Genomic DNA, 57671 nt, shown 5'->3' with positions numbered 1-57671 from the left:
AGAAACACAATTTGCCTTCCCAAGTGAATTAATCACTTCTTATCAGGAAATGCCTTTGCCTGAGGGGTTTAAAATCAATTTGGGGGCTAAACCAGATAATAAAACATTTCAAATAACCGCGAAACCGGTACTTTATACTGCCCATCTGCCAAGAGTTCTTGATTGGTTACATGGCCTAGATCAGCCTAGCCTATTAGAGAAAGAACCATGCGATACTCCGGTACTTTTGTTTGATAAAGCATTATCATTTGAAAGGCTCTTATTCCATTATGATGGGACACCTGCCTCAGCTAAGATCATCAAGCATTTTCTCCACTTGTTTTCAGTAAATATTCAGGAAAGTAAAGCCACCATCATTTCACCTGCTTTTATTCCTAAATCAAAATTGAAGGAAGAACAAGAAATCATCCAGGAGGTGGCCGATCATACTGCAGAAACCTCATTTATAAAATTCAATTTCGATAGAATTGGGGATTTTTGGTCTTACGCTGTCAAACACCAGAAAACATTGTTGGTAACCACCAAAAATAATCAATCTGATTTGGCAAAAGTACTTTTTCACTTTTATAAAGGAGGATTATGGTACGATAAATTGTCATTTTATCTGGCTTTATAATTTGCTGTTTTTAATAATAATCGTTATGTTTTTTCTTATATTAAAGGTTTAACTTATCTGAAAATGGAGGAAATGCCGGTTAAAACAGAAAAATCCAAAATTGTCAGCTGCTTTCATTGTGGGGAAGGCTGTGAGGATGAGTTACTTGTGCGTGATGAAAAGAATTTTTGTTGCACAGGTTGCCTGACTGTCTATGAGGTGTTGAATGAAAATAATTTATGTGATTATTACGACATAGAAGTTACTCCGGGTACAAATCTGAAAGAACAAGAAATTAGAGACAATCGATTTGATTATTTGGATGATGAGGATGTAATCAACAAACTGATTGACTTTAGAGATGAGGAGCAAACCCATGTTACTTTTACAATACCCATGATCCATTGTGCCTCTTGCATATGGCTTCTAGAAAACTTATATAAACTTGATCCTGGAGTTACATTTTCCAGGGTTGATTTCATAAAAAAGAAAGTTCAAATTAAATTTTCGTCCAAAGAGACCAGTTTAAAATCAATAGTTAAATTACTTTCTCGTATAGGCTATGAACCTAGAATTAACCTTTCCGATTTAGGAGAAGAAAGAGGTTTGAAAAGCGATAAAAAACTAATTTACCAATTGGCAGTTGCTGGGTTTTGTTTTGGTAACATGATGTTTTTTAGTTTGCCCGAATACTTTTCAGAGACAGAATTATTGGGCAATGGATTCAATCACCTTTTTAATTATTTGAATATCCTATTGGCTCTTCCTGTTGTTTTTTACTCTGCAACAGATTATTTCCGCTCTGCCTGGTTGGCCGTAAGAAATCGTTCGGTTAATATGGATGTGCCCATTGCATTGGGAATCATTAGTTTGTTTACTTACAGCCTGTTCGAAATTTTTGTTACCGGGCAAGAAGGTTATTTGGACACCCTTGGCGGGTTGTTATTTTTCCTCTTGGTGGGTAAATATTACCAACAAAAAACTTTTGATACGCTTTCATTTGACCGAGATTACAAAGCTTATTTTCCTATAGCCATTACCAAAATGGTCAAAGACCGTGAAGTAGTAATTCCTTTAACCAAGTTAGATGTAGGAGATATTGTAAAAGTGAGGAACGAGGAACTGGTTCCTGCAGATAGCCTATTGTTGGATGCCAAAGCTTCCATTGATTACAGTTTTGTGACGGGTGAGGCGATCCCTGTCCCTGTCAAAAAAGGAGAGCTAATATATGCGGGAGGTAGACAGAAGGGGGGAGCTATCAAGCTTGCCGTTCAGAAATCTCCTTCTCAGGGCTATTTAACAGACCTTTGGAACCATGATGCATTTTCTAAAGAAGAACAAAAAGATTCACTGGCATCCTTGGCCAACCAAATCAGTGGGAAATTTACTTTCACGGTACTTTTTATAGCATTTGGGGCACTGATTTACTGGGGTTTTAGTGATGTTTCGATTGGGGTAAAGGCCTTTACTTCTGTTTTAATTATTACTTGCCCATGTGCACTGGCTATGTCTACTCCATTTACATTGGGGAACGTGATGCGGATATTTGGAAAGGGTGGCTTTTACTTAAAGAATACCCAAGTGATAGAGAAATTAGCCGGTATAGATAGTCTTGTATTTGACAAGACAGGTACCCTGACAGCTCCCTCCAAGGCAAAAGTAAGCTACCAAGGTGAAAACCTTTCTGAGGTATCCAAACGAATGATTAAGGCTTTGGTGAATTACTCGGTACATCCGTTAAGCAACAGTATAAACCAGTGGTTAGGAAATATTGACCCGGTGCTATTACATGAAGTGGAGGAAATCCCCGGAAAAGGATTGCAAGCTAAGTATAAGTCCAAAACCATAAGTTTAGGTTCTGCATTATTCTTAGGAGTTGGGCCTACAGACAATGCTGGTAATATGGGCAATGAAGTGCATTTGGTGATTGATGGGATGTATTGGGGTGTTTTTAGAATTGCCAGTAGCATTCGGGAGGGGATAGAGAAAATGGTCCCTGATTTAGCGAATTCCTATGAGGTACATTTACTTTCGGGAGACCACAATCATGAAGAGCAATATTTGAAAAAAGCACTGGGAGAAAATGTCTCCATGCATTTTCAGCAATCCCCTAAAAGTAAATTGGCACATATCCGAAACATGCAAGAGGACAGAAAGCGTGTGTTGATGGTAGGTGATGGACTCAATGACGCCGGAGCCCTCAAGGCAGGTGAGGTTGGGATTGCCGTTACTGACAATATCTCTCATTTTAGTCCTGCAAGCGATGGGATATTGGATGGGGAGAAGCTTAATCATTTGCCAGATTATTTGGATTTTGCTAAGACCGGTCGAAAGATTATTAAAGCCAGCTTTGGTTTAAGTTTTACCTACAATGCGGTAGGAATCTTTTTTGCTGTTCAGGGATTGGTAAGTCCGGTATTATGTGCTATTTTAATGCCTGCTAGCAGTATTTCTGTGGTTTTGTTTACAACAATTGCCACCAATTTTCAAGCGTATAGAAAAGGATTAAACGATAAAGAGATGATTCTATGGAAGTGATATTTGTTCTGATAGGTATAAGTTTAGTCATGGCCGGAGGCTTCTTATGGCTTTTTTTCAAAGCGATGAAAGGGGGCCAGTTTGATGACCAACATACACCTGCGATCAGAATACTATTTGATCAAAAAACGAAAAGTAAAGCAAATAAAAAACCACCTAAAAAAAAGAAGTGATATGTCAGGAACGACACTTGAAAAGTTTAGTTACGATAATAAGATCGTAAAATTCTTCGGGGCAGCCACCATGATATGGGGATTGGCCGGAATGCTGATAGGCTTGCTTGCTGCCACCCAGCTATTCTTACCCGAAGCAAATTTAGGCAATCCTTATACGACCTTTGGAAGGATAAGGCCCCTTCATACGAATGCGGTAATCTTTGCCTTTGTAGGAAATGCCATTTTTGCTGGCGTTTATTATTCAATGCCTCGTCTATTGAAGGCACCTATGTGGAATAAAACCCTAAGCTGGATCCACTTTTGGGGATGGCAGGCCATAATTCTCTCTGCAGTAATTACGCTTCCCTTGGGGTTAACTTCATCCAAGGAGTATGCAGAACTTGAATGGCCTATAGATATTGCCATTGCCGTCATTTGGGTAGCATTTGGTGCCAATATGATTGGCACGCTGATCAAGCGGCGTGAAAAACACATGTATGTTGCCATTTGGTTTTACCTGGCTTCATTTGTAACTGTAGCAGTGCTGCATATTTTTAACTCCCTCGCTTTGCCGGTATCATTTATGAAAAGTTACTCTGCTTATGCCGGAGTGCAAGATGCCTTGGTACAATGGTGGTATGGACACAATGCCGTAGCATTTTTCCTTACTACACCTTTCTTGGGCTTAATGTACTATTATTTGCCAAAAGCAGCCAATAGGCCTGTGTTCTCTTATAAGCTCTCTATCGTCCACTTTTGGTCCCTAATTTTCCTTTATATTTGGGCAGGCCCACATCACCTTTTGTATACCGCATTGCCTGAATGGGCTCAGGTTTTAGGTGTAGCCTTTTCAATCATGCTACTTGCTCCAAGTTGGGGTGGGATGGTGAATGGACTGCTCACCCTAAGAGGTGCATGGGATAAGGTTAGAGTGGACCCTGTCTTAAAGTTTATGGTGGTAGCGGTGACAGCCTATGGTATGGCTACCTTTGAAGGGCCTTTACTTTCTATAAAAAGTGTAAATGCCATTGCCCATTATACGGATTGGATTGTCGCTCACGTGCACATTGGTGGACTAGGGTGGAATGGATTTCTAACTTTCTCCATGCTGTATTGGTTATGGCCAAGAATGTGGAGAACCAAATTATTCTCCGTTAAATTAGCCAATACCCACTTTTGGTTGGGAACCTTGGGGATATTGTTTTATGCCTTGCCAATGTATGTGGCAGCCCTCACCCAAAGTTTAATGTGGAAAGAATTTGCAGATACAGGTCGTTTGGCTTATCCTAACTTCTTGGAGACGGTCATTCAGATTGTGCCCATGTATATGCTTCGTGCTTTTGGAGGCTTACTCTACCTGGCTGGTGCCATATTAATGGTGTACAATTTGGTTAAAACTGCTGCTGCAGGATCCTTCTTAGAAGAAGAAGAAGATGAAGCTCCGGCTTTAGCAAAACACGTGGAAGAAAAGAATGAATTCTGGCACAGGGCATGGGAAAGAAAGCCTGTATTTTTTACCATATTGGCTACAGTAGCCATCCTAATTGGTGGTATTGTAGAGATTATACCTACCATATTGGTGAAGTCTAATGTGCCTACCATCAGTAGCGTTCAGCCTTACACTCCGCTAGAATTGCAGGGAAGAGATTTGTATATTGCCAATGGTTGTGTGGGATGTCACTCGCAAATGATTCGTCCATTTAGGTTTGAAACTGAGCGATATGGAGAATATTCCAAAGCAGGAGAATATGTTTATGACAGACCGTTTTTATGGGGATCCAAACGTACCGGTCCAGACTTACATAGGGTAGGGGGAAAATACCCAGATAGCTGGCACTATCACCATATGGTAGATCCAAGGAGCATGTCACCGGGTTCTTTGATGCCACCTTACCCTTGGATGACCACCAATATTATGGACCATAGCAATATTGGAGCGAAAATTAGAACCATGCAAAAATTAGGCGTACCCTATGAGGAAGGTTATGATGAAAGGGCTTTGGAAGACCTGCAAAGTCAGGCCAAAAAAATTGCTGGAAATCTAAAAGAGTCAGGTATAGAAGTTTTACCGGATACGGAAATTGTAGCCTTGATTTCTTACCTACAGCGATTAGGAACTGATATTAAAAAAGGTGGATCCGGAAACGAATAAACTAGAAAGAAATGAAAAAAAATATTTTAAGTTCAATGGAGAATATTGAGATCTATCCAATCATTTCCTTATTGATATTTGTTATTTTCTTTATCGGAATGTTTTGGTGGGTCTTAAAAGTAGATAAAACTTATGTGGACCACATGAAAGAAATGCCACTCAATGATGAACCTCAAAACGATAAGTCGAATGAAAAACTTTAAACTGATTGGAGTCACCCTGATGTGTTTATTTATGGCAGTGCCCGGCTTTGCCCAAGAAGCAGAAACCAGCTTCTTGGCCCAAATGCAGCAGCTCGATAGCAATACTTTGCTATTACTAGCCATAATTACTGTCGTTTTGCTTGTCATTGTGATCATTGTGGCAGTGATGGTTTATATGCTGTCATTCCTAATGACATTAATGAGAAAGGAAAACCCTGCTTTGGCAGAAGAACCTTCCTGGTGGGAGTCGTTCAAGACCAAATATGTGGTTGGTAAAGTGAAACCAATTGCTGAAGAAAAAGATATTCAACTTGACCATAATTATGACGGAATTGTGGAATTGGATAATTTCATGCCTCCATGGCTAAAATATGTCTTTTACCTAACGATTTTCTCAGCGGTAGTTTATTTTTTGAACTACACCGTTTTAGGTATAGGTAAAACGCAAATTGAAGAATATGAGGCATCTTTGGAGGAGGCGGCACTTGAAGCGGAAGCAAGGGGAGCTATGATGCTAACTTCTATTGACGAAACCAATGTAGAACTAGATACATCTACCCCAGCTTTGGCCGCAGGTGAGGAATTATTTGCAGGAAATTGTGCGGCCTGCCATGCCATGGACGGTGGAGGTGGAGTTGGTCCAAACTTAACTGATGAGTATTGGTTACATGGGGGAGATATTAAAAGTGTCTTTACGGTAGTTAAATATGGTGTGGTTGAAAAAGGAATGATTCCATGGCAAGATCAATTAAGCCCTGAGCAAATGCAGCAAGTATCAAGTTATATTTTGTCCCTACAAGGAACTTCACCGGCCAATCCAAAAGAACCTCAAGGAGAAAAATATGAACCCACTATCGAAGAACCGGTAGATGCTTTGGGTGAGGAAGAGTTGGGTGTAGAACCTGCCGAATAAAGCCAAAAGGTCGGGTTTGAAGCTTTTTCAGACCCGACATTTATCATAAAACAAGAGAATCATGGCTGTAAGAAATGAAAATCTAAATCCGGATAAGTTCAGAGATGCCCTTGGCACTGTGAATCAGGATGGAAAAAGACATTGGGTTTTTCCCAAAAAGGTTTCCGGGAAATTTTATCAATACAGGACCTATTTATCATGGTTACTCCTTGGGATTTTGTTTGCAGGACCTTTCATTAAAGTGGATGGTCGACCTTGGCTACTATTCAATATTTTTGAACGTAAATTCATTATTTTTGGAGCTGTTTTTTGGCCTCAGGATACTCATTTGTTGATTTTCTTATTGCTGATTTTCTTTGTTTTTGTTATCCTATTTACGGTGGTTTTCGGAAGGGTGTTTTGCGGTTGGGCTTGTCCCCAGACACTATTCATGGAAATGGTCTTTCGCAAAATAGAGTATTGGATAGAAGGGGATGCCGGCCAGCAAAGAAAATTGGATGCCATGCCCTGGAATGCAGAAAAAATAAGAAAGAAGTCCATCAAAATGTCCATTTTCATTTTGATTTCTCTCCTTATTTCACATACGGTAATGGCTTACCTTATAGGTATTGATGAAGTAAAAGAAATTGTTACATCTTCTCCGGCAGATAATTTAGCGGGCTTTTTTGGTCTGCTGGCTTTTACTGGGATCTTTCTCTTTGTTTTTTCATGGTTTAGAGAGCAGGCATGTATTGTGGTTTGTCCCTACGGACGCCTTCAAGGTGTGTTACTGGACAATCAATCCATTAATGTGACCTATGATTATAAAAGAGGGGAGCCGAGGGCACCCATAAGAAAGAAAAAGGTAGAAGAAAAGCCGGTCGGAGATTGTATCGATTGTACTTTATGTGTGCAGGTTTGCCCAACAGGAATTGATATTCGAAATGGCGTACAAATGGAGTGCGTAAACTGTACGGCCTGTATGGATGCCTGTGACGATGTCATGGAAAAAGTGGATCGTCCCAAGGGCTTGATTAGATATGCTTCTGAAAACAGTATTCTGAACGGAACATCGAAATTGCTAACAGGGAGAGTGAAAGCCTACTCTGCTATACTCTTGTTGTTGATCGTGGGATTTGTTTCTTTATTAGCTACCAGGGATGACTTGGGTGCCACAGTGACTAGGTTTAGGGGAATGACCTATCAAGCCAGAGAGGGCGCGCAAATCAGCAATCTTTATGAAGTTACCTTAATCAATAAAACCTTTGATGAACAGGAGGTTACCTTAGTGCCTGATGATCCTACATTTACCTTAGAAAAGGTGGGACATACTGATTGGCACCTTGAGGGTCAGTCCAAGTTTGAGGGTAGGTTTTTTCTGGTTAAAAATCAGGAAGACATGAAAGTACCGCAACAAAATGTGGATCTTTTATTGCAACAAAACGGAGTAACCATAGATCGGATTTCGACGAGTTTTATGGGGCCTGTGGCAGAATGACAATATTTAAAGAATAGGATATATGAATTGGGGAAATGGGATTTTATTATTATTACTTGTTTTTATTGGCTTGATGGTTAGCTTGGTTACCATTTGTGTGAAGCAAGATGATATTCATTTGGTTACTGAGGATTATTATGCAGAGGAAATAAAATATCAGGAGCATATTGATAGGGTGAGTAATACCCAGGCTATTGAAGGGAAGGTCATGCAATTTGATGTCCTAAGCAAGACGCTTCAATTCAAATTGCCTGTGGGTGCCAAAGGCGAGTTGCACTTATTTAGACCTTCGGATGCGAGGCTGGATAAGAAAATTCAGATTGTAATTAAGGATCATGAATCCAACATTTTAAAACTGAATGATTTAGAACCGGGTTATTGGAAGGTGAAGATGACCTGGGAAGCAGATGGGGTAGCCTATTTTGAAGAGAAGAAAATAGATGTTTAAATGATTTGGACCGCCTTTATCTGGGGTTTGCTTGGCTCATTTCACTGTGTGGGTATGTGCGGACCTATAGCTCTGGCCTTAGCAGGGAAAGATAGCAACAAGTATTTGTTCAATAAATTACTCTATAATTCAGGTCGGGCTGTTACTTATTCCCTTTTAGGTGGATTAGTTGGGCTGCTGGGATTTTCTCTTTCCCTGGCAGGTATACAACAATGGGTTTCCATTGTCCTTGGACTGATCATAATTGGCTTGGCTTTTTTTTATAAAGAATCTGAAAAGTGGATAACCGGATCTACATTTTCAAAGTCATTGACAAAGTTAAAATCACAGCTGGGAAAATCTATAAAAAGAGGTGGGAGCAAAGCTTTTTTTCTATCCGGCCTATTGAATGGCTTTCTTCCCTGTGGAATGGTGTATATGGCTTTGGTGGCTTCTTTGGCCTTACAAAGCCCTATCTATGGCATGGCTTATATGTTCGTCTTTGGATTGGGTACATTCCCTGTGATGATTTTGCTTATGTTTTCAAAGGATGTATTCTCTTTAAATTTTAGAATGAAAATGAACAAGGCAATGCCCTATTTTGTGATGTTTATGGGGGTGCTATTTGTTTTAAGAGGTATGGGTTGGGGAATACCTTACCTGAGTCCCAAGCTTGGACTGCCAACAGCCCATGCCACGGAACTCCTAGATAGTGATATTACCCATTGTGAATGATGAGAAATCAAGTCCTTGCTGGATAGTAACCCTGAATGCAAATAATGAAATTGATGCTTAAATAAGGGGGCATTTGTTCAAATGGCTCATTGCCACCGGTTTCACTTATAGATTTTTCATTCATTTTGCTGTTGGAAGTCTCCGCATAGGACTTCACTGCATAGGGAGGTCTAAATCGGTTCACTTTAACCTGACTCAAGGCCAAATAATTGTTCTCGGGATTATTGGAATTGGCTTTAATAGAATTTGATAATAAGATATGAGAATGAGCAGGTAAGTTTTTTTCTTCTAACTGGAAGGATTCCTGACCACCAATTTCACCGTTCTTTTTTGGACTTAGCCCCGGTCCTGACCCACTTCCAACGGGCATTCTACCTCTCAAATCCGGTAAAGCAAAAGTGGTCTTCCCATCTCCTCCATACATATCGCCTAAAATTGAAAACAAAGATTGATTGTCTTTGATGGACATTACCCTACCATCACAAGGCGCATAACCGCGTGGTGTGAAATTGCCTGCAAACATTTTTATAACTCCTATGTACTCTTCAAACATATTTAATTTGATTCGTTAAAATGTATCGTTTATTTGTTGATGGGTAAAATAATCAAAATATATTTTATAAGGTAGATTTAAGTGTGTTTTTGATTCGGTTTATTGGGTGATTGTCCAAATAAAAAATATTATTGCCCTATTGTTGCACTCTAAGCATTAGTTTTTTTTGAGGCTGGAAATGGTTGAAAAAGCGTTGGCGTTTTTCTGTGTGAATGGAAACGGTTAATCACTCAACGGTTTTTCTATATTAAGAATAACCGATTGCCTAATAGGTAATTTGAAATTAATTTATCTCTTGACTTAAGATGCCATCGGTACAAGTTTTTGGTTTTACTGATGAGTTTTTTAATAAAATAGTTGGCTTAGTTTGAAATTTGTTGCCCTACTTTTTGTAATTTGTTTAACTCGGATAATTTAAGAGGGTTTCCGGAGCTTTCTAATGAAGTGTTGCAATTGCAATAAAATCTGGCTGTTTGGAGTTTTTAGTTTAGTACCGCTAAGCAATGGAGTGGCTGGTTTTGAAGTGATATCAGTACGAAATAGATTGTCTTTTGGGTGTTTTGTATTTAAATCAATAGATTAATGGGTGTAAACCATGAATAAATTTATCAACTGTGCCCTATTGTTTTTCATCAGTTATTCAATTCATGCACAACAAATTGAGAAGTATTTAATCAAGACAGAAATCGGTGATATTGAGCTTGAAGTGTATCCCGATAAAGCTCCATTAACTGTAGGAAATTTTCGTGCTTACGTTAAAAATGGGCTTTATTCGAATTCTAGTTTTTTCCGGGTATGTACCCCGGAAAACGAAGCGGAAAGAGAGATAAAGATTGAAGTAATCCAAGGGGGAGATGTGCCTGACAGTTTATTGTTGGCTCCAATACCCATAGAAACAAGCGAAGAAACTGGTATAAAACATAAAAATGGAACCATATCCATGGCCAGATTAGGGCCCAATACGGCGCAAAGTTCATTCTTCATTTGTATTAATGCGCAACCTGAACTGGATTATAAGGGAAAAAGAAATCCGGACGGGTATGGTTTTGCTGCTTTTGGTACGGTTACAAAGGGGATGGAACTGGTAAAAAAAATTCAATCCCGAGAAGAAGTGGACCAATACCTTGTTAATCCTATAAAAATAAAATCCATACAAAGAATACATTAAATGATATTTGTTTCCGGGGTAAGGAATAATATTTCATAAAATTCTAAAAATACAGTTAATATATAGATAAAAATGCTTTATTTGTTGGGTAAAATAAACCCAAAAATTGCTGTATGTTAGTCTTTGTTTTGATACTATTGGTGCTGGCCATTATTGTGGTAGCGATCATTAAATTTGAAATCCACCCTTTTCTCGCCTTATTCTCGGGAGCTATTCTATATGGGCTATTGGCAGGAATGCCTACAGCCTTGATTATTAGTTCCATAACTGAAGGGTTTGGAGGAGTCTTGGGGAGAATAGGTTTACTGATTCTTTTTGGAGTAATTATTGGGACTTTTCTGGAAAAATCCGGCGGTGCTTTTGTCATTGCAAAGAAAGTGCTGTCTTGGGTGGGGCAAAAATCAGTAATGCTTGGAATGATGATTACCGGATACATTTCTTCTATTCCTGTATTTGGTGACAGTGCTTTTATCATGTTAAATCCAATCAATAAATCACTCTCCTTTAAAGGGAAGTTGCCTTATGCCGCAACAACCGTGGCCTTAACCTTGGGGATTACTGCTACACATTCACTGGTGCCTCCCACTCCGGGACCTATAGTTGCTGCAGGTATTCTGGAAGCCGATTTAGGAAGAATAATTTTATTTGGTACCATTATCAGTGCTTTGGGATTGATACCCTGTTACTACTTCTGCAAGTATTGGGTCTCAAATATCCATTTAGAACCGGTCTTTGCCAAAGTAGATAAGTTAGGTTATGCAGGCAAAAGTCCTTCGCTTGGCAAATCTTTTATGCCAATTATCATTCCTTTGGTTTTGATAATTTTATCTTCTATTGCAGCATATCCAACCAAACCCTTTGGTGAAAATCAATTCACCTCACTAATTTCATTTATTGGTAACCCAATAATTGCTTTACTTTTGGGCGCTTTTTTGGCTTTTAGCTTGCCTGAAAAATTGGACAGAAAAATACTGTCATCTTCGGGTTGGTTTGGAGAAGCATTATTAATAGGTGCACCTGTGATACTCATCACAGGTGCTGGAGGAATTTTTGGTAAAATGTTACAAAATTCCGGAATTGCTGATCAGATTAGTGGTTTGATGAGTAGTGGACATTGGAGTTTATTCCTTCCTTTTGCCATGGCATTTGCTTTGAAATCTGCTCAGGGCTCATCAACCGTTGCCTTGGTGACTACAGCCTCCATTATGGTTCCATTGATGCCTGCCTTGGGTTTGGATACTGAGGTAATGCGGGTATTTACCGTTTTGGCTACAGGGGCAGGGGCCATTGCTGTATCGCATGCCAATGATAGCTTTTTCTGGGCCATGACCCAATTGTCAGGAATGAATATCAAACAAGGTTACCAGTCACACAGCTTGGGTACCCTTATTTTATCCATTACCTCTATGGCCATTATATTCCTTATGGCCAGTATATTGACTTAGGCGTTTACAGAATTTTAGGAGTTATTTGGCTGTCCATCCTCCGTCTACGGTAAGGAGAGATCCCGTCATGTAATTGGCTGCTTCACTGGCTAAGAATATTGCAGCTCCTTGAATTTCTTTGAGTTCCCCCCATCTTCCCAAAGCTGTAGCACCAATAATAAACTCCTTGGTTGCCGGATCATCGGCAACCGGTATGTTCATTTCTGTAAGAAAAGGTCCCGGGCAAATTGCATTAACCTTGATGTCAAACGGCGCTAACTCTATGCCCAAAGCTCGGGTCATTTGGACCACAGCACCTTTACTAGAAGTGTAGGGGGTACGATTGGCCAAACCTACCAGGCCCAGGGTGCTGGCCAAATTTATTATTTTTCCTGACTTTTGAGCCTTCATATGGGGGGTAACGGAGCGGCTACATAACCAGGAACCAGTGACATTTACTTCCATTACCTTATTAAAATCCTCCAGGCTTACCTCATCTATCGCCCCTCTGATGTTTATTCCGGCACTGTTTATCAAAATGTCGATGCTACCAAATGCTTCTATTGCAAAAGCAGCCATGGCATTGGTTTGGTCTTCCTTAGAAATGTCAGCAGCAAAAGCCAGCGCCTTTACCCCGTAGGTCTTGGCGATCTTATCAGCTATATTATGGCCGTCTTTTTCATTCCTATTCACAATTAATAGATTTGCTCCGGCAGAGGCAAGTCCTGCTGCCATGGCAAGGCCTAAACCTTTGGATCCACCAGTGACTATGGCTGTTTTTTTACTGAGATCAAATAATTTAATTCCTGGTAAGCTGTCTAACATGTTATTTAATTTATAGGTTTAAATTTTCTTTACTGTATGACAATGAAGTCAATACATTGTATTCTTCTTTGGCCAATAAGGTCTCAGGTTTTAAAGAACTGATATTGGGAAGCTTTTCTTTTTTAGCATTTACCCAAGCGAGCATTGCTGCCAATTCAGAGGCCGGCACCTGTTGAAGTGTGGACCAATAACCAGGCGTCAAACAAGGGATAAGCAAAGGGTTTCTAGTAATCATTTCGAGATTAAAAGTAATTGTCGGGTTGTGCTTTTTGCAGGTGTCAACAATATGTTTTAATGCCAGGCAACCTTCTCCTAAAGGGACTTCAGACAATTGAAATCCCTTTTCATAAGGAGCTACAGCCATGTCTTTGACATGCGTAGTGAAAACATAGGGTGCCAGAAGCTGGAGGGTATGTTCAGGCTGCTCCATTAAAGCAATGCTGTTTCCAAAGTCCAAGGTAACCCCTATCCATTCACTTGATATTTTTTTTACCAAATCAACCAATTCATCAGCGCGCCAATCTTTGTGATTTTCAATCGCCAATTTAATTTTATGCTTGCTTAAAATCGGCACTACTTTTTCAAGCATTCTAGTGGCTGCTATTTTGAAGGATACTAAATCTTCTTCTGTATGAAGAGCTTCATATCTTCGAGGTCCTAAACTTACGGTTCTCAATACCTTAACACCGGCTTCCTTTGCCGAGGTAAGTTGCTTCTCAAAACCCGATAAATCAATTTCCTTCCTGGGCATTCCAATGGATCCTTCAAGGTACATGCCAAGCTTTTCTCTTTGATCTCTTATGTTTTTTGAGAAATCAGTAGACCAATCTTTTACTCCAACCTGGATACCTCCGGCACCAATTTTATGGCAATGGTTTAGTAAATCACTTGCATTTTTAAAGCCCGGATAAAGGCTGCTTTGATAAGAAGAATGCCACCTTTTTGCATAAGAATGAACAACAATACCTAGTTTATCCTTTCCAAAAATATCCGGTATGACAGGGATGCTCATGGCCAATAAGCCTAAACTTGCCTTTTTAATAAAATTTCTGCGATCACCGGAATAGTTTGTGATTGTTTTATGTGAGGGATTTTCCGTCATGAATTTTAAGGTTTATTCAAAGGGTTTATTGGTGGTTCATATCGTAAAAGATCTTCTGGTTTCCATGGCAAGACCCTGCCTTGTGTAGAAAGTCTTATTTCTGCAACTGTACCACTCTTTACAGCTGGCGCTTTATTATTCCATTCATTTCTAATATAGGTGAGGATATCTGCTATTCTGCCATTGTCAAGACTAGCCATGGAAGGCATCACAGGTAAAATTTCAGGGCTTTGGTACTGGACTCCATTAACAGTTAAAGAGCCTTCTAATCCGTGAATTAAAATCATGGCAAGTCGCTTTTCATTTCCGGTGACCCACTCAGATTTGTTCAAGGGGGGACCCATTCTTTTTATTCCTTCACCATCTTCTCCATGACAACCGGCACAAGTACTTACATAGTATTGTCTACCTTTGGCAAAGGATGTTTTTTCACTTTTTGACGAGAGGAAGGTGCCTTTAAGGCTGTCCACTTCATTTAATTTGCCGGGCCAGTCGAACAAGTTATTTAACTGATGGATGTTTAAATCACTTTTTTCAAAAGCAGTAGTGGTTGAGAACCTTGGTGCTTTGGGAAGTTGAATGGGTGAAGCTTTTTGATGGGAAGCAGCCACGGACATGCCCCTAAAAATAGCCGAGGATTTCCAATCTTGGGACGGTGCGCTTCTATTTAAGACTTGTACTAACTCTTGCATTTCCGATGGGTCATACTTATTACTGATGGCTGTAGCCAACATTTCGATAAAAATAGCTCTTGAACTCGTTTTATTTTGCCATTTTTTTTGTCCTATTAATGCCTGCAAAAAAGCAAATTCACGATCATGCAAGCTACTGAGCGCCGCATCCCTAAATATTGGCTCATCAATCTTTTGTTCCATTACAGCAAAGATGACCTTATAATTAAACTTAGGAGAAAAGCTGCCTGAACTTAAGATTAATTGAAGGTTTATTGCCGGATTATTATGCTTCACTATTTTAAGCATGGCATTTTTCAGGATCTCTTTAACACGTGAATTATCTGCAGAAACCTGTTCTGCAAGGCGAAGGGAATGGATGGTAACTTGAGGGGTTTCAAATTTATCTCTTTCCAATAGGGAAATGATAATTTTACCATCTAACTTCCCCATTCCTTCTAAAGTCCATAGGGCATGGATTTGTGCCAATGGATACCTGTTATCTAAGGCTAGTTTTTCTAACCCTTCTACTGTGCTATTGTCATTTTTTTCAACAAGAAGCCTTTGAGCCATATCCCTATGCCAGCCGTTTGGATGTTTGAGCTTTTGAATGAGTTCTTGACTTTTTAATTCAGATAGTTTAGGTACTGTTTTGTTTTTTTGGTTTTTTCCGCTTATTCGCCATATTCTGCCATAATGTGTAGGCAATTCAAGTTTTCTATTGATAGTTATTTCTTTTAAATAAGGAGAGATATAGGCTGCATGTTGGATTAGACCTCGATACATGTCGGTAATGTATAAGGCACCATCAGGGCCGGATGTTAAACTGACAGGCCTAAACCGCTCATCTTGTGAAGCAATCACGGAACTACCTTGATCGGGCGAGGTGGTTTGGATAAAAATCCCTTTATCCGTAAGGCTGTACCTTTTAATCAAATTTCCGGAAGGTTCACAGATAAATACATTTTTTGAATATTGTTGTGGAAGTCCATCCCCTCTAAAATAAAAGGGAGAACATGCTGAAGTGAATTCCTTTAGTCTGTTTCTTTTATCCAATGTACCGGGAATATATCCCCTGTTGATGGCTAAATTCTCCCTGATGGGATAAATTTCACGATCGACAGTTAAGCCTTGGTCGATTCCAGAGGTGCTGCTATGGTTGTGGTTTCTGTTAAAATAATTGGGGGGGACAAGGTCAGTGTGCAAAGGAGACCAATTGTAATTGTAGTAAAGCCTTCCATAGTTATCTTGGCTAATACCCCACTGCCCTCGGAATTCAGTGCTGTCTTTGATCCATTTTTGATCTTTAAACTTATAGCGAAACCGAGATTTTGCGTTGTAATACCAATTATCAATTCCTCTCAATAAACCGTTACCGGCATGTTCAGGTAAATTACTTCCTGCATAATCGGGATCTACCAATACCTTGGTATCAGCCACTAAATCACCATCCAGATCCTGCGTCCACCAAAGCGCCATATTTTCTGCAACCAAGGCACCATTGGTTACTATGGCAAGTGCTCTGGGTAGGATAAGGCTATCAAGATAAATGGTTTTTTTGTCCATTTCCCCATCGCCATTAATATCTTCCAAGATTGAAACCCTTCCATTCGGTGCTTGTTCATCAAGCCCGTCTATACTATTCATAAAACCTCTCATCTCAACTACCCAAAGCCTTCCCTCTTCATCAAAACTTGTATAAACAGGATCTTCAACCAATGGTTCAGCTGCCACAAGCTGTATCGAGAGGTCTTTATTAAATTCAAATTTGCTAAGGGCTTCTTTGGCTGAAAGGGCAGGGGAGGGCCCATTCTTCTCTGTGGTGTTACAGCTTGTGCATGTAATAAATACTATCCACACTAGTTTCAAAAAGGATGGGCTTATACAATATGAGAAAAACTTAAACAATTTATTTAACTATTGGGTTATTTGGGTGTGGGTTTTGTTTTTATTTGGTAAATATAAAATTTTAACTTTAAATACAAATAGATTTCTGTGTGTAACAGTTAAAAATTTTACAGGAGGTAATTATAACAGAAGTTAGTGTTTTTGGTCGTTTAGAGGGATGAAAGGTTATGGCAACAAATTAGAGTTGAAATTTTACCTATGCAGGAAATTAAATTAATATAGAGTTTGCTCTGGAGATTGTTGTAAATGAAATCATGGTAAGGTTCATTGAAGTAGGGTTATTAGTTTGATATAATAAATAAAAATTTTTATCCGTTAAGCTTACCGAAAAAAAATTTTTATCAAACTTATTTATTTTTATTATTTTTTTCACTTTCAATATAATAAATAAATCAATAGATGGTACGGTTTGATTATTAGATAATTTAATTCTGAATTCTTCTTAAAATTCAGTTTGAAATAAGATACAATTATCTTTTCATTATGCATATTAATTTGGTATAAGTTTTAAAATCAAAATTTAGTGCTTTTTTACGGAAAGGGTTTAAAATAAAGTAGGTAAAATAATGATGTTTTTTAACGAAAAAGTTTTAAATTGTATAAATGAAGTTTGATTTGGTAATTTATTTGAGGCTTTAAATCAATTTTAAATAATTGCATCAATTTTTTTTTCCTTAAATTAAAAAATCATATTATTGCCTAAATCGATTGATTAATTATTTTTTTGAAAGTATTTTTTATAATAGATAATAATTAACAGATAAAGAGAACCCATTATGCCAGTACTACCAGTTGCCTCAGTAAGTCCTTTAGTATTTTTAGGAACCAGTCTGTATTCAAGGACCGGGTATTCGCATTATTTTTCTCGGAAAAATTCTTTATAAGTTAAACATTGGTTGCTTTTACCGGTTAAATCTATTGAGCTTCATTAAAAATAGTGCTCTTAATTTAAATCAATTAATTTATACTAAACCTAAAATTTACTTATGTTAAAAATTTACAAATTATGCAGTTTGGTACTGTTGTCTTTGTTTGTTAGCACGGGCTTTGCCTTGGCGCAAATAGAGGTTTCGGGTACCGTCACGGATGACCTTGGGGATCCACTTCCCGGTGCAGCCGTATTGGTAAAAGGTACATCGAATGGTACTGTAACAGACCTCGATGGTAATTACACAATTTCAGTTGCCAATCAAGAATCCACTTTGGTGTTTTCTTTTTTGGGGTTTAATAATGTGGAGGAGGCCGTAGGAAGTAGGACCACAATTAATGTTACATTGGAACAAGGATTAAGTGGATTGGACGAAGTGGTTGTAACAGGGTACGGCTCTCAGTCTCGGCGAGAGATTACCGGTGCTGTTACTTCAGTGGATTCTGAGGAATTACTTGCCATACCTGCTACAACATTTGCACAACAGTTACAGGGCAGAGCAGCAGGTGTTACCATTATCAACGACGCAACACCGGGAGGTGGAGCTACTGTACGAATTAGGGGTTTTGGAACGATTAATAACAATGATCCCCTCTATGTAATAGATGGTGTTCCCACCCAAAACCAGGGGAATTTAAATCCCAATGATATTGAATCGATTCAAATATTAAAGGATGCCTCAGCTGCTTCGATTTACGGTTCAAGGGCTGCCAATGGTGTGATTATTATCACTACTAAAAGGGGAAAGGTAGGGAAGCCAAGTGTTTCTTTTAATGCCTATTATGGTATGCAAACATCTGATAGAGGTCCTGATCCATTGAATGCAGAAGAGTTGGGAGAATACCTTTATTTAGCCAATATTTATGGAAACCCAGGAAGTACGCCCACACACGGCCAGTATACATGGGGTCCAAACGGAGAGGTAAGTATACCTGATTATGTATTCCCTAGTGGAGCCATGGAGGGAGATTCCGGAGTTGATCCTAGTTTATATGCATTGGAACCGGGAAATATTTATCCCATAACCAGAGCATCTGACACCGACTGGTGGGCTGAAACCACAAGATCTGCGCCTATTCAGAGCTATCAAGTGACAGCAAATGGAGGAACCGAGAATGGTAGATATGCATTGTCCTTAAATTATTTCAGTCAAGACGGTGTAGTAAATAATATAGGGTATGATCGATATTCTCTCAGAGCCAATACTGAATTCAAAACACTTAAAAATAGATTAACGATCGGAGAAAACCTTTCCGTTACAGTTGGTAACAGAAAAGGTGGCTTTGGTAATGGATCAAGAGGTAATAATGAAGAGCAAAATGCTGTTTTTAGTTCATCCCTGCAACACCCACTTTTGCCTGTATATGATATCATGGGCAATTTTGCAGGAAGTAGAGGAGCCAATCTAGGAAATAACTATAATCCAGTAGCCTTTCTAGAAAGGGCAAAAGACAATAGGAATTTAGAATTGAGGGTTTTTGGCAACATCTATGCGCAAGTTGACCTTACGGATAATATCTATGTTAGATCAAGTTTTGGTGTGGATGCAAACAATAGAAGGGCTCGTTACATTGGCAGACCTCAGCCTGAATATGTTGAGGGTAATTTTGTCAATAGCTCCACTGCAGAGAATGAATATTCTTATCAATGGGTATGGACCAATACTTTGAGTTATACCAAAACCTTTAATGAGGTACATGCTTTCGATGCTTATTTAGGTTTGGAGTCCATCAAAGAATTTGGTGAAATATTTGGTGCTTCCAGGCAAAGATTTGCTTTTGAAACCAATCCTATTATTTCCTACCTTGACTTAGGAGATCCCAATACTGCAACCAATTTTGGAAGAGTAGAGAGTGATTATAGATTGTATTCTCAGTTTGGTAAACTCAATTATTCCTATGATGGGAAATACCTCGTTCAGTTTATTTTAAGAAACGATGGTTCTTCGAGGTTTTTAGCTGCATCAAGAAATGCAACCTTCCCTGCTTTTAGTTTAGGATGGAGGTTATCAGATGAAGCAGCAGTAGCTGAGGCCTTACCCATAGTGTCTGACATGAAGTTGAGGTATGGTTGGGGTAAAACAGGTAACCAATTGATAGGTGATTACAATGCCTATACAACCTACAGATCCAATATTTTTAACGCAGGATATCCCATTGATGGTTCCACTACCACACCTGCTCTTGGTTTTGATGCACAGCGATTTGGAAATCCGAATGCGAGATGGGAGACTACCACTTCAAATAATATAGGCTTAGACATAGAATTGATGGACGGTAAGTATTTCTTCGAATTGGATCTTTGGAACAGGGTAACTTCTGATATGCTATTCCAAACACCAATTAATTACGGACATGGAGATGCTACTGCACCTTTCTTTAACGTAGGCCAAATGACCAACAAAGGTATTGACCTAAATTTAGGCCTTGACGACACCGCTATGGGAGGAGAATTAAGATATGGAATTTCCGCCAATTTCTCCATGTACAGAAACAATGTTGATAATTTGGCTGAGAATGAAGACAATGTATTGTTTGGTACTTCCACTAGAGTTCCCTCCGTTACAATCACTCAATCCGGATACCCGATTTCTTCTTTCTTTGGATACAATAACTTGGGTATATTCCAAACCCAGGAAGAGGTAGATGCCCATCCGGCTTACGGTAATTACAATGCTGTTGGTAAATTTAAGGTTCAGGATGTTAATGAGGATGGTGTGATTACCGATGCAGATAGGACCATCATTGGAAACCCTCACCCAGACTTTGTTTATGGCATCAATGTCAACCTAGGATATAGAAACTGGGATTTGGCCATCTTTGGAAATGGATCAGTTGGAAACGATATTTTTAATTATATCAATTACTGGACTGATTTCAACACTTTTCAGGGGAATAAATCAAAGACAGCTTTGTATGATGCATGGCAGCCTAGTAACCCTTCCGGAACGTTCCCAATAATGGACATCAATGATCAGGTAAGTAGTCGACCTTCCAGTTATTTTGTTGAAGACGGATCTTATTTTAGAATGAGGAATGTGCAGTTGACCTATAATTTGTCTGAAGCATTATTAAGTAATATAGGCATGAGCCGGGCTTCTATTTATTTTCAGGGACAGAACCTGTTTACCATTACGAAGTATACAGGGACGAATCCTGAGATTCAGACAGGAAGTAACAATACCGTCGGGTTTGATGGAGGTTATATGCCTATTTCCAGAAATTTGATTTTGGGAGTAAATGTTACGTTTTAATCAATCATAACATAAAGAAGCAAACAAATGAAACGAATATATTTAAAAATAGCTACAGCATTTGTACTAGGACTGTCCATTACTTCCTGCCAGGAAGAGTTTTTGGAAACGGTACCCCAAGGTCAATTCAGTACAGTAGATTTGGCTAATGCGCAAGGCGTAGAGGGGCTGCTGTTAGGAGCCTACGCAATGATAGATGGATATGGACTGGATGGACAATCCGGATGGAATGGCACCATTGACAATTGGGTGTATGGAGGTGTAGTATCAGATGACGCCTATAAAGGAACAGATGCAGGTGATCAGCCGGAACAGTCCTTCCTGGAAGCTTTTGATTTTCAACCTACTAATCTTCACTTAAGAAATAAATGGAGAGCGGTCTATAAAGGAGTAGCTCGTGCAAATGATGTTCTAAACACTTTGAAAAAAGCTGAAGATGTGTCTGAGGCGAGGAGTGCTCAAATTATTGCCGAAGCAAGGTTTTTAAGAGGGTTTTTCCATATGGAAGCTAGAAAAATGTGGAGAAGAGTTCCTTATATTGATGACACTACCTTCGATCTAATAGATTTAGAGAGTAGTAAAGTTCCCAATGATAAGGAGATTTGGCCGGATATTGAGGCTGACTTTGAAGCTGCAATGAATACCCTACCTGAATCACAGGCAGATGTGGGAAGACCTACAAAATGGGCAGCTCAAGCTTTTCTTGCCAAAGCAAAAATGTTTCAGGGATGGGACCAAAGCACCGGGGAAGCCAATACTAGCGTGTTGGCAGAAGCGAAAACCCTTTTAGATGATATTTTAAACAACGGCCCATTTTCATTGACCAATACTTTCCAAGAAAATTTTCTTGTTGGAACGAGAAACAATGAAGAGTCAATCTTTGAAATTCAATTTTCTATATCAAGTGCCACTACAGCTGCAGCCAATGAAGGAACTACTTTGAATTATCCGTATACAGACCCTTGGGGATGCTGTGGGTTTTATCAACCTTCTCAGAATTTGGTAAATGCTTATAAAACTTCTGAAGATGGACTTCCACTTTTGGATACCTTTAATGACAGTGATGTTCCCAATGATCAGGGTCTCGCATGGAATGATCCTTTTCAAGCGTATGAAGGGCCATTAGATCCGAGACTAGACCATACAGTAGGAAGAAGAGATGTGCTTTATAAAGGATATAAAATTCATGGCAGTGACTTTATTAGAGATCAGAACTATGCCGGACCTTATTCTCCTATCAAGCATGTGGCAGAACCGGAATTTTTCGGCATAGGATCTAACCCGCGCTTGTCAGCCAATAATTACAGAATCATGAGGTTAGATATGGTGATTTTATGGCTTGCTGAGGCTGAGGTTGAACTTGGTAACCTAGAAAGGGCCAGAGAGCTCGTTAATATGATCAGAACCAGAGCGGCTAATCCTGATGGTTTTGTACCCAAAGCCATTCAAGGGGATGAAAGGAATGATTTTACTATAGTGGAGGGAGAACCTGCCGCCAATTATGTGATATCTACCTATGATATGCCATGGACAGACCAAGATGTGGCAAGAAAAGCCGTGAGAATGGAAACAAGGTTGGAATTTGCTATGGAAGGGCATAGATTCTTTGATTTACAGCGATGGGGTATTGCTGCTGAAACCATGAATGAATACCTTAATGAAGAAAGTACCAAAAGAACTTACTTAAGTAATGCAAGCTTTACCAAAGGGGTTCATGAATACTTCCCTGTGCCTTTAGAGGCGATTGAAAGATCCTTTAAAGAGGGATCACCTACATTGGTTCAGGATCCAGCATTCGATTAAGGAATTATTTTCGATTGATTGTAAAAAGGGTGGGGTTTCCTCACCCTTTTTTATTTTTGTATTGTACCTCTAAAAAGCATCCTTTTTTGCTAAAAGATATGGAGCGTTTTAAGGTAGAGAATTAGATTGCAAAGCAATTATAGTCAATAGGTTCTTAACCTTCCACTTGCGTTTTAAATTTTTTTCTCAAAAGTTTAATCCAGGTAATTTTTGGAAACTCAATGGGGTAAACCTCATTTGAAAAACAAACTATATATCTCCTTATTTAGTTTTGCCTATAATTTTTATTTGCATTGATCAACAGGTACTCCAAGACCAATTAATTGTCTTGAATTTTGTAAAAACGCTCTTCTAAAAATTCTTTATATTTATTAGGGATTTGTTGGTTTTTTTTTCATTATGATTTTCAATGTTAATGAGCGCACAAAAAAATCGGTGGACTAACCACTTTTTATTTCCTTCATTCGTTTTATGAATAATAAAAATTAAAGACTAGTGAATAGAATATTTAATTTTCCATCGATTTAATAGGTATATTTGACCTTTTAATTAAATAATAGCTGAATGCCAAAGTTGATTAGGATCACTACTGTTCCCATTTCTCTCAAATTATTATTAAAAAATCAAATGAGTTACATGTCAAATGCAGGATTTGACGTGCTTATGGTTAGTTCAGATGGGAAGGAATGGCATGATGTTTCAAAAAATGAAAAAGGCATTAGGAAAGAAATCATTCCTTTTACCAGAAAAATCACTCCTTTACAAGATGTTTATTGTCTGTGGTTGTTATACCGTTTGTTTAAGCGTGAGAAACCAGATATTGTACATACTCATACACCAAAGGCCGGACTTTTGGGTATGATTGCCGCGTGGATGGCCCGAGTACCTGTGAAAATCCATACTTTAGCAGGGCTTCCTTTTATTGTGAAAAAAGGTAGAAAAGCGAAGTTTTTATCAGGAATTGAGAAAATTACTTTCAGGTTTGCAGACGAGGTTTGGCCCAATTCATATTCGTTAAAAAAATTTATATTGGATAAAAAATTAGTTCGGCCGGATAAAGTGAAAATTATTGGAGAGGGATCTTCCAATGGGGTAGACCTAAAGGTTTTTAACAGGAGTAATTTACAGGAAAACCATTTAGTGGCAGCTACCATGCGAATTTTACCTGGTGAGGATGACTTTTTGATGCTTACCGTTGGTCGATTAGTCAAAGATAAAGGGATTGCCGAATTAGTGGAAGCTTTCGTTCAATCTAAAATTGTAAATCGGTCAAAGTTGATTTTGCTGGGAGATTTTGAACAGAAATTGAATCCTCTTGAGTCCAAAACCATAAACCAGATTAAAGATCATCCCAGAATTGTGCATGTGCCTTGGACGGATCATGTTGCGCATTATTTGGCCATTTGTGATGTTCTTATTCATCCTTCCCATAGGGAAGGGTTCCCCAATGTTCTTTTAGAATCAGGAGCCATGTGTTGTCCCATAATCTGTTCGGGTATTCCGGGAAACACAGATTTAGTAAAACATAAAAAGACTGCCCTAGTGTTTCAAGTTGGACATATTTCTGCATTAAAGGAAGCCATGGAATTTGCCTTTGTTAAAAGAACAGATATGCAGGGGTATGCGGAAAATCTTCACCAAAGGGTAGTAGAAAAATTTGAAAGAAAATCCATTCAAAAAAGTATTTTTAATGCATATAATCGCTTGTTGAATAAGGAATAATGTACTTTAAATTTAATTTTCTCATTTTTTTTCAAACCGTTCATATTTACTTAATTTTGGAGGTGGCCATAAAAAGTTTTTACATGAAAAAACTGGTATTACCGGTTTTAATTTTTATTTCAATTACTTCCTGTATAAGTAATAAGAGAATAAATTATCTTCAAAATTTAGAAGGAAATGAACCAATTGAGTTGGATGAATTCATTCCCTTTGCAGATGTAGAGTATGAGTATGTTTTACAGCCATTTGATATTGTAGATATTGATTTTGCATCTTCTAACGAGGACTTATTGAAAGCATTTCAGTTTCAGGGTGCCAATGCAGTAAGGACCGGTAGGGCAGGTGGAAATGGAAACATGGACATCTTTTATTTTTCTGGATATTCAATAGATAAAGACGGATTCATTCAAATCCCAAATTTGGATCCGATCAAAATTGCAGGTTTTACAGAATTGGAAGCAAGAGATAAGGTTCAGAAATCCATTGGGTATTATTTCAAAGATGAAGTGCAGGTAAAGCTTAGAATTGGAGGTATACGATTTACAACCTTAGGGGAATTTCGGGAAGTAGGGCCAAAGATGATTTTAAAAAATCGAGCTACCATTTTTGATGCGATCTCAATTGCAGGAGAATCTAATATACTGGCACGCAAAAATGAATTGTTTTTAATAAGGCAGTATGACGGGGGTACTAAAATTCACCAAATCAACTTGAATGATAGGCAGCTTTTGGCTAGCCCTTATTACTTCATCCAGCCCAATGACATTTTGTATTTGCAGCCGATGAATATTAGACAAATTGGTTCAGGAGAGAATTTGACCGGTAGCCTACAGCTAGGGGTATCTATTATTACCGCGTTGATGTTTTTATATGGAATTACCTCAGGGCTCTTTTAGTTATGGAGAATCTAGATCTTTCGCAATTTGATGAGCAAGAAAAGCCAATAGATATTAAGTATTACCTAATTAAATACTTTAGGTATTGGCCTTTGTATTTACTTAGTATTGCAATCGGTTTAATCTTCGTATTCCTATTTCATAGATATACTGTCGAAAGGTATGAAGTAAGAGGGAGTGTCATGATAAAGAACAATGCTTCCCCAGAAGTCAGAATCCTGGATCGATCAAATATTTTTTCAGGAGGGGAGAACCTTACCAATGATATTTTATTATTTTCCTCTAAAAATCTGGCTTCAGAAGCATTGAGTAATTTACACTTTGATGTGAGTTATTTTGCCTCAACCAATATTAAAGAAATTGAACTGTACAAAAATAGCCCAATAAGAGTTGAAGTAGATTGGAATTACCCGCAGATCGTCAATAAAAAAATCAGTATAAATATTCTTTCTGATTCCACATTTAGGTTACTTTCCGGAGAAAATACTTTTTTTGATACATTTTTTACAAGCTACCAATATGTTGAAGAAGAAACAGGTATTTTTAACAAGGAGCTTAAATTTGGCGAGGAAATTATAGGTGATAGGGCCAAATTTAAAGTCTACCTACTTGACAATTCTCGTCAGTATGATACCTATGAGTTTTTACTGCATAACCCTACTTCCTTAGTGGATAGGTATGCTAATGCCATTCAGGTAAAACCACTTATCAATTATGGAACCGTACTTGAAATAAGTACGGTTACAAAAATTGTGGACAAAGGCAGTGATTATATCAATGCGCTAATGGACGCTTTTCTGGAATATGATCTCAAGGAAAAGAACAGAATCTCTGAAAATGCATTAAGGTTTATTGAGGAGCAACTCTATATTGTTGAAGATTCCTTGAAGTCTGTGGAAGGAAGAATGCAGCAATTTAAAGTGAGCAATAAAATGTTGGATGTGAACGCTGAGTTCGGTGGCGTACTGAATAACATTCAGGATTTAGAAAGAAATATTCAATCCATAGATTTTGAATTGGGCTATTACAATAGCTTAAAAAATTACCTGATTACTAAAACAGATTCTTTTGAGGAAATTGTTGCTCCCTCTGTGGTGGGTATCGATGATCCGCTTTTTAATGAATTAGTAGGTTCATTGGTGACCATTTCTCTAGAACGACGAAAGTTACTTTCTCTGGTAAATGAAACACACCCTGATGTTGAAGTATTGGATCAGCAGATCCATAGATTGAAAGAGAATTTATTTGAAAATATTGAGAACCTCATAGGCAATACGGAAAGTAGAAAAAAGGAAAATCAAAAGAAATTAAACTCCTTTGACAAACAATTTTCTAATTTACCCAAGGCAGAATCAGATTATACCAATATTTTAAGAGAATTTAAGCTGAGGGAAAATTTGTATACCTATCTTCTTGAGAAAAGGGCAGAAGCTGGCATTGCCAAAGCATCCAATGTTCCCGACAATAGTATTGTGGACCAAGCAAAAAGGGGGACTTTAATTTTTCCTAAAAAAACGCAAAATTATACGTATGCCATCGGCTTAGGATTCTTTCTTCCCTTAGGATTTTTGGTGCTGTTTCATTACTTAAACAATAGAGTAATGGATCAGATCCAATTAAAAAGCCTGATGCGTATCCCACTTCTAGGAACCATTGGCTATAGTGATAAAAATACCAATTTATTAGTTGCCGAGTATCCCCGGTCGTTGGCTTCGGAATCATTTAGGTCCCTGCGTTCGGCGCTTTTCTATATAGCCAGTGAAAAAAAATGTAAAAGAGTATTGGTTACTTCAAGTATTTCAGGAGAGGGAAAAACATACATTAGCTTGAACCTTGCTTCTGCAATGGCCTTAAGTGGGAAAAAGACATGTATTATGGGGCTTGACCTTCGAAAGCCCAAACTGGCAAAATATTTGGGCGTATCTAACAAAAAAGGACTTTCTACCTTTTTGGTGGATAAGGATTCGGCAGACGAGATTATCGTTAAAACACCCTACGAAAACCTATATGTGGTCCCTTCTGGAGCGGTACCCCCCAATCCTGCTGAACTGTTATTAAAGGATAAAATGGGTAAGTTTCTAGACCACTTGGAAGAAAGTTTTGATATCATCATTATGGATTGCCCACCTGTAGGTTTGGTTTCCGAAACCATGGATTTATTGCGTTTTTCAGATGTTAACTTGTACATTGTAAGACATGATTTTACAAATAAAAACCACCTCTTGATGATCAATGATCTTTATGCCAATGACCAAGTAAGGAATTTTTATGCCATTTTTAATGGATTGAAAAGTGGTGGAGATACCTATGACTTTAGCGGGTATAATTATGGTTATGGATACAATTACTCTTACATGAAGAAAGATAGCTATGGGGATGGTTATTATGCTGAAGAAAAAGTGCATAAAACTAGTCGACTTGTAAAATTGTTAGCAAAATTTAAGGTTTAAATGCTATCATAAAATAAACAAGAAATAGAGATTGTGATTAATTTGGATTTACGAAATAATTGTTCGGTTTGAGTAGCTAAATTCAAATGAGGTTATTTATAAACTTAATTTAAAATTTTTACATACATATTATATCTTTTAATTATGGAAAAATCAATTTTGATTACTGGGGGAGCAGGTTTTATAGGTTCCCATGTTGTCCGACTTTTTGTAAAAAAGTACCCTAACTACAGAATTGTAAATTTAGATTGCTTGACCTATGCAGGCAATCTGGAGAATTTAAAGGACATTGAAGGAGAAAAAAATTACGTTTTCGCCAAAGCGGATATTAATAATGAGGAGCTATTAAAGGAGGTATTCAATGACTACCAAATTACTGACGTAATCCATTTGGCAGCAGAATCTCATGTGGACAGGTCAATCACCGATCCCCTGGCCTTTGTGAAAACAAATGTTATGGGAACTGTTAATTTGCTAAATACAGCCAAAAATTTCTGGAAAGACAGAGAAAATCACCTTTTTTATCATGTTTCCACAGATGAAGTGTATGGCTCATTGGATGATGGCGGGTATTTCCTGGAAACCACCCCATATGACCCTCAATCTCCCTACTCTTCATCTAAAGCGGCATCAGATCATTTTGTAAGGGCTTATGCCAATACTTATGGCTTGAGAACAGTGATTTCAAACTGTTCCAATAATTATGGCCCCAACCAATTTCCTGAAAAGCTAATTCCACTATGTATTCACAATATCAAACAAAATAAACCCTTGCCGGTTTATGGAAAAGGTGAAAACATTAGAGATTGGTTGTTTGTGGTGGATCATGCCAGAGCTATTGATCTAGTTTTTCACGAAGGTAAAACAAATGAAACCTACAATATAGGAGGTTTTAATGAATGGAAAAACATAGATATTGTGAAGCTCCTATGTGAAATCATGGACAGAAAACTGGGCAGAGATAAAGGAGCTTCAGCGCAATTAATTACCTTTGTGAAAGACCGAGCGGGACACGATCAGCGGTATGCAATTGATGCCGATAAAATCAACAAAGAATTGGGATGGAAGCCCAGCCTTACCTTTGAAGTTGGAATTGAAGAAACCGTTGATTGGTACCTGGAAAATGAAAAATGGCTGGACAGTGTGACCTCGGGAGATTATCAAAAATATTACCAAGAACATTATAGTTAAAATCCATTCAGTATGAAGCAATATCACCAATTATTAGAACACATATTGGATCATGGAATTAAGAAAGGAGATCGAACAGGTACCGGCACGCTAAGCGTATTTGGATACCAAATGAGGTATGATTTGTCCAAAGGATTTCCTTTGGTTACCACTAAAAAATGTCATACTCGATCTATTATTCATGAGTTGCTATGGTTCTTATCCGGTGATACAAATATCCAATACCTGAAAGATAATAAAGTTTCCATTTGGGATGAATGGGCCGATGAAAATGGTGATTTGGGCCCCGTGTATGGGTACCAGTGGAGACACTGGCCCGACGGGAATGGAGGAGAGATTGATCAAATAAAGAATTTAATTCATCAGATTAAAACCAACCCTAATTCCAGGCGACTAATTGTTAGCGCCTGGAATGTGGCTGATGTAGATCAAATGGCCTTGCCTCCTTGCCACCTCCTGTTTCAGTTTTACGTGGCTGAAGGTAAGCTGTCCTGTCAGTTGTACCAACGCAGTGCGGATGTGTTTTTAGGAGTGCCTTTTAACATTGCTTCCTATGCTTTATTTTTGGCCATGATAGCCCAGGTTTGTGATCTTGAAGTAGGAGAGTTTATCCATACCCTTGGAGATGCTCACCTGTATAACAACCATCTTGATCAGGCCCGGCTCCAGCTTAGTAGAGAATGCAGACCTTTGCCTCAGCTAAAATTAAACCCTGAGGTAAAGGATATTTTCTCTTTCAAATATGAAGACATAGAATTGCTGAATTATGATCCTCATCCCAGGATAAAAGCAGAAGTATCGGTTTAAAAGTAAACCTCTCAGTTTTACAATACCCTTATTAAAGGTCGAAAAGTGAAAGTAGTTCGGGCTCAGGCTTGGGGTCGAATTCCCTATCTTCAATTTTAAGTAAGTAACTTATTCCGGTAACATTGCTTACAAAAACTTGATCTGCCTCTAGTAAGTCATTGGGTTTAAACTTTCCAATCTCACAATGCTTATTTAAATCTTTTAACCTGGTAATAATTTGCTTCCGGGAAACTCCTGCAATGCAATTGGTCGCTAGGCTAGGGGTATAGTATTGACCTCCTTTTACCCAAAAGATATTGGAGCTTCCGGCCTCTGAAACAAATCCTTTCTCGTCCAATATAATGACATCAGCCATGCCCTTTTCTTGCCTTTCTATATTGGCCATAATATAAGGCAAGGCATTTAAGGTTTTGACTCCGGACCAAGCTGTTGTATTGGTCTGAACCTTCTGGCTAATATAGGCAGTGCTTTTGGTTGTAGGGGATGGGTTAAAGTCAGAAACGATTAGATGTTCGCAGGCAGTATTTTCAACAGGACTATATTTGCCTATTCCTGACCTATAAATGTTCCATCTAACCCGTAGCTTTTCTGTGGCACCGAAGGTGTTTCTGAGTATTTTAGCTATTCCCTCCAAATCTAGTTGTCCTTGAATTTTTAATTTTTGGCATCCATTATCTGCCCGGTTTTGATGGTCTTTATGAAACCTAAATTGCCCATTGATAAAACACATTGTTTCAAAAATACCATCACCGAATAGGAAGGCCCTGTTGACAGGTAAAGTGTCGACTTCAATAAAATCCTCCGAATTGAATTTAAAAAACTGTCTCATTTTTGTACAGTGAACTGTTCATAAACGAACAAAATGATTTTTTGATTGTTCCTCTCTCGTTAAAATTAATTAAATAATGGTATTTATAGGTGGTTTTTAAAGAGAAAGGTTTAAACTTGAAAGTAATTGACTAATTAGCACCAGGTTTGCTTGTGAAAAGCTGATTTATATAGATTTCAAATAGTATTGACAAAGAAGAAACTTTTTAATTTAAAAAGATAAAAACCCAAAGTTCATGAAAAAGCATATTTTACTGTTACTACTATTCGTTTCAGGATTGTCCGCATCGGTTTTTTCTCAGGACAATTCAGGTAAATTGACTTTGGAGCAGAGTGTAGAAACAGCCTTACAAAATAACTTAAATTTAAAGAGGGCGGAAATGAACCTTATAAGTTCCGAGGCCAATTTGTTGGAATCCAAAGGACAAATGTTGCCTTCATTTTCAATGGGGCTCAGTTCAGGTTTCCGTTGGGGTAGATCCATAAACCCGGTGACAAATGATTTTGAATCAAGGAGAATAGGTAATGTTAATGTTTCAGGAAGCTCTAGTTTACCATTATATTCCGGGGGAAGGGTTCAAAATAGCATCAAACAATCCAAATTAAATGTAGAAGTCAACCGCTTGAACGTAGAAAAAAGCAGAAATGACATTACATTAAATGCGATCAACCTATTCATTAATGTGGCATTTTCAATGGAACAGTTGAATATTGCCCAATCTCAACTGAAGACTAGTACGGAGCAGCTTGAGAGAACCAAAAGTCTTGTAAGAGCAGGGGCTTTGCCCATGGCAGATCAATTGGACTTGGAGGCCCAAAGTGCCACCAATGAATTGGAAGTCATCAACGCGCAAAACAATCTAAGAATTGCGAAGTTAAATTTATCACAGGCCTTACAGTTGCCTTTCGATGATAACTTTGGTATAATTATCCCAGAAGTAGGAGTGGAAGGATTAGAAATTGGTACGGTAGGGGTAGCTGAGGTATACTCAATTGCTGAAGGAAGATTGCCGGAGATTCAAGCGGCTGAATTGGCGGTAAAGAGCGCAGAATATGGCGTGAAAATAGCAAAGGGAAGTTTTGCACCAAGTTTGAACCTTAGCGCAAACGTTTTCTCAAATTATGTAGACCAAAGCACTTTTATGACTCCTGACCCTCTTTTGCAACAATTTGAAAACAATCTCTCGCAATCTGCAAACATTGGATTGAACATTCCTGTTTTTTCCAATTTCCGAAACAAAGCAAGTTTGCAAAGAGCAAGAGTACAGAAAAGATTGAGTGAAATTCAGGAAATAGAAGCTAAAAATCTTTTGAGACAGGATATTGAATCTGCCTATACATCAGCTTATGCAGCAGAACAATCTTATAAAAGCTCATTAATAAGAGTGGAAGCATTGGGCGAGTCTTTTAGGATGGCCAAGCAGCGATTTGAAGTGGGTGCTATCAATGCTGTTGACTTTCAGGTTGCACAAAACAATTTATTCAATGCAGAAGCAGATCTGGTTACGGCAAAATATCAATATGTGTTTAGTGTTAAAGTTTTGGATTTTTATTTAGGAAATCCCCTTACCCTCTAATAGATCAAAATAATGGCAAAGAAAAAATCTAATAAGATAATATACATATTACTAGGAGTATTGGCATTCTTGGTAATAGGAATGATAGTAGGAAAACAAGCTGGTTGGGTAGGAGGAGAGAAGCCTTTAGAAGTTCAGATCGGTAAGGCTGGCAAAAAAGACATTGTGGAGAAAGTGAGTGCATCCGGAATAGTACAACCCGAAACAGAGGTGAAAATGAGTCCTGATGTTGCCGGTGAAATTATTGAATTGAATGTCAATGAAGGAGACTCAGTGAAATTGGGCGATTTATTGGTCAAAATCAGGCCTGACAATTTTATCTCTGCATTAGATCGAGCTCAAGCCAATTTAAACCAGCAAATGGCCAATTTAGCACAGTCAAAAGCTAGCTTGAAACGCTCTGAAGCACAATTCAACCAATCTAAGTTGAATTATGAGCGGAATTTAACTCTTTATGAAGACAAGGTGATTTCAGATGCTGATTTTGAACAAATCAAAGCAGAGTTTCTTACAGCTGAGAATGATCTTGAGGCAGCCAAGCAGTCTGTCATCGCTTCGGAATTTATAGTCAAAAGTGCCAAAGCTTCAGTAGATGAAGCAGGAGAAAATTTAAGATTAACGAATGTTTACTCCCCCACTGATGGGATTGTCTCCAACTTGTTGGTTGAAAAGGGAGAGCGTGTGGTAGGAACTGCCCAAATGGCCGGTACGGAGATGCTTCGCATTGCGGATTTATCTAAAATGGAAGTAAGAGTAAACGTTAATGAAAACGACATTGTGAGAATCAGTATGAATGATACCACCCTGATAGAAGTGGATTCCTACGCTTCTACAGGTAAGAAATTTACAGGGGTAGTAACTGCCATTGCCAATTCAGCCAACGAAAAAGTAAGCACGGATGCCGTTACCGAGTTTGAAGTTAGGATTCGAATTTTAAACGATTCTTATAAAGATTTGGTCTCAAACGAAAACCCTTTCCCGTTCCGTCCGGGAATGACGGCCAGTGTTGAGATCATAACAGACAAAAAAGTAGGGGTATTGGCCATTCCTCTTGCTGCCGTTACTGTAAGGGCAGGGCAGACCATAGAAGAAGGTGAAGGCAAAGGCAATATGAAAGAGTTGGTGTTCTTGAAAAACGGGGATAAAGCTCAGATACAAGAAGTAAAAACCGGTATTTCTGATTTTGAAAACATTGAGATTTTAGAAGGACTTGTAGAAGACCAGGAAGTAATCACCGGGCCATATTATGTTGTTAGCACCCAATTGGAAAATGAAAAAGAGGTGAAAATTTCAGAAGCTGCAGGTGATGGGAAAGAATAATTGATATAATAAATCCTTGACAAATGGCATGATTACAAACACCAACATTTGTAATCATGCCATTTTTTTATTTAGACTGTTCTAAAGCCCTCTCAATGTCCAAGATAATGTCATCTACATGTTCCAAACCTACAGATAACCTTACCAGCCCATTCAATATTCCTACATTTGCCCTTTCTTCCTCCGAAAGCTTGCTATGAGTAGTAGAAGCGGGATGTGTAATGATACTGCGGGTGTCTCCTAGATTTGCAGTAACAGATATCATTTGCAACTGGTCAATAAACTTTTTTGCTCGGTTTAACCCTCCCTTTAAAGTCAGGGTGATAATGCCTCCACCATGTTTCATTTGTTTTTTTGCTAAATGAAACTGAGGATGAGAAGCCAAGAATGGATATTTCACTACTTCCACCTCTTTGTTTCCTTCAAAATACTGAGCAATTTTCAAGGCATTTTCGCAATGCCTGTCCATTCTCACTGCCAAAGTCTCCATGCTTTTGGCTAAAATCCATGCATTGAATGGGGACAATGATGGTCCTGTATGGCGCATAAAAAATTGAACCTCATCGATCAATTCCTTCTTGCCTAAAATAAGTCCCCCCAAGACCCTTCCTTGTCCATCTATAAATTTGGTGGCGCTATGGGTGACTATATGTGCTCCCCATTTTGCAGGTTGTTGCAAATAAGGGGTAGCAAAACAATTGTCTACCACTAATACCAAATTATGCGCATTGGCAAAATTGGCTATGTATTCCAAGTCTATTATCTCTAAGCCCGGGTTAGATGGAGTCTCTATAAACAACATTCTGGTGTTGGGTTGTACCAGTTCTTCCCACCTGTCGATAGCTGAAATGTCTCCATAGGTATGTGAAATGCCCCATTTTGGAAATACGCGTGTTAGCAGTTGATGCGTGGAACCAAACAATGATCTTGAAGCCAATACATGGTCACCTTGTCTTAGTAAAGAAGCCATGCTTCCAAACATTGCAGCCATCCCTGAGGCAGTGGTAATGCCACTTTCAGTGCCTTCTGCGGCACAGACTTTTTCTATCAAGTCACTGGTGTTGGGGTTGGCATACCTTGAATAAATATTTCCCTCAATTTCGTCTGCAAACATTTGTCTGGCTTGTTCTGCTGAGTCAAAAACAAAACTAGAACTTAGGTACAGAGGTGCGGAATGTTCTCTCTGATCTGAGGAGGATTTAGCAATCCTTACAGCTTGGGTTTCAAAATTTTTATAATTCATAAAAGAAAATTGTCTAAAGGTGGGTACATGGATTTTTACCCTTCTCCAGTAAAATTGAAGAACAGCAAAATAAGTCGAGAAAAGTAATGGTGGAGATTGTGTGTAATGTCATATAGTCTAATTTATCGTTCCCTATATTGGGCAGGTATTGGCACCTTTCCTTGGTTTGGAAGGTTGCCAGAGGTTCACAGAGCCTGATCTCTCGCCTCTTCTTTATAAATCAGTTTCCTGAATTTACTGCAAAGAAAACAAGGGTAATTCGATTTTCCAAATTCCCTCCCGTTTTTATAGGGGTTAACTTTTTAGCTTAGGCTTGTTCTTTGGGCCTAAGTTTTACCTGTGGTAAAAAATAATCCCCTTTCCGATGAATCCTCTGGTAATTCAATGGAAAGGGAAAATAAATTTCAATGTATACACACCTGAATAAGTCAGCTATTCCAGTATTACATTTATATGAAAAGCTTATTTATAAATATTTTTCAATGGTTTTAGCCCATATAGCATAACCTTTTTCATTCATGTGAAGGTTGTCTTTAATAAAGATATCATCCATAGGCTCTTTGTCTTTGTTAAGCATAGGCTTCCATAAATCAGCATATTTCATGTATTTTTCACTCTTTGTGAATTTTTTTAGCTTTTTATTCAGCTCCAGGTACTGATCCGCAAGCTTCCATCGAGCAACACTTGGTTTAGGACTTATGATAATGATTTCTGTATCAGGCAAGGCTTCGTGTATTTTGCTTGTAATCAGATTAAATGTCATTAAAATTTCTTCAACGGACTTTCCTGATGAAATGTCATTGTCTCCTTCATAAATAAAAACCTTAGAAGGTTTATATTCCAGTATAAGTTCATCTATATAGTATAGCAAATCACTAGCCTGAGAACCACCAAAACCTCCATTGATCACATTGTGTTGCGGAAAGTCTTCTTGCAGGCTTTTCCACATTCTTATGGTAGAACTACCCGTAAAAACGATACCATTCAAATTTTCTTGAATAGGATTATCCTGGTGGATCTTCTCCACCTGTCCTTTAAATCTAGTAGGGTCTTGGGCGAAAACTGTTGTAGAAATAAAAAGTAAAACTGCTAAGAAAGCGAAATTATTATTTTTCATATTGGATTATAGATTTTATTGTCTAAAATACTTGAATTATGTGGATTTTAAAATCATTTTATTATTTGATTGTCACGATACCGGACAAACAAAGCGGACAGTTTTTTATTCTGCTCCATCAATAGCTATAATTTATCTGCAAGACTACAAATAACTTGTGGAAAAAAGCTTATATTTTATAGATTAATGTGCTGTAAATTAGGATGTTATAAGTTGTGTCTCAATTTTATCGACATTTCAAATAAAATCATGTTTTTTGGCAGTCTACTTGAATAGTATTTCTGGTAAAAAACCACACAAGCACTCTTCTCTATGAATAAAATAGAACGCTTCCTAATATTTTGCTCTGGGGCATACCTTCCATTGGTTAAGCGCTGCCCGGGATCTATTCATCAATTTATTGGTATAGGAGGAACAGTCTTGTTTACTGCTGTGTTTGCAGGCTTGTCTGTAGGTTATGCTTTATTTACTGTTTTCGATAGTATATGGCCTGTTTTGGCGGTTGGAATTTTGTGGATGTTGATGATTTTTAATCTGGATAGGTACATAGTTTCCACCCTCAAAAAGCGGGAAAAATTCAGTCTGGAATTTAAACAAGCTATCCCTAGATTAATATTGGCAATACTGATAGCCTTGGTAATTGCCAAACCTTTGGAGTTGAAGATATTTGAAAAAGAGATCAACCGGGAATTAGATCGGCAACGTTTGGAAACAATACAAGAAAGTAAGAATCAAATTAAAGCCGGTTACCCTGAAATTCAACAACTGCAAGGTCAAATTGATGGATTAAATGCTGAAATTAAAAGTAAGGAGAACTACAGAAACGAGAAACAGCTTGAATATGACAATGAACGATTTGGTGTAAAGACGGATGGAACCACCGGCAGAGCCGGTATTGGCATTAATGCTGAAAAAAAGGAAGAACAATTGGATCAGGCCCAGCAGGACTTGTTGCAAACTCAAGCTTTAAACAGAGAGAAAATTCAAGCGATTCTGTTGGAAATAGATCAACTTAATGATCAAATGAAATTAGAATTGGACCATCAAATGCTTTCAGTGGTATCCAATAATGGGCTGGCTGCACGTATACATGCCTTAGATAGCCTTACCAATGCAAACAATGCTGTTTATTGGGCTAACTTAATGATAATGCTTCTGTTTGTCATGATAGAAATGGCCCCTATTCTTGTGAAACTGCTGGCGAAAAGAGGAGCTTATGACCACTTGCTTGATACTCATGAGGCGGGGGTTATTTTGTATGCGGATGAACAATGGCATAAAAAGAAAAGTCAAAGCGATTTGAGAAAAGATGTATTTGATGAAATTGAACCAGAAAGGAAAGTTGCTCAGAAAAATTTTGATTTGGGACTGCTGCAAGGGAAATGAAGCCCTGAATTACCAATAGTTCAAATGTTTAACTTATACGTAAAATGCTCATTTTATTTGGGTAGCTTATTTAATTTAGTGTAATTTTCATCAAATTTCAATTTATACCCAAATCTTAACGTAATGAGATCTTTCACCCTATTCCTTTTAGGTTGCCTTTTTATTTTGAATTTTTCATGTAAACCAAAAGAAGCGGAACAGTTGAGTGCCAAGGAAGCTTCATCCCCACCGAATATTGTTTTTGTTTTAGCCGATCAATGGCGGGCGCAGTCTGTGGGATTTCTTGGGAATAAGGATGTTATTACGCCTAACTTGGATAGTTTAGCCAATGAAAGCACTGTTTTTCATAATGCTGTTACAGTGATGGCTGTATGTGCACCTTGGCGAGGGAGTTTTATTTCAGGTCAGTATCCATTGACCCATGGAGTTTTTTACAATGACAAACCTTTTCCAACAGAAGCCGCCACGATTGCAAAGATTTATAAAGAAGCAGGCTACCAGACAGGCTATATTGGCAAATGGCATTTAAATGGTCATGCGAGAGGGGAGGAACCTTTTAGTGCTAGAAATAAACCTGTTCCTAAAGAAAGAAGGCAGGGGTTTGATTATTGGAAAGTGAGAGAAGTAACCCACAATTATAACAACTCCTATTATTTTGATGAAGAAAATCAAAAGCATTTCTGGGAAGGGTATGATGCTTTTTCTCAAACTGACAGTGCCATCAGTTATATTAATAAAAATAAAGACAACCCTTTTTTATTGGTATTGTCTTGGGGGCCTCCTCATGACCCTTACCATACTGCCCCGCAAGCATACAGGGAAATGTATGAGCCTTCAGCATTAAGTGTAAGGCCAAATGTCCCTGAAGAATTTCAAGATAGTGCAAGGAATGTATTGGCCAACTATTATGCCCATTGTACAGCCTTAGATCAGGCTGTAGGGGATTTGTTAAAAGCCATTGATCAAGCTGGTATTGCTGACAATACGATTTTTGTTTTCACTTCTGAACATGGCGATATGATCATGTCTAAAGGAATGTTGAAGAAACAAAGGCCTTGGGATGAATCCATAAAAGTCCCAATGCTCCTTAGGTATCCTGAAAAATTAGGCAAAGGCACTAAAGCGGTTTATGACCCCATTAATACACCGGACCTATTACCTACCTTATTGGGATTAAGTGATTTGGAAATACCCGGATCCATCGAAGGGACCGACTTTTCAAGTAAATTGATTGCAGGTGAAGAATTAGGGAATGAGGCAGCACTAATCATGCTTCCGGTTCCATTTCATGAATGGAAATTTTTAAATGGGGGTAGAGAATATCGGGGAGTAAGGACAAAAAAATACACTTACGTTAGAGATTTGCTGGGGCCATGGTTGCTTTATGACAATGAAAAAGACCCTTACCAGATGCATAACCTGGTTGACATGCCTCAGTTTTCCCAATTGAAAAATCATTTGGATGGCCTATTGAATGAAAAGTTGAAGGCTACCAATGATGAATTTCTTCCCGCAGATGAATACATGAAAAAGTGGAATTATTTATACGATAGAAATGACAGTATCAGGGATAAAAATTACCTTAAAATCAACAGATTAATCAAGTCAGAGAAATTTCAGTAGATCAATCAATTAAGGTTAAGTAAATAGTTGGCTGTGTTAAAAGTTTTATTTTGACCTTCTCTGTATCGAAGCTTCAGCTCGAAGTTTCCTTTTAATAGGGAAGGCTTGAAAGAGAAATTAAGCATTCCATTGTCATCAATTTCTTTGTTGGATTGCCAGGTCAAAATACTTCTGAAATCCGGAAAATGCGTCTCATGATTAAATGATTTTAATGCGGTATGAAATTCATATGGTTTTTGCAATCCCCGGTAGGTGATAAACAAGGCGTTCTTTGGCAAGTCAAAACCTCCAAAATCATTATTAAATGAGCTAAGGTTTACCATACCCGTAAATTTTAGATCATTGATATAAAAATACCGGTTGATAATGTCCATGGTTTTGATGCCTTTTGGGTTAAAATTAGCAAAGGCATCATTGTCAAATACAGGCATACCATCGATTACTAACAAGGGACTTTCTTTAAATACCAGATTATAAGGAATGTTGAAATTTTTGAATATGGTTTTGCGGTTTTGACTACGGACCAAAACCATGGGAACATATTCCCTAATGGTGGTGGCCATGTCCTCAAAGCGGTTGTAATCATCCAGTTGATAACTATAGTCTGTGATGTACTGGAAAGGTAAGGGGGTAAGCGGCATCTCAATTGGCGCCAGGTAATATTGGTGACTTGCTCTAGCTAAAATCTTTTCTTTAATAAATGCTTCGTCAGCAGGACTTAGTGTTAAGGGAGGAAGGGTAAAACTCGCATTGGGTGTTTTCTCCCAAAATGGAGAAGAAAGTATGAAGTTTACCTGTTCATCTGTTCTAGTAGATTGTATGACTGCATACTCATAAAAGGAAAAATTACCAGTGTCAAAATAAACATCTCCCTTTTCATTCGGTTTGTCTACAAACATATGGGATTGATGGCCATGAAGAGTTAAGAAAAACACCTCCGCGGTATCAATGGCACTGTCTAAAATTTCACCTTTGACGATATGTCCATAAAGTTCGGGGATTAAGTCCTGATCCGTAGGAGTACCGGACGCGTACATTTCGTTAAAATTAATAGGGCCACCAAGATCATCTAAAGGACTTACTTTATTAATTACAATTGAAATATCGCTGGCATCAGGTAGGGGCAATGATACCACTACCAAGCTATCGGTTGAACTGATATACGCAGGATTCAGTAAGCCGGTAAGGCCTTCGGTTTCCTTTTGTGGCTTGGAATCGATTACTGGAGGCTTCTCTGGGTTAATTATAGAAACCATGGATTGAAAAACTCCTTTTTCACCTGAAATATACGGGCTGATTCTCGTATATACCCGCAATAAGTAGTTGTCAGATGGAAGTTCAGGGGGGATTTGTAAATAGGAATTGACTTTTCCTTTTTCAAGCTTGGCAAGTTCTGCTGCCACAGAAATTCCATTTCTATCCAGGAGCTCCATATAAATCACTTTTGAGGGGCTGGGATTATTTCCTGAATTTACCGAAACTTCCATCCATAAGTATTCCTCTGTTAAAGAAACAGGGTTGACGACTTGAACCAAAACTTCTTCCTCGGGAAGATCGTCCCTTGATTGGGCCATACCTTGATAACTGTAGGTACAGCAAAAACCCAGTAAAACAAGGGTTAGGAATGCATGTATATACTGATTATTCATCTTCCCAATATTCTGGTTTTTCAAGTACTCCTCCTCTGAGTCTGCAATCTGTACAGCCCTCTGTAGAGGCAAAGTAGCCTCCGCAAGGTAAATCATCACAATATTCATATAAAGGTATATAATCCAACAAACCGAATATTTCTTGATAATCCTGCGGCGCCACCGTATCGATAATGCAGCCGAAATAATCTTGAATTGAAGTCCGCCATGGAACTACATCACGGGTGTTTATGTAGAGAATTTTCTCTTTAGACACGCCTGCTGAAATATATCCTATCACGGATTCATCCGAATTGTTTACTGAGTGAATATTGCTCTCTACTGCCGAGGGAAGGGGGCTGAATATTCCTCCAATATCGTCAGAATTTCTTCGGATTCCCTCCCAGAAAATATATGCCTCGCTATTGATAGCATATTGCTTAGCTTTTATTCTATAACGGATTCCTAATTTTTCAGATAAACTGTCTATGGTTAACAATTCTTTTTGAAATATTCGACTGTCTTCAAAACGAGAAGAGACCTCCAAAATAACCCTTCTAGATTGATCAAAATTATAGCAACGATTAGTCAATTGATCAAATGGTATGTCTACCATCTCTCCGGTTTCTTTGTCATAGTTAAAAAAAGAAGTATGTGGCGTTCGGTATATCCAAGCTTCTTCATATTGCCATAGAAAATATTCGGCTTCATCATTGCCGGTTGTATTGCTATAAATCTGTACATCCCCATCTTCTTTTGTAAAAGTGATGTCAAAATCAGGGGTGACGATAGGGGTTATTTTGTCAGAAATGTAACTATCGCCATTGCTTAAATTAATGCTAAGGGTATATACCTCATTTTCCGGCAAAAAATTCTCAGTATAATAAGTTCCAAAATTATCGGATTCCAACTCCCAACTTTCACCGCTTTCGGTGGTAAGGAATAGGTTCGCCCCCGGCACAGAGAATTGAGGTATATCGCTATAGAGGGTAGAGGCATAACTTAAGTTGATGCTAGTTTTGCCTCCTCCAACTTCAATAAAACCTTCTACCACCAGAATATTTTCATTCAACTCATTGAGTTCAGGAGAAAAAGGTTCTCTACAACCAAAAGAGAGTAAAAGAATACCTAGCAGCACATAAAACTGTGTTTTTTTTATTTTGGTATCCATTAAAATTTAAAATTATAGGTGATAAATGGAATAGGCCTTGCAAATATGGATAGTTTATAGCCTTGTATGGTCCCGTTTTCCGGAGAAAAGTAAACCGAATAAGGATTTGCCCGACCAAGTAAGTTATAAACTCCCATTGACCAAGAGGCATGAGCTAGTTTTCTAACCTTGTGATTGCCTTCAATATTAAATGACAAATCTACTCTGAAATAATCCGGTATACGGTAAGCGTTTCGGTCTGAATAATAGACCCTTTCCGAACCGTTGTAATAAAACTTGGCAATGGGCAAGGTGATTGGCCTGCCTGTACTGTAATTGGCATTGATAGAAGTGTTTATCCTCTTGGTAAATTCAAAATTTCCTGCCAGCATGATGTCATGTGGCTGGTCAAAATTACTGGGGTAAAATTTCCCTCTATTGACCATCTCTCCCAATTCATCAGGATTGGTTCTGAACAAAGACCTTGAATAAGTATAACTTATCCAACCATTTAATTTCCCCTCTGTTTTTTTCGCCATTAGTTCTATGCCATATGCCTTACCTTGGGTATTGATTATATCTTGTTCAATATTATCATTGAGGATTAGAGAGGCACCAGATCTAAAATCTACTAAATTCCTCATTTTCCGGTAATAGATTTCTGCTGAAGTTTCAATGGTGTTTGATTGGAAATTTTTAAAGAAGCCGATGGCCCATTGGTCTCCAACTTGAGGGGCTAAATGAGGATCACTTAACTTCCAAGTATCCGTTGGCGCAATGGCTGATGTATTGGTAAGCATGTGTAAATGCTGCCTCATGCTGTTGTACCCGGCCTTGATTGACGTGAAGTTATCCAAGGCATATCGAGCAGAAAATCTAACCTCAGGGCCCTGATAGGTGTTGATAATTTCACCCGAAGTGTAGGATGTTTCTCCTATTTTGGTTTCTTCTGTCTTAATTGAATTGCTTGGATATTCATTGACGGTATTTGGACCCAAGTATTGGTAAACAACATATCTTAAGCCATAGCTGAACATTAATTTTGGATTAAATTCATATTCGTCCCCTAAGAAAAAAGAAGTTTCTAAAGCATTTTCACGACTAACTTGTTCATGAAGAAGGATAGACTCGCTTCCTTTGGGTATTTGCTCTCCGGGGTTGAGGTTATAATAAATGGCATTCATGCCAAAGCTCAACTGGTGTTTTTCGTTTAAGTCATAGGTGAAATGATTTTTCCAACTGCTTTGATCCATTCCAAAACCAAAGGCAAAGGCATTCAAAGGATCTTGTTCGCTCTGAATGTCAAAGGTATATTGGTCATGTCCGATGTGAAATTTACCTTCCAGCCGATCACTGAAATAATGGGTCCAGGTGGCACTTAGGTTTAAATTCTGATAGTTGAATACGGTATCCTTATCAAAGCGAAATGCATCTTTGCTCCAATAGGCAGAAAGGGTAAGCTCATTGTTTTCATTCATGGTGTGTTTCATGTTTAAGTTTAAATCATGAAACGAAGCCCGGCTATTTCGGAATTCTGAATCTTCATCCAAAAATCCAAATAACCAATTGGAATAAGTCGTTCTTCCCCCGACAGCAAAGGTTGTTTTTTCCGAAAGTGGTCCCTCCAGGTACAAGCGACTGGTCATTAAACCTATGCCACCACCTCCCTTAAGTTTCTCTGAATTGCCAAATTTGCTTTGGATATCAAGTACAGAAGATAACCTTCCCCCAAACTTTACAGGTACACCCGCCTTGTATAAATCTACACTTTCTACCATATCCGGATTGAAGGCAGAAAAAAGTCCAAAAAGATGGGTCGGATTGTAAATTGTAGCCCCATTGAATAAAATTAAGTTTTGGTCTGCTGCTCCTCCTCTTACATTAAAGCCTGCACTAGCCTCGCCAACGGTCTTTACCCCGGGTAAGGTCAGAACGGCTCGTAACACATCCACCTCACCCAATACCGCCGGTAATTTTTTTAATGATTGTACCGTGATAGAAGAAAGCCCCATTTCCGGCCTTTCTATATTGGCAGACTTTTCCGAGGTTACCGTTACCTGATTCAATGAAATAATATTGTCATCCATTGCTACATTTAGCACTCCGTCCCCACGAAGATTGACCTGCCTTTGTTCCTGGTATGCTCCGAAATTTTGGAAAATTAAAGTGTGGCGCCCTTTACTTAAAGTAATGGTGTAGTTACCTTCTTCATCTGATATAGACTTGGCACCTTCCGCTGTAGTATAGATTAAAGCACCAATGATAGGCTCTCCGGATTCAAAGCTTGTGATTTTTCCTTTTAAAACGGCCACTTTAGCACCCGGAGCATCATTACTATGACCAATTTCCCATAGCCTGTTCTTTGCAAAAGAACGGTCTTTGTTTACTTTTTGAATAGAATTGTTCACCATTAAACTTGCTGAGGATGATTTGACCTCAAAAAAATCTTTTGGAAGCTCCATACTCAAGGCATTTCCTCGGCTAATGAAAACTCTTCTTTCATCGTCGATGGCATAAAATAAGTCCGACCCTTTAAAAATTTCATCCAATAAATTCTCAATGGTGCTTTCGTAGGCATTGACATTGATGGTTAGGGTGTCAACATCTGTTTGTTTGAAGAAAAGGCGATAACTAGATTTGCTTTCGACCATTAGGGAAAATTGATCAAAAGAAACTCCTGAAAAAATCCCTGAAATTCTTTCCTCACTTGGTGTTTGCGCAAATGTATATTGCAAGCCTATCAAGAAAAGGAAACTTGCTAACCTAAATAATTTCTTAATCATGGTTGGATATTATTCGACATATTCACCAAAGTTTTCAAATAAGTTTCTCTATCTTTTTTGTACCGAAGACCTAAAGTTTTTAGCTCTTTTTTTGCTGATTTTTTAGCTAGACCTAAGGTTTCAAAAACTTTATTTTTTTTGGGAACCTCCACCAGTTTACCTTCGATTTCAAAAAAGTATTTGACCACTTCTTCATAACTTCTAACGAGTTCCATGGTAGAAGATTCTTGCTTCTTTTGTTTTCTGTGTTTGGCATATAAGCCTATTTTACCTGCCTCAACTTCTCTGTAAAACCCGTTTTTGTGAAATAAGAAATCATTAGGTTTTTCTTTTTTGATAAATAAGGAACCGTCAATTAATTTGAAACTGTCTATTTTTAAGTGATTTAAAATCATCCTTTGATGAAAAGCAGAGGAAAAGGAAAGGACCCAATCCTCCCAAATATCATATTGTAGGGGAACACCTTTAAAGTAGTTTTCGCCAATGATTATAGTCCCCAAATCCATTTTTGAAGATAAGTAAAACGGATGCCCATCCAAAGACCTGTTTTCCTCAATATAATGGGTACCCGTGTTAATTTCCGGGAAAAATTGTATGATCTCCACATACCTTCCTACCAATTGTTTTGATTTAGGCTCCTGGGCTTTCACCTGATAAGATCCTGTCAAAATAATTGCCATTATTATAGTTCTGAACATTAAAGGAATGAATCTTAAGCGTCAAAGAATAGGATTAAAAATTTCTGAAATATAGGACATTTTATTTTAATTAAAACTAGCTTTTTAACAATGCTAGAAAAATAGTTTTAAATCAATCTTAAAAAATGATTAATTGATTAACCATAGTTTTTAGCAATGATTAATAATTTGAATAAAACTTTAATTTTTTATAACTAAAACACCCTTGTAGAACAAAATAAATGAAAATTACCATCTCTTCAGGTTTAAGTGAAAGGTGATTTTTCCTATGTTTTAGAAATTAAATTTAAAACAGGGGGTTGAAGTAAATGGGGGCGGTAAGATCAAAATAGTACAATGGGAAATAAACCGCATGGTGAATATAAAAACTAGCATTCATGAGTAAATCTATTTGGCCTGATTGTTGGCTATGGTTGTATTTAGAAAACAGAGATTTTTTAATTCAAGATAAAGTTGATAAATACATTTCCTCCAAATTGTAAGAAGCCAACAGCTCAAATTGTACTGCTAGGAACAGTTCCTTCAGGTATTGATTTCCTGTTTAAGTATCAGCATAAGTTTAAAAAAATTAAGGTCACTTTATTTGAAAAATCAGAGCTCGGACCATTCTTATTGGAGGCATTACTTTTGACTAGAGGAAAGCATATGATTTCTAATCCGAATGGGTGTTCTAGTTTTCAAATAGAGAATATAACTATTACTATCATTCGTTCCTCCATAAGCTCAATAAAGGAAGAGGAAAGGCTAATCAATCACAGCGATGGGAAAATAAGATATGATTACCTGTTAATAGGAAAGGCACAGCCGATAAAGGTTTTTTCTAATTGTGTGCAAAGCTTAGGTACGCTATTATGTGGAGCAGAACAGTCAGATAATAAGCTTAATAAGGAAGATGTGGTGCTGGTAGAAGGTCAGGACTTGTTTGCCATTGCTATTGCAATTCGTTTGTTACATTTTGGCATTGTGCCTGTTATTATCTGTCATGAGTCAAGGTTTGCAAGTAAAGAATTGCCGGAAGAGGAAGCCTGGTTAGTTGGGAAGTATTTAAAGCAAATAGGTGTTGAGTCTATTTTTGATGTTTACCTAATATTCAACAGCTTAATAAGCAAAAAAAACATGCTGGAAGTCAAAACTTCTAAGGGTAAAACCTTTCATGCCCATACCATTATTTCTACTACCGGAGATTTCTTTCATTCATTGGATCTGCTGAGGGATTGTAGTGTGAAGAATTCCCATGACCGAAACACAGATCATTTAGATTTTTTTTCCGTTGATGATATCGGAAAAATGAAATCTTCAGCGTTAATCAATAAGGCAATGGCTGAAATGGCCTTTAAATGGAATAATAGGCATTACCTATTAAACGGTAGTCCTCTAAGCTCGCAATGCGATTTCAGTGGACTTGAATGGAAAAAATATGGGGAAATATCCACTAACTGTGGTCAAGATACCCAAAATTTTTACTGGGAACATCCGAGGGGAGAAGTTTCATTTCGAATGCAATATGAAAATACAAATTTATTAATTAAAGGTATATCCTGTTTGAGTTTACCATTTAAAAGTGGGTTTATCGAGTCTGTTTTAAAAGAGAAATGGAATGCTTACGAATTTATAGATAGGATGAAGGAAGGCTTAGTTAATCCTAATCAAGTTAAAGAAGTTTATCCATTGGTTAAGAAATCTTTTGGAGTGGTATTTAAAGATGAAATTAAAAAAACAAGAGGCCCATTTATCAAGCGAATCATTAAGAAGTTTTTTCATAATAATTGATCAGGTCAAATACCATATTAACCAACTTCTGCTTGCTGTAATTCTAGTAAGAAGTCATTTGGATCAAAGATTATAGATGACAATTAATTATTCAGCTGTTCATGGAAAAAAAGAAAATGATAAGGAATGGCTTCTGTCCAATACTCCCAATTATGAGCACCGGGTCTTTCAATATAATCATGCGGAACACCGGCATCTAAAAGGAGTTGGTGCATTTGCCTGTTTGTGTTTAATAGAAAATCCTCCGTACCGCAGTCAATAATCAAACTCACATTATTCTGCTTCATTTTTCCGATCAAGCCTACGGCCGTATAAGGGCTAAAGGGTGCCTCATAGTTAATTTCTCCCAGCATTTCTTTTTGCTGCTTTTTTCTTAGCGCTTTTCTTTCTTCGCCAATATCCCATACTTCGGTACCAATATTCATTACTCCACTCATGCTCCCTGCTGCAGCGTATAAATCCGGATTTTTTGCACTTAGCAAAATGGCTCCATGCCCACCCATAGACAATCCGGTGATAGCCCTTCCTTGTCGAGTTGCAATGGTTTTGTAGTTTTCGTCAATCTCTTTGATCAGATCAATTGTAATATAAGAGGCATAACGAACAGTATCGAGCACGGGGCTGTCATAATAATAGCTGAAAGGCCCCACTTCAGGGGTCACAATCAACATTTCGTATTGGTTCGCCAAATCAGGTAATAGGTCAGGACTTTTAACACTTTTATGCCAATTGCTAAAATTGCCACCTGCACCATGCAAGAGGTAAACAACCGGGTAATGTTCTTCCGAATCTTTATAACCTTCCGGATAGGTAATGGCATACCGCATTTCTTTATTTAAACTTTGGCTGTAGTGACTCACTGTGTCCACTTGGGCAATAGCACTATTAATTATTAATGCGATAAAACCATATAAGAGAAACGATCTTAAAATTAACATAGGCTTCCTGATAATTGTTATAAAATGAATGATACCCAATAAGCTACCTAACTTAATTTATTGTTCCACAATAAACTGCTGTCTCCATAACTTAAAAACCTGTAGTTATTCTCTAATGCTTCCTTATAGATTTCTCTCCAATTACCTTGGGTAAAAGCAGCCACTAAAAGAATTAATGTGGATCCGGGCTGGTGGAAATTGGTCACTAGCCCATTGCATAATTTAAATTCGTAGGCCGGGAAAATAAAAATCTCCGTGGAGCCAATTAATTGTTTCAAATCATTTGCCTGCATCCATTCTAGAATGGCTTCAAGGCTTTCATTTTTGTTTGGAAGGTTTGTATATTCCTGGTAGGGAGTCAATTTATCTATTCGAAACTCTTTTGATTTACCAAGTAACAAATTAACTCCGAACCAATATAGACTTTCCAACGAGCGCATGGAAGTTGTTCCTACCGCTATAATATTGCCTTCAGCCGCGATTAAATTGACAATATTTTCTTTGGTAAACACCATTTGCTCGCTGTGCATCGGATGCTCAATGATGTTGTCATGTTTGATTGGCTGAAAGGTACCTGCTCCGGTATGTAAGGTAAGGTACTCTATTGATATTCCTTTGGCCTTTAAATCGGTTAGGGTTTGGTCTGTAAAGTGAAGTCCCGCCGTGGGTGCTGCTACCGCCCCCTCTTTATCAGAATAGACTGTTTGATAACGTTCTTTGTCCGCATCCTCGGCTGCTCTGTTTAGGTAGGGTGGGAGCGGCACCTCCCCACTAGCCTCAACGATGGAAGCGAAGGATTTGTCATCAGGACTCCAGCTCATTTCAACCTCCCTGTTTTCCCTATTGACCAATTTTGCTTGTAAGGCATAGCTTACCGAATCGATAACTATTTTGGAGGAAAGCAGTTCATTTTCTTTCCATCGTTTAAGATTTCCAATCATGCATTTCCAAGTTACCGGCCCGGTGCTCTCCATGCTTTGTTGAATAAGGGTTGCAGGGAGAATGGGATTGAGCAGGAAAATTTCAATTTTTGCTCCGGTTGCTTTTTGAAAGTGAAGCCTGGCAGGAATAACCTTTGTATTGTTAAATACCAGATGGCTGTTGGCAGGAACCAAAGCTGAGATATTCGAGAATTTTTCATGGCTAATTTTACCATTTTCAAAATGCAATAATTTAGATTTATCTCTTAGTTCAAGTGGATGTTTGGCGATGTATTCATCAGGTAAATCATAGAAATAATCCTTCAACTGTGGAGCACTTTCGATGCGCATATTATTATTAATTCTCGAAATTCAACATTCTTTTAAAAACGATGCAAATATAGCCCTTTCGAAGCAATACCATGGTATTATGCACGGTTTCTATGGCTTCGATAACCATTGGAATAAAATCCGGGAAAAAAATTGCTTTAAGCATTGCCCCTTTTCATCCTTTGGAAGAAAATAACCATATTTGACTATAGCTAAAAAGACAAATGACCAAAATATTTACAGTTAAATGCTCCATTATTGCTTATAATTTGGATTTTAAGTTTGATGCAGGAACCAGTAGAGGAGTACTTAAAAATAAATTAACCCATTTTATTCAAGTTCGTTCAGACCAATTCCCAAAGGCCATCGGCATTGGAGAGGCCGGCCCATTAAAAGGCCTAAGCATAGACGATGTTTCGGATTTTCAGGATAAGGCCAATTTGATTTTGAGAAGGGTGGAGCAAATAAAGTTCCGGGCCAATCAAGAAATACTATTACAGCTGATAGATGAGTTTGATCTTAGGGAGTTTCCAAGTATTCAATTTGCCCTCGAGACTGCCTTGCTAGACTTAATCCATGGAGGTAAGCGGGAGATATTTCAAAATAGCTTTTTCAGTGGCAAATTATCTCTTCCTATAAACGGTTTGGTTTGGATGGGGGATAAGGGATTTATGGAGCGTCAAATTGATCAAAAACTTGAGCAAGGCTATGATTGTATTAAAATGAAAATAGGGGCAATTAATTTTGACCAAGAATGTGAAATTTTAGGGAATATAAGAGAACGATATTCAAAAGAAAAAATAACGATTCGAGTTGATGCCAATGGGGCTTTTACACCGGATACGGCGCTTGATAAGCTCCATAAATTAAATGAGTATGACATCCATAGCATCGAACAACCGATTCAACCGGGTTTGATTCGGGAGATGAATAAATTATGCAAACAATCTCCCATTCCCATAGCTTTGGATGAAGAGCTTATTGGCATTTGTGGAAGAAAAAATAGATTAGCATTACTCCAATCTATTGTCCCTCAATACATCATTCTTAAACCTACATTGCTAGGTGGTATTGTAGCTACAAGAGAATGGGTTGAGCTTGCTGACCAAACCAATACCGGTTGGTGGATGACCTCGGCATTGGAGAGTAATATAGGTCTTAATGCCATCGCTCAACTTACCGCTGCTTTAAAGGCTACCATGCCTCAAGGCCTGGGAACCGGACAATTGTACCATAACAATATTAAATCACCTTTGCGCATTTCAGAAGGTGAATTGTCCTACCATGTGAATATTGACTGGGAATTACCTGGCATTTTTAATCATTAGGCTGACCGATTTCTTTATGTCCAATTCTTTATTATTATCAAGTTAATGATGAAAGTAAACGCTGCTTATTCTTATATAGTTTTCTTGTCTTTAGTCGCTGCTATTGGTGGGTTTTTGTTTGGTTATGATACAGCCGTTATTTCCGGGACCATCAGTGAAGTGACCGAGCAATTTTCTTTGGGAGCCATTGCACAAGGTTGGTATGTGGGTTGTGCTTTGTTGGGTTCAATAATTGGAGTGAGCATTGCCGGAGGTTTAGCTGATAAGTATGGCCGAAAAAGGGTAATGCTACTCTCGGCAGTATTGTTTTCAGTATCGGCCGTTGGCTGTGCACTCGCAGGTACTTTCAATGCATTAATTGTCTATAGAATTATCGGAGGGGCAGGCATTGGCATGGTGTCCATAGTTTCTCCAATGTATATTTCTGAGGTGGCACCTTCTTCCATAAGGGGGAGTTTGGTTTCCTTGTATCAATTGGCCATTACGGTAGGCTTTTTAGGGGCTTTCTTAATGAATTTTCAGTTGTTGAATTTTGCGGAAAGCAAACTATTTCAAATGGGTACGATTTTGTATAAGGTTTTTAATGAGGAAGTTTGGCGGGGAATGTTAGGGATGGAAACTGTTCCTGCCTTGCTGTTCTTCCTTATTTTATTGTTGATTCCTGAGAGCCCCAGATGGCTTGTGGTCAACAACAAAATGCCTAAAGCAGAACAGGTGTTTGCGAAGTTATACAGCTCTGAAGCATCAGGGAAGCAAAAGGTAAAAGAAGTAATGGACCAATCCGGTCAAATTGGAGAGAGCAATTGGATGCTGTTAAAAAATCCGGTGATTTTGAAACCTGTCCTCTTGGGAATGGCCATTGCTATTCTAGGTCAATTTATGGGTGTAAATGCAGTGTTGTATTATGGTCCTAGTATTTTTGAGCAATCCGGTTTGAGTGGAGGGGATGCGCTTTTTTATCAGGTGATGGTAGGCTTGGTCAACGTTTTGACAACCATATTGGCTTTGATTATTATTGATCGTGTTGGTAGAAAAAAATTGGTCTATTTTGGTGTGTCAGGAATGGTCTTGTCGCTGCTAATGATAAGTTTTTACTTTTATGGTAGTGAAATTTATGGTTTACCATCGATTTTTTTGCTGGTGCTATTTTTGGCCTATATCTTTTTTACTGCCATTTCTATATCTGCTGTAATTTTCGTTTTGCTTTCTGAAATGTATCCCAATAAAATCCGAGGTTTGGCCATGTCTATTGCAGGTTTTTCTCTCTGGTTGGGTACTTATTTGGTAGGTCAATTAACTCCTTGGTTTTTGGAAAACCTTGGGCCATCAGGGACTTTTTTATTCTTTGCTTTGATGTGCTTTCCTTACTTGTATATCATATGGAAAAAAATACCTGAGACAGCCGGAAGAAGCTTAGAGGAAATAGAAAACTACTGGTTAGAGAAAAAATAAAAAACAACTAACAATGAAGGAATACCTGGATATATACAAAAACGAATTATTAAATAATGTAATACCTTTTTGGGAAAAAAATAGTCCGGATCAACAATATGGTGGCTTTTTCACCTGCCTTAACAGGCAAGGTGAGGTCTATGATACAGACAAATTCTTGTGGCTGCAAGCCAGGCAGGTTTGGATGTTTGCTGTAATGTATGATCAGGTGGAGGCAAGAAAAGAATGGCTCGATTTGGCAAAACAGGGGGCTGATTTCCTAATTCAACACGGGAGGGACAAAAATGGAGCTTTTTATTTTTCATTAGACCAAAAAGGAAAGCCTTTGGTTCAGCCATATAATATATTTTCCGATTGCTTTGCAGCCATGGCTTTTGCTGCGCTAAACAAGGTGGCCCCAAATGAAGCCTACGCTTCCATTGCAATGCGTACTTTTGAGAACATTCTAAAGAGAAAAGACAATCCAAAAGGGATTTACAACAAAACATTTCCCGGAACAAGGGATTTAAAAAGTTTTGCCCTGCCTATGATACTGAGCAATTTAACGCTTGAAATGGAGTCATTGCTAGATAAGGAAAAGGTTGAAGAATTGGTGCCTACAGTAATCCATGAAGTGATGGATGTTTTTTATCAGGAGGAATCCGGCTTGATTTTGGAAAATGTGAACTTGGATGGAAGTTTTTCTAATTCCCATGAGGGAAGGTTAACAAGTCCCGGTCATGCCATAGAGGCCATGTGGTTTATGCTAGACCTAAGCCAAAAGTATAAGGATGAAGATTTGTGTCAAAAAGCCATAGCAACAGGCTTGAAAACCTTGGAGTATGGCTGGGACAAAGCGTATGGAGGGATTTACTATTTTTTAGATATTTTGGGACATCCCTCGGAGAAGTTAGAGTGGAACCAAAAATTGTGGTGGGTCCATTTGGAAACCTTGGTGTTTTTATCAAAAGCTTATGCTATCACAGGCAATAATGATTGTCTTCAATGGTTTTATAAGGTACATGATTATACCTGGAATCATTTCAAAGACCCTGAATCTCTCGAGTGGTTTGGTTACCTGGACAGGTATGGTAAAATCCAGCTGCCCCTCAAAGGAGGAAAGTGGAAAGGATGTTTTCATGTACCAAGAGGGCTGTATCAGGTTTGGAAAAGCCTTGAAAAAATTCAATAGTTAATGTGAGTCCTTAGTCCGGCAATTGGTTAGGAAGTGAATGCATTCCGGAAAAGAAAACAATGGCCGGATTTGGGATTAATTCTAAGCAAAATATAATATTGAGACAATGAATAGAAGAAACTTTATGGGCAAAGTGGTAATGGGTGGAGGTACCCTTGCCACAGCTACACTTTCAGGTTTACCGGCACATGCCAACCAAGGAGCGAAAAGGGTTCAAATAAACGAAAGTGGCAAAGTATTTAAGGCAGATTTAATCATTGCAGGAGGAGGATTGGGGGGGTGCTCAGCCGCTTTTGCAGCCCTGAGAAATGGCCTGACTGTGGTAATGACCGAAGAGACAGATTGGTTAGGAGGACAGCTGTCTCAACAGGGAGTACCGCCGGATGAACATCAATGGATTGAATCACATGGAGCTCCCGAATTGTACCGGGTTTTCAGAGAGAAAATCAGAGATTATTACAAGAGGTGTTACCCTTTAACTCCCGAAGCTGCTTCAAACAAAAGACTCAATCCGGGGGGAGGGTCCGTCTCCCGACTTTGTTTTGAACCTAAAGTAGGCCACCTTGTCTTGCAAGAAATGTTTGCTTCCTATGAAAGTTCTCGTAAACTCATTATACTTAAGCAGCACAAGGTAGAGACTGCCAAAGTCCATGGGAAGAGGGTGCAATCGCTGATTGCTAAAAATACAATTACAGGAAACACCTCATTATTGGAAGGTGAGTATTTTGTGGATGCTACAGAATTGGGAGACTTGCTGCCACTCACAGGTACGGCTTATATCACCGGAAGTGAAGCGAAGGGAGATACAGGGGAATTTCATGCAGGTGTAACCCACCGACCTGAGAACAACCAAGCCTTTACTGTCTGCTTTGCCATAGACTATGTTAAAGGGGAGGATTGGACCATACCAAAGCCTTCTGATTATGAGTTTTGGAAAAATTTTGAACCTCAAATGAACCCTCCCTGGGCGGGAAAAATGCTGGAGCTTAATTACAGCAGTCCTAAAGACTTGAAGCCGAAAGCACTTGGTTTCCATCCGGAAAGTGTGAAAACAGGCAACAGTTTAAATTTGATGGTTTACAGGAAAATTATTGAGCAGAAAAATCATCAACCGGGCTTTTATGAGGGAGATGCTACGCTCGTCAACTGGCCACAAAATGATTATGTGTCGGGTAATATCGTGGATGTAAGTGAAGAAACCTTTAATAAACATGTTGATGCAGGAAAACAGCAGAGCTTGTCTTTGCTTTATTGGCTGCAAACAGAAGCTCCACGTCCTGATGGGGGCAAAGGATGGCCGGGTCTTAGGCTCAGGAATGACCTGATGGGAACTGAAGATGGTTTGGCCAAATATCCCTATGTAAGGGAATCGAGAAGAATAAAGAGTTTGTTCACGGTACTAGAAGAACATGTGGGGGCAGCCCAGCGCGCACAAGTTTCCGGTTTGGAGGGGAAGAATTTAAAAGCTGCGGCATTTCATGATAGCGTAGGAATAGGTTATTACCATATCGATTTACACCCCAGCTGTGGAGGTGATAATTACATTGATTTTGGTTCATTGCCATTTCAAATACCTTTAGGGGCTTTGATTCCTCAAGAAACAGAAAATTTGTTGCCTGCTAATAAAAATATTGGTACCACCCATATTACCAATGGATGCTACCGATTACACCCCGTTGAGTGGAGCATAGGGGAGGCAGTAGGCATGCTAGTACCCTTTGCGATGAGTAAAAAAGAGCAACCCAAAAACATTCGGGAAAACAGCTCCTTATTAAAGGAGTTTCAATCTTTTATAAGGTCTCAGGGAATTGAAACCAGTTGGCAATAGGGTTAAGTTTTGACCGAAGTATTGTTTTACTAAGAAAAAATGTAAACAGCTTGAAAATCATTTGTTTTCAAGCTGTTTTATTAGGTGTCTTATTTATTTGGCTCCGATTTTTTTAACCAACCATTCGTGACCTTCTTTGCTTTGTTCAGCATAACGCCAGTGTGCGGCATCATGATAAAGCGATAATTCCTTATCTCCGGGAACCACATTGTAGGCAGAATACATAGAGGTAGGAGGGCATACATTGTCATTGAAACCCCAAGAATAAAAGCCGGGGACTTTCACAAATCTTGCAAAGTTTACCACATCATAATACTTAGATGTTTCAATTCGGTCCGGCTGATTGCTCCATTCATCTCTAAATAAATGTGGCCAACCACCGGCTCTACCATGAAGGTAACCCGTGAGGTCAGAAAGGGCAGGGTAATAACTTACCAAATATTTAATTCTTTCATCCAAACCGGCTGTGATAATGGATAAAGCACCTCCTTGGCTTCCACCCATTACCCCAATGTTTTCTCCGTCAAACTCTTCCTGAGCAAAGATAAAATCCACAGCTCTTACACAGCCAAGGTATACTCGCTTGTAATAATATTTGTCTTTATCATCCAAGAAGATGCGGTTATAGTTGGCCAATGCACCTGCTCTTAAGTCCTGATACAATGATGAATTGTATAAATTCACCGGGATTCCATGGATTCCAATTTGAAGGGAGATAACATTTTGATTGATATTGGCACCATAGTAGGGTCTGATTCCGGCACCTGGAACATGCAAGATTGCTGGGTATTTTCCAGGCTTCTTGGGCTTGGTTAGGATACCATAGATTTCACCACTTATATTTTTAAAGGATACATGGTAAACATTGGTGTGGTGGGTAGATCTTTCAGGGATTAAGGTTAATACTGGCTCGAGAGGTATATCCTTTAGCGCTGCTTTTCCCTTGTCCCAAAACTCTTTAAAATCATCGGGTAAGGTGGTAGTAGGTTGGATATCTAAAGGTGCAATTCCGGCTGTTCCTGTATTGGAATAAGTTTCTCCATTTTCAATATAGGTTACCTGACACCTTACAAATCCCGGGACATCAAGTTTTCCACCTTTCAAAGTAGCGGTTCCCTTTTTTAAAGTTGCTGTTCCGGTTAATACAGGCTCCATTTTCTCTGGCCCAATTTGATATTCAATTTCGGCCCCTTCGACTAACTGACCGAACTTGTAAATGGCCACATCGAAAGATATTTCATCACCTTTTTCATAAGTTTTATCGCTTGATGATGGGCTAACCATTATCCTGATAAGGTCTCCTTGTTGTGATTGAGCAGATACAAATTGGCTGAAGACAAGACCGATTAATAATAACAATAAAACGTGTTTTTTCATTGAATAATGATTTTGATTACTATTGGTTTTTTGAATTAATAAATTGACAGGCAATAAAGTTATAAACTAATGCCTTTTAAAGCCAAAAAGTACAATAAATATTCAATATTTTAAGAAGTAAGGATCTAATATACCTGGTAAGCCATTAGGTTTGATTCAAGCAATTGCTGAAAGCTTGTTATTTTCTAATATTCCTGAAACCCTGATCTTTCTAAGTGCGAAGTAAGGGAGGAACGATTTTTTAGGTTAAATAACCTTAAAGGAGGGTTTAGCCCTTCTTTTAAAAATATAATCATGGTATGAAATAGGAATAATCCATTATTTTGGCCAAATTTGTACTTACCCAGAGAAATAATACCCACTAATTTTATAAAAAGTACCGGATTGACCCATATTTTTTCACTCCGCAAGTGCTACAAACAAAGATAAAATTAGGATGACTTGATTGGTGTTTACTGGGTTATAGGTCTAATTACCGGCATAAAACTAACGTAAGAACAAAAAATAATTTATGGCAAAATCGAAAGAAACTTTTAACAAAAAAGAAAAAGAGAAAAAAAGATTAAGGAAGAAGAAAGAGAAGGAAGAAAAAAAAGAAGCCAGGAAATCTAATTCCAACAAAGGGGGAGATCTTGATGACATGATAGCCTATGTAGACGAAGATGGTAATATCACTTCAACCCCACCGGATCCTACCGTTAAGAAAAAGAAAATTGAGCTTGAAGACATTGAAGTAAGTGTGTCCAAACAAGCACCAATTGATCCTGAAGATCTAAGAAGAAAAGGAAAAGTTACCTTTTTCAACGAATCCAAAGGTTATGGATTTATTAAAGATCTAGAATCTCAGGATAGTATATTTGTCCATGTGAAAGGACTGGTTGATGATGTCAGAGAAAATGACCAGGTAACCTTTGAAACCGAGAAAACGCCTAAAGGCTTAAGTGCCATAGATGTGAAATTGGCAACTTAAGCATTTGTGCTATTTTATATATAAAAATTTTTTCTTGGTCTGTTTAATTTACATAATCATCTTGGTTATGGTAACAAAAGCCCAAGATTAAAATAAAAATCCATTCACCCTTAACACTTTCAGGTTAGGATGAATGGATTTTTCTCTTTATGACTAGTCTGGGCTTGTTGGAAAATTCGATAAAACTTGACCACGTAAGGATAAACTAATTCATTCGTGGTTATTTTGTATGTTTATCTTCTGATCAGCAGTACAATTCGACTACGGTAAAGTGCAATTTGGTGAGGCGTTGGGTAGGTTTTCTTTGACCTTTTATCCATTGGGCATAGGTATCC

At 38.3% G+C, this 57671-nt stretch carries 42 protein-coding genes and 1 riboswitch (1 of these 43 running past the window's edge); of the genes, 28 read left to right on the top strand and 14 right to left on the bottom strand.

The features are described 5' to 3' along the window. The 9 genes from ACYVHJ_RS17495 to ACYVHJ_RS17455 form a co-directional block, all read left to right on the top strand. Positions 1–616, top strand: partial view of a hypothetical protein gene (locus ACYVHJ_RS17495; protein ID WP_339903683.1) — the 3' portion only. The gene continues 14 nt to the left of window position 1, outside the view; 616 of the gene's 630 nt are visible here — the last part of the coding sequence; its start codon lies off the left edge, out of view; the stop codon is at positions 614–616. 63 nt (positions 617–679) lie between these two features. Continuing rightward, a complete protein-coding gene (locus tag ACYVHJ_RS17490; protein WP_460517328.1) occupies positions 680–3133 on the top strand; it encodes a heavy metal translocating P-type ATPase in 2454 nt (817 codons plus the stop codon). Next, a complete protein-coding gene (ccoS, locus tag ACYVHJ_RS17485; protein WP_339903685.1) occupies positions 3124–3306 on the top strand; it encodes a cbb3-type cytochrome oxidase assembly protein CcoS in 183 nt (60 codons plus the stop codon). The genes ACYVHJ_RS17490 and ccoS overlap by 10 nt, the downstream gene beginning before the upstream one ends. Position 3307: 1 nt before the next feature. Next, entirely contained in the window at positions 3308–5440 is a 2133-nt protein-coding gene (gene ccoN, locus ACYVHJ_RS17480) for a cytochrome-c oxidase, cbb3-type subunit I (protein WP_339903686.1), read from the top strand. Positions 5441–5451: 11 nt separating this feature from the next. Further along, positions 5452–5643, top strand: a complete 192-nt coding sequence (locus ACYVHJ_RS17475) for a hypothetical protein (RefSeq protein ID WP_014022899.1) — start codon at positions 5452–5454, stop codon at positions 5641–5643. Further along, positions 5630–6556, top strand: coding sequence for a cbb3-type cytochrome c oxidase N-terminal domain-containing protein (locus ACYVHJ_RS17470; protein ID WP_339903687.1), 927 nt, complete (start codon positions 5630–5632; stop codon positions 6554–6556). Before ACYVHJ_RS17475 ends, ACYVHJ_RS17470 begins: the two co-directional genes overlap by 14 nt. A 61-nt stretch (positions 6557–6617) precedes the next feature. After that, positions 6618–8033, top strand: coding sequence for a cytochrome c oxidase accessory protein CcoG (gene ccoG, locus ACYVHJ_RS17465; RefSeq protein WP_460517322.1), 1416 nt, complete (start codon positions 6618–6620; stop codon positions 8031–8033). Between the two features lie 22 nt (positions 8034–8055). Continuing rightward, a complete protein-coding gene (locus tag ACYVHJ_RS17460) occupies positions 8056–8481 on the top strand; it encodes a FixH family protein (protein WP_339906163.1) in 426 nt (141 codons plus the stop codon). Next, complete coding sequence (locus ACYVHJ_RS17455) at positions 8482–9195, top strand: sulfite exporter TauE/SafE family protein (protein WP_460517318.1); 714 nt, start codon at positions 8482–8484, stop codon at positions 9193–9195. A 7-nt stretch (positions 9196–9202) separates the two neighbouring features. On the opposite strand, the gene ACYVHJ_RS17450 is transcribed toward ACYVHJ_RS17455, so the two are convergent. After that, positions 9203–9748, bottom strand: coding sequence for a phage tail protein (locus tag ACYVHJ_RS17450; protein WP_460517315.1), 546 nt, complete (start codon positions 9746–9748; stop codon positions 9203–9205). 595 nt (positions 9749–10343) lie between these two features. On the opposite strand from ACYVHJ_RS17450, the gene ACYVHJ_RS17445 reads away from it, so the two are divergent. Then, the gene (locus tag ACYVHJ_RS17445) at positions 10344–10916 is read left to right on the top strand and encodes a peptidylprolyl isomerase (RefSeq protein WP_460517312.1); all 573 of its coding nucleotides are present in this window, start codon (positions 10344–10346) and stop codon (positions 10914–10916) included. Positions 10917–11029: 113 nt separating this feature from the next. After that, positions 11030–12361: a GntP family permease gene (locus tag ACYVHJ_RS17440; protein ID WP_460517309.1), complete on the top strand. Its 1332-nt coding sequence runs from the start codon at positions 11030–11032 to the stop codon at positions 12359–12361. A gap of 21 nt (positions 12362–12382) precedes the next feature. On the opposite strand, the gene ACYVHJ_RS17435 is transcribed toward ACYVHJ_RS17440, so the two are convergent. The 3 genes from ACYVHJ_RS17435 to ACYVHJ_RS17425 are packed head-to-tail and all read right to left on the bottom strand — an operon-like array spanning position 12383 to position 16798. Continuing rightward, entirely contained in the window at positions 12383–13165 is a 783-nt protein-coding gene (locus ACYVHJ_RS17435) for an SDR family NAD(P)-dependent oxidoreductase (protein WP_460517306.1), read from the bottom strand. A 10-nt stretch (positions 13166–13175) separates the two neighbouring features. Then, positions 13176–14267: a sugar phosphate isomerase/epimerase family protein gene (locus tag ACYVHJ_RS17430; RefSeq protein WP_460517303.1), complete on the bottom strand. Its 1092-nt coding sequence runs from the start codon at positions 14265–14267 to the stop codon at positions 13176–13178. A gap of 5 nt (positions 14268–14272) precedes the next feature. After that, complete coding sequence (locus ACYVHJ_RS17425; RefSeq protein WP_460517576.1) at positions 14273–16798, bottom strand: DUF7133 domain-containing protein; 2526 nt, start codon at positions 16796–16798, stop codon at positions 14273–14275. A 1034-nt stretch (positions 16799–17832) separates the two neighbouring features. On the opposite strand from ACYVHJ_RS17425, the gene ACYVHJ_RS17420 reads away from it, so the two are divergent. The 7 genes from ACYVHJ_RS17420 (at position 17833) to ACYVHJ_RS17390 (ending at position 29896) form a co-directional block, all read left to right on the top strand. Beyond that, positions 17833–21027: a SusC/RagA family TonB-linked outer membrane protein gene (locus ACYVHJ_RS17420; protein ID WP_339902791.1), complete on the top strand. Its 3195-nt coding sequence runs from the start codon at positions 17833–17835 to the stop codon at positions 21025–21027. Between the two features lie 27 nt (positions 21028–21054). Beyond that, complete coding sequence (locus ACYVHJ_RS17415; RefSeq protein ID WP_460517299.1) at positions 21055–22830, top strand: RagB/SusD family nutrient uptake outer membrane protein; 1776 nt, start codon at positions 21055–21057, stop codon at positions 22828–22830. Between the two features lie 564 nt (positions 22831–23394). Then, positions 23395–24552: a glycosyltransferase family 4 protein gene (locus ACYVHJ_RS17410; protein WP_460517296.1), complete on the top strand. Its 1158-nt coding sequence runs from the start codon at positions 23395–23397 to the stop codon at positions 24550–24552. 83 nt (positions 24553–24635) lie between these two features. After that, positions 24636–25448, top strand: a complete 813-nt coding sequence (locus ACYVHJ_RS17405) for a polysaccharide biosynthesis/export family protein (protein ID WP_460517293.1) — start codon at positions 24636–24638, stop codon at positions 25446–25448. Between the two features lie 2 nt (positions 25449–25450). Further along, on the top strand, positions 25451–27898 hold the full coding sequence (locus tag ACYVHJ_RS17400; RefSeq protein WP_460517290.1) for a GumC family protein: 2448 nt from the start codon (positions 25451–25453) through the stop codon (positions 27896–27898). A 144-nt stretch (positions 27899–28042) separates the two neighbouring features. Further along, positions 28043–29089 carry a dTDP-glucose 4,6-dehydratase gene (rfbB, locus tag ACYVHJ_RS17395; protein ID WP_303612049.1) on the top strand — a complete coding sequence of 349 codons (1047 nt, stop codon included), beginning with the start codon at positions 28043–28045 and terminating at the stop codon, positions 29087–29089. A gap of 12 nt (positions 29090–29101) precedes the next feature. Next, positions 29102–29896 (top strand): thymidylate synthase, encoded by a 795-nt coding sequence (locus ACYVHJ_RS17390; RefSeq protein ID WP_339902690.1) that lies wholly within the window; start codon positions 29102–29104, stop codon positions 29894–29896. Positions 29897–29927: 31 nt separating this feature from the next. On the opposite strand, the gene ACYVHJ_RS17385 is transcribed toward ACYVHJ_RS17390, so the two are convergent. Continuing rightward, complete coding sequence (locus tag ACYVHJ_RS17385) at positions 29928–30725, bottom strand: aminotransferase class IV (RefSeq protein ID WP_460517286.1); 798 nt, start codon at positions 30723–30725, stop codon at positions 29928–29930. Positions 30726–30960: 235 nt separating this feature from the next. Between ACYVHJ_RS17385 and ACYVHJ_RS17380 the strand changes: the two genes are divergently transcribed. Continuing rightward, positions 30961–32301 (top strand): TolC family protein, encoded by a 1341-nt coding sequence (locus ACYVHJ_RS17380; RefSeq protein ID WP_460517283.1) that lies wholly within the window; start codon positions 30961–30963, stop codon positions 32299–32301. Positions 32302–32313: 12 nt separating this feature from the next. Beyond that, positions 32314–33621 carry an efflux RND transporter periplasmic adaptor subunit gene (locus tag ACYVHJ_RS17375; RefSeq protein ID WP_460517280.1) on the top strand — a complete coding sequence of 436 codons (1308 nt, stop codon included), beginning with the start codon at positions 32314–32316 and terminating at the stop codon, positions 33619–33621. Between the two features lie 67 nt (positions 33622–33688). Here the strand turns inward: ACYVHJ_RS17375 and ACYVHJ_RS17370 are convergent, their stop codons facing one another. Together ACYVHJ_RS17370 and ACYVHJ_RS17365 are read right to left on the bottom strand one after the other, a co-directional pair. After that, positions 33689–34864, bottom strand: a complete 1176-nt coding sequence (locus ACYVHJ_RS17370) for a trans-sulfuration enzyme family protein (protein ID WP_460517277.1) — start codon at positions 34862–34864, stop codon at positions 33689–33691. Positions 34865–34983: 119 nt separating this feature from the next. After that, positions 34984–35086, bottom strand: a riboswitch (SAM riboswitch). A gap of 244 nt (positions 35087–35330) precedes the next feature. Continuing rightward, on the bottom strand, positions 35331–35981 hold the full coding sequence (locus ACYVHJ_RS17365; protein WP_339902695.1) for an SGNH/GDSL hydrolase family protein: 651 nt from the start codon (positions 35979–35981) through the stop codon (positions 35331–35333). A 312-nt stretch (positions 35982–36293) separates the two neighbouring features. On the opposite strand from ACYVHJ_RS17365, the gene ACYVHJ_RS17360 reads away from it, so the two are divergent. Together ACYVHJ_RS17360 and ACYVHJ_RS17355 are read left to right on the top strand one after the other, a co-directional pair. Next, positions 36294–37367: a DUF4407 domain-containing protein gene (locus ACYVHJ_RS17360; protein WP_460517274.1), complete on the top strand. Its 1074-nt coding sequence runs from the start codon at positions 36294–36296 to the stop codon at positions 37365–37367. A 123-nt stretch (positions 37368–37490) separates the two neighbouring features. Further along, positions 37491–38990, top strand: coding sequence for a sulfatase family protein (locus tag ACYVHJ_RS17355; protein WP_460517271.1), 1500 nt, complete (start codon positions 37491–37493; stop codon positions 38988–38990). Positions 38991–38995: 5 nt separating this feature from the next. Here ACYVHJ_RS17355 and ACYVHJ_RS17350 read toward each other — a convergent pair whose 3' ends face one another. From ACYVHJ_RS17350 to ACYVHJ_RS17335, 4 genes are read right to left on the bottom strand one after another with little or no spacing between them, the layout of a single operon-like run. Then, positions 38996–40735, bottom strand: coding sequence for a hypothetical protein (locus ACYVHJ_RS17350; RefSeq protein WP_460517268.1), 1740 nt, complete (start codon positions 40733–40735; stop codon positions 38996–38998). Continuing rightward, complete coding sequence (locus ACYVHJ_RS17345; protein ID WP_339905533.1) at positions 40632–41789, bottom strand: DUF4249 domain-containing protein; 1158 nt, start codon at positions 41787–41789, stop codon at positions 40632–40634. Before ACYVHJ_RS17345 ends, ACYVHJ_RS17350 begins: the two co-directional genes overlap by 104 nt. After that, entirely contained in the window at positions 41789–44551 is a 2763-nt protein-coding gene (locus ACYVHJ_RS17340) for a TonB-dependent receptor (protein ID WP_460517265.1), read from the bottom strand. The genes ACYVHJ_RS17345 and ACYVHJ_RS17340 overlap by 1 nt, the downstream gene beginning before the upstream one ends. Beyond that, positions 44548–45249, bottom strand: coding sequence for a hypothetical protein (locus ACYVHJ_RS17335; RefSeq protein ID WP_460517262.1), 702 nt, complete (start codon positions 45247–45249; stop codon positions 44548–44550). Before ACYVHJ_RS17335 ends, ACYVHJ_RS17340 begins: the two co-directional genes overlap by 4 nt. Positions 45250–45702: 453 nt before the next feature. Between ACYVHJ_RS17335 and ACYVHJ_RS17330 the strand changes: the two genes are divergently transcribed. Beyond that, on the top strand, positions 45703–47019 hold the full coding sequence (locus ACYVHJ_RS17330; RefSeq protein WP_460517259.1) for a hypothetical protein: 1317 nt from the start codon (positions 45703–45705) through the stop codon (positions 47017–47019). 83 nt (positions 47020–47102) lie between these two features. On the opposite strand, the gene ACYVHJ_RS17325 is transcribed toward ACYVHJ_RS17330, so the two are convergent. Beyond that, entirely contained in the window at positions 47103–47957 is an 855-nt protein-coding gene (locus ACYVHJ_RS17325) for an alpha/beta hydrolase (RefSeq protein WP_460517256.1), read from the bottom strand. A gap of 47 nt (positions 47958–48004) precedes the next feature. Beyond that, positions 48005–49228, bottom strand: coding sequence for an S-adenosylmethionine:tRNA ribosyltransferase-isomerase (locus ACYVHJ_RS17320; RefSeq protein WP_460517253.1), 1224 nt, complete (start codon positions 49226–49228; stop codon positions 48005–48007). A 203-nt stretch (positions 49229–49431) separates the two neighbouring features. Here ACYVHJ_RS17320 and ACYVHJ_RS17315 point away from each other — a divergent pair, with 203 nt between their 5' ends. The 4 genes from ACYVHJ_RS17315 (at position 49432) to ACYVHJ_RS17300 (ending at position 54989) form a co-directional block, all read left to right on the top strand. Further along, complete coding sequence (locus ACYVHJ_RS17315) at positions 49432–50535, top strand: o-succinylbenzoate synthase (RefSeq protein ID WP_339905263.1); 1104 nt, start codon at positions 49432–49434, stop codon at positions 50533–50535. 45 nt (positions 50536–50580) lie between these two features. Further along, a complete protein-coding gene (locus tag ACYVHJ_RS17310; RefSeq protein WP_460517250.1) occupies positions 50581–51987 on the top strand; it encodes an MFS transporter in 1407 nt (468 codons plus the stop codon). A 13-nt stretch (positions 51988–52000) separates the two neighbouring features. Next, positions 52001–53158 (top strand): AGE family epimerase/isomerase, encoded by a 1158-nt coding sequence (locus ACYVHJ_RS17305; RefSeq protein ID WP_460517247.1) that lies wholly within the window; start codon positions 52001–52003, stop codon positions 53156–53158. Positions 53159–53267: 109 nt separating this feature from the next. After that, positions 53268–54989: an FAD-dependent oxidoreductase gene (locus ACYVHJ_RS17300; protein WP_460517244.1), complete on the top strand. Its 1722-nt coding sequence runs from the start codon at positions 53268–53270 to the stop codon at positions 54987–54989. A 93-nt stretch (positions 54990–55082) separates the two neighbouring features. Here the strand turns inward: ACYVHJ_RS17300 and ACYVHJ_RS17295 are convergent, their stop codons facing one another. After that, on the bottom strand, positions 55083–56366 hold the full coding sequence (locus ACYVHJ_RS17295) for an acetylxylan esterase (RefSeq protein ID WP_460517241.1): 1284 nt from the start codon (positions 56364–56366) through the stop codon (positions 55083–55085). Positions 56367–56877: 511 nt separating this feature from the next. Between ACYVHJ_RS17295 and ACYVHJ_RS17290 the strand changes: the two genes are divergently transcribed. Beyond that, entirely contained in the window at positions 56878–57336 is a 459-nt protein-coding gene (locus ACYVHJ_RS17290; protein ID WP_014022859.1) for a cold-shock protein, read from the top strand. The last annotated feature ends 335 nt before the right edge of the window (positions 57337–57671 follow it).

Source organism: Cyclobacterium sediminis (assembly GCF_054781075.1).
The sequence above is the reverse complement of the archived record's forward strand: the minus strand, read 5'-3'. Positions and strand labels throughout refer to the sequence as shown.

Bases quoted from the DNA above. Each gene is read 5' to 3' on its own strand.
- ACYVHJ_RS17490 (WP_460517328.1), top strand. From the start codon at position 680: ATGGAGGAAATGCCGGTTAAAACAGAAAAATCCAAAATTGTCAGCTGC.
- ccoS (WP_339903685.1), top strand. From the start codon at position 3,124: ATGGAAGTGATATTTGTTCTGATAGGTATAAGTTTAGTCATGGCCGGA.
- ccoN (WP_339903686.1), top strand. From the start codon at position 3,308: ATGTCAGGAACGACACTTGAAAAGTTTAGTTACGATAATAAGATCGTA.
- ACYVHJ_RS17475 (WP_014022899.1), top strand. From the start codon at position 5,452: ATGAAAAAAAATATTTTAAGTTCAATGGAGAATATTGAGATCTATCCA.
- ACYVHJ_RS17470 (WP_339903687.1), top strand. From the start codon at position 5,630: ATGAAAAACTTTAAACTGATTGGAGTCACCCTGATGTGTTTATTTATG.
- ccoG (WP_460517322.1), top strand. From the start codon at position 6,618: ATGGCTGTAAGAAATGAAAATCTAAATCCGGATAAGTTCAGAGATGCC.
- ACYVHJ_RS17460 (WP_339906163.1), top strand. From the start codon at position 8,056: ATGAATTGGGGAAATGGGATTTTATTATTATTACTTGTTTTTATTGGC.
- ACYVHJ_RS17455 (WP_460517318.1), top strand. From the start codon at position 8,482: ATGATTTGGACCGCCTTTATCTGGGGTTTGCTTGGCTCATTTCACTGT.
- ACYVHJ_RS17450 (WP_460517315.1), bottom strand. From the start codon at position 9,748: ATGTTTGAAGAGTACATAGGAGTTATAAAAATGTTTGCAGGCAATTTC.
- ACYVHJ_RS17445 (WP_460517312.1), top strand. From the start codon at position 10,344: ATGAATAAATTTATCAACTGTGCCCTATTGTTTTTCATCAGTTATTCA.
- ACYVHJ_RS17440 (WP_460517309.1), top strand. From the start codon at position 11,030: ATGTTAGTCTTTGTTTTGATACTATTGGTGCTGGCCATTATTGTGGTA.
- ACYVHJ_RS17435 (WP_460517306.1), bottom strand. From the start codon at position 13,165: ATGTTAGACAGCTTACCAGGAATTAAATTATTTGATCTCAGTAAAAAA.
- ACYVHJ_RS17430 (WP_460517303.1), bottom strand. From the start codon at position 14,267: ATGACGGAAAATCCCTCACATAAAACAATCACAAACTATTCCGGTGAT.
- ACYVHJ_RS17420 (WP_339902791.1), top strand. From the start codon at position 17,833: ATGTTAAAAATTTACAAATTATGCAGTTTGGTACTGTTGTCTTTGTTT.
- ACYVHJ_RS17415 (WP_460517299.1), top strand. From the start codon at position 21,055: ATGAAACGAATATATTTAAAAATAGCTACAGCATTTGTACTAGGACTG.
- ACYVHJ_RS17410 (WP_460517296.1), top strand. From the start codon at position 23,395: ATGCCAAAGTTGATTAGGATCACTACTGTTCCCATTTCTCTCAAATTA.
- ACYVHJ_RS17405 (WP_460517293.1), top strand. From the start codon at position 24,636: ATGAAAAAACTGGTATTACCGGTTTTAATTTTTATTTCAATTACTTCC.
- ACYVHJ_RS17400 (WP_460517290.1), top strand. From the start codon at position 25,451: ATGGAGAATCTAGATCTTTCGCAATTTGATGAGCAAGAAAAGCCAATA.
- rfbB (WP_303612049.1), top strand. From the start codon at position 28,043: ATGGAAAAATCAATTTTGATTACTGGGGGAGCAGGTTTTATAGGTTCC.
- ACYVHJ_RS17390 (WP_339902690.1), top strand. From the start codon at position 29,102: ATGAAGCAATATCACCAATTATTAGAACACATATTGGATCATGGAATT.
- ACYVHJ_RS17385 (WP_460517286.1), bottom strand. From the start codon at position 30,725: ATGAGACAGTTTTTTAAATTCAATTCGGAGGATTTTATTGAAGTCGAC.
- ACYVHJ_RS17380 (WP_460517283.1), top strand. From the start codon at position 30,961: ATGAAAAAGCATATTTTACTGTTACTACTATTCGTTTCAGGATTGTCC.
- ACYVHJ_RS17375 (WP_460517280.1), top strand. From the start codon at position 32,314: ATGGCAAAGAAAAAATCTAATAAGATAATATACATATTACTAGGAGTA.
- ACYVHJ_RS17370 (WP_460517277.1), bottom strand. From the start codon at position 34,864: ATGAATTATAAAAATTTTGAAACCCAAGCTGTAAGGATTGCTAAATCC.
- ACYVHJ_RS17365 (WP_339902695.1), bottom strand. From the start codon at position 35,981: ATGAAAAATAATAATTTCGCTTTCTTAGCAGTTTTACTTTTTATTTCT.
- ACYVHJ_RS17360 (WP_460517274.1), top strand. From the start codon at position 36,294: ATGAATAAAATAGAACGCTTCCTAATATTTTGCTCTGGGGCATACCTT.
- ACYVHJ_RS17355 (WP_460517271.1), top strand. From the start codon at position 37,491: ATGAGATCTTTCACCCTATTCCTTTTAGGTTGCCTTTTTATTTTGAAT.
- ACYVHJ_RS17350 (WP_460517268.1), bottom strand. From the start codon at position 40,735: ATGATTTACCTTGCGGAGGCTACTTTGCCTCTACAGAGGGCTGTACAG.
- ACYVHJ_RS17345 (WP_339905533.1), bottom strand. From the start codon at position 41,789: ATGGATACCAAAATAAAAAAAACACAGTTTTATGTGCTGCTAGGTATT.
- ACYVHJ_RS17340 (WP_460517265.1), bottom strand. From the start codon at position 44,551: ATGATTAAGAAATTATTTAGGTTAGCAAGTTTCCTTTTCTTGATAGGC.
- ACYVHJ_RS17335 (WP_460517262.1), bottom strand. From the start codon at position 45,249: ATGTTCAGAACTATAATAATGGCAATTATTTTGACAGGATCTTATCAG.
- ACYVHJ_RS17325 (WP_460517256.1), bottom strand. From the start codon at position 47,957: ATGTTAATTTTAAGATCGTTTCTCTTATATGGTTTTATCGCATTAATA.
- ACYVHJ_RS17320 (WP_460517253.1), bottom strand. From the start codon at position 49,228: ATGCGCATCGAAAGTGCTCCACAGTTGAAGGATTATTTCTATGATTTA.
- ACYVHJ_RS17315 (WP_339905263.1), top strand. From the start codon at position 49,432: ATGACCAAAATATTTACAGTTAAATGCTCCATTATTGCTTATAATTTG.
- ACYVHJ_RS17310 (WP_460517250.1), top strand. From the start codon at position 50,581: ATGATGAAAGTAAACGCTGCTTATTCTTATATAGTTTTCTTGTCTTTA.
- ACYVHJ_RS17305 (WP_460517247.1), top strand. From the start codon at position 52,001: ATGAAGGAATACCTGGATATATACAAAAACGAATTATTAAATAATGTA.
- ACYVHJ_RS17300 (WP_460517244.1), top strand. From the start codon at position 53,268: ATGAATAGAAGAAACTTTATGGGCAAAGTGGTAATGGGTGGAGGTACC.
- ACYVHJ_RS17295 (WP_460517241.1), bottom strand. From the start codon at position 56,366: ATGAAAAAACACGTTTTATTGTTATTATTAATCGGTCTTGTCTTCAGC.
- ACYVHJ_RS17290 (WP_014022859.1), top strand. From the start codon at position 56,878: ATGGCAAAATCGAAAGAAACTTTTAACAAAAAAGAAAAAGAGAAAAAA.